Origin of the sequence: Plantactinospora sonchi (genome assembly GCF_036422035.1) — a bacterium.
In the GTDB taxonomy this organism is placed as follows: Bacteria; Actinomycetota; Actinomycetes; order Mycobacteriales; family Micromonosporaceae; genus Plantactinospora; species Plantactinospora sonchi.
On record NZ_JAZGQK010000021.1, the window covers coordinates 287,926 to 345,596 of the forward strand.

At 71.8% G+C, this 57,671-nt stretch carries 45 protein-coding genes (2 of these 45 only partly in view); 27 read left to right on the forward strand and 18 right to left on the reverse strand.

Annotated features, from left to right (window positions below; all coding sequences use genetic code 11):
* From V1633_RS24590 to V1633_RS24620, 7 genes are all read right to left on the reverse strand, one after another.
* Positions 1–742: the 5' portion of an acyl-CoA dehydrogenase family protein gene (locus V1633_RS24590; protein ID WP_331216744.1), read on the reverse strand. 473 nt of this gene lie to the left of the window's left edge; only the first 742 of its 1,215 coding nucleotides appear in the window; the start codon lies at positions 740–742; its stop codon lies off the left edge, out of view.
* Entirely contained in the window at positions 735–1,439 is a 705-nt protein-coding gene (locus V1633_RS24595; RefSeq protein WP_331216745.1) for an acyl-CoA dehydrogenase family protein, read from the reverse strand. Before V1633_RS24595 ends, V1633_RS24590 begins: the two co-directional genes overlap by 8 nt.
* Positions 1,436–2,335, reverse strand: coding sequence for a hypothetical protein (locus V1633_RS24600; RefSeq protein WP_331216746.1), 900 nt, complete (start codon positions 2,333–2,335; stop codon positions 1,436–1,438). The genes V1633_RS24595 and V1633_RS24600 overlap by 4 nt, the downstream gene beginning before the upstream one ends.
* A gap of 12 nt (positions 2,336–2,347) precedes the next feature.
* Complete coding sequence (locus V1633_RS24605) at positions 2,348–2,605, reverse strand: acyl carrier protein (protein ID WP_331216747.1); 258 nt, start codon at positions 2,603–2,605, stop codon at positions 2,348–2,350.
* Positions 2,606–2,679: 74 nt separating this feature from the next.
* On the reverse strand, positions 2,680–3,984 hold the full coding sequence (locus tag V1633_RS24610; RefSeq protein ID WP_331216748.1) for a type III PLP-dependent enzyme: 1,305 nt from the start codon (positions 3,982–3,984) through the stop codon (positions 2,680–2,682).
* The gene (locus tag V1633_RS24615) at positions 3,981–5,456 is read right to left on the reverse strand and encodes a preATP grasp domain-containing protein (RefSeq protein WP_331216749.1); all 1,476 of its coding nucleotides are present in this window, start codon (positions 5,454–5,456) and stop codon (positions 3,981–3,983) included. Before V1633_RS24615 ends, V1633_RS24610 begins: the two co-directional genes overlap by 4 nt.
* 9 nt (positions 5,457–5,465) lie before the next feature.
* On the reverse strand, positions 5,466–6,632 hold the full coding sequence (locus V1633_RS24620) for a 3-oxoacyl-[acyl-carrier-protein] synthase III C-terminal domain-containing protein (protein ID WP_331216750.1): 1,167 nt from the start codon (positions 6,630–6,632) through the stop codon (positions 5,466–5,468).
* A 379-nt stretch (positions 6,633–7,011) separates the two neighbouring features.
* Between V1633_RS24620 and V1633_RS24625 the strand changes: the two genes are divergently transcribed.
* The 4 genes from V1633_RS24625 to V1633_RS24640 are packed head-to-tail and all read left to right on the forward strand — an operon-like array spanning position 7,012 to position 12,495.
* On the forward strand, positions 7,012–8,832 hold the full coding sequence (locus tag V1633_RS24625; protein ID WP_331216751.1) for a condensation domain-containing protein: 1,821 nt from the start codon (positions 7,012–7,014) through the stop codon (positions 8,830–8,832).
* Entirely contained in the window at positions 8,829–9,734 is a 906-nt protein-coding gene (locus V1633_RS24630; RefSeq protein WP_331216752.1) for an ABC transporter ATP-binding protein, read from the forward strand. Before V1633_RS24625 ends, V1633_RS24630 begins: the two co-directional genes overlap by 4 nt.
* Complete coding sequence (locus V1633_RS24635) at positions 9,731–10,618, forward strand: ABC transporter permease (protein ID WP_331216753.1); 888 nt, start codon at positions 9,731–9,733, stop codon at positions 10,616–10,618. The genes V1633_RS24630 and V1633_RS24635 overlap by 4 nt, the downstream gene beginning before the upstream one ends.
* Before the next feature lie 29 nt (positions 10,619–10,647).
* The gene (locus V1633_RS24640) at positions 10,648–12,495 is read left to right on the forward strand and encodes a carbamoyltransferase family protein (protein WP_331216754.1); all 1,848 of its coding nucleotides are present in this window, start codon (positions 10,648–10,650) and stop codon (positions 12,493–12,495) included.
* 13 nt (positions 12,496–12,508) lie between these two features.
* On the opposite strand, the gene V1633_RS24645 is transcribed toward V1633_RS24640, so the two are convergent.
* Positions 12,509–12,901: a hypothetical protein gene (locus tag V1633_RS24645; protein ID WP_331216755.1), complete on the reverse strand. Its 393-nt coding sequence runs from the start codon at positions 12,899–12,901 to the stop codon at positions 12,509–12,511.
* A gap of 175 nt (positions 12,902–13,076) precedes the next feature.
* Here V1633_RS24645 and V1633_RS24650 point away from each other — a divergent pair, with 175 nt between their 5' ends.
* The 11 genes from V1633_RS24650 (at position 13,077) to katG (ending at position 25,725) form a co-directional block, all read left to right on the forward strand.
* Complete coding sequence (locus V1633_RS24650; protein WP_331216756.1) at positions 13,077–13,868, forward strand: GntR family transcriptional regulator; 792 nt, start codon at positions 13,077–13,079, stop codon at positions 13,866–13,868.
* 125 nt (positions 13,869–13,993) lie between these two features.
* Positions 13,994–14,608 carry a glucose-6-phosphate isomerase family protein gene (locus V1633_RS24655; protein WP_331216757.1) on the forward strand — a complete coding sequence of 205 codons (615 nt, stop codon included), beginning with the start codon at positions 13,994–13,996 and terminating at the stop codon, positions 14,606–14,608.
* Positions 14,609–14,616: 8 nt separating this feature from the next.
* The gene (locus tag V1633_RS24660; RefSeq protein WP_331216758.1) at positions 14,617–15,651 is read left to right on the forward strand and encodes an ABC transporter substrate-binding protein; all 1,035 of its coding nucleotides are present in this window, start codon (positions 14,617–14,619) and stop codon (positions 15,649–15,651) included.
* A 30-nt stretch (positions 15,652–15,681) separates the two neighbouring features.
* On the forward strand, positions 15,682–17,247 hold the full coding sequence (locus V1633_RS24665; protein WP_331216759.1) for a sugar ABC transporter ATP-binding protein: 1,566 nt from the start codon (positions 15,682–15,684) through the stop codon (positions 17,245–17,247).
* Complete coding sequence (locus V1633_RS24670) at positions 17,244–18,389, forward strand: ABC transporter permease (RefSeq protein WP_331216760.1); 1,146 nt, start codon at positions 17,244–17,246, stop codon at positions 18,387–18,389. The genes V1633_RS24665 and V1633_RS24670 overlap by 4 nt, the downstream gene beginning before the upstream one ends.
* 2 nt (positions 18,390–18,391) lie before the next feature.
* Complete coding sequence (gene xylB / locus V1633_RS24675; protein ID WP_331216811.1) at positions 18,392–19,894, forward strand: xylulokinase; 1,503 nt, start codon at positions 18,392–18,394, stop codon at positions 19,892–19,894.
* A complete protein-coding gene (locus V1633_RS24680; RefSeq protein ID WP_331216761.1) occupies positions 19,891–20,973 on the forward strand; it encodes an NAD(P)-dependent oxidoreductase in 1,083 nt (360 codons plus the stop codon). Before xylB ends, V1633_RS24680 begins: the two co-directional genes overlap by 4 nt.
* Positions 20,970–21,929, forward strand: a complete 960-nt coding sequence (locus V1633_RS24685) for a shikimate dehydrogenase family protein (RefSeq protein WP_331216762.1) — start codon at positions 20,970–20,972, stop codon at positions 21,927–21,929. Before V1633_RS24680 ends, V1633_RS24685 begins: the two co-directional genes overlap by 4 nt.
* Positions 21,926–22,951 (forward strand): phosphotriesterase family protein, encoded by a 1,026-nt coding sequence (locus tag V1633_RS24690; protein ID WP_331216763.1) that lies wholly within the window; start codon positions 21,926–21,928, stop codon positions 22,949–22,951. The genes V1633_RS24685 and V1633_RS24690 overlap by 4 nt, the downstream gene beginning before the upstream one ends.
* Positions 22,952–23,185: 234 nt before the next feature.
* A complete protein-coding gene (locus V1633_RS24695) occupies positions 23,186–23,494 on the forward strand; it encodes a hypothetical protein (protein WP_331216812.1) in 309 nt (102 codons plus the stop codon).
* Positions 23,491–25,725, forward strand: coding sequence for a catalase/peroxidase HPI (katG, locus tag V1633_RS24700; RefSeq protein ID WP_407952098.1), 2,235 nt, complete (start codon positions 23,491–23,493; stop codon positions 25,723–25,725). Before V1633_RS24695 ends, katG begins: the two co-directional genes overlap by 4 nt.
* Positions 25,726–25,934: 209 nt before the next feature.
* On the opposite strand, the gene V1633_RS24705 is transcribed toward katG, so the two are convergent.
* Positions 25,935–28,868 carry a glycosyl hydrolase gene (locus V1633_RS24705; protein WP_331216765.1) on the reverse strand — a complete coding sequence of 978 codons (2,934 nt, stop codon included), beginning with the start codon at positions 28,866–28,868 and terminating at the stop codon, positions 25,935–25,937.
* Between the two features lie 305 nt (positions 28,869–29,173).
* Complete coding sequence (locus tag V1633_RS24710) at positions 29,174–32,455, reverse strand: endo-1,4-beta-xylanase (protein WP_331216766.1); 3,282 nt, start codon at positions 32,453–32,455, stop codon at positions 29,174–29,176.
* A gap of 621 nt (positions 32,456–33,076) precedes the next feature.
* Between V1633_RS24710 and V1633_RS24715 the strand changes: the two genes are divergently transcribed.
* From V1633_RS24715 to V1633_RS24735, 5 genes are all read left to right on the forward strand, one after another.
* A complete protein-coding gene (locus V1633_RS24715) occupies positions 33,077–35,554 on the forward strand; it encodes a M14 family zinc carboxypeptidase (protein WP_331216767.1) in 2,478 nt (825 codons plus the stop codon).
* Positions 35,555–35,770: 216 nt separating this feature from the next.
* Complete coding sequence (locus V1633_RS24720; RefSeq protein WP_331216768.1) at positions 35,771–37,258, forward strand: PepSY-associated TM helix domain-containing protein; 1,488 nt, start codon at positions 35,771–35,773, stop codon at positions 37,256–37,258.
* A gap of 164 nt (positions 37,259–37,422) precedes the next feature.
* On the forward strand, positions 37,423–37,995 hold the full coding sequence (locus tag V1633_RS24725; RefSeq protein ID WP_331216813.1) for a copper chaperone PCu(A)C: 573 nt from the start codon (positions 37,423–37,425) through the stop codon (positions 37,993–37,995).
* Positions 37,992–39,236, forward strand: a complete 1,245-nt coding sequence (locus V1633_RS24730) for a Dyp-type peroxidase (protein WP_331216769.1) — start codon at positions 37,992–37,994, stop codon at positions 39,234–39,236. Before V1633_RS24725 ends, V1633_RS24730 begins: the two co-directional genes overlap by 4 nt.
* A 139-nt stretch (positions 39,237–39,375) precedes the next feature.
* A complete protein-coding gene (locus tag V1633_RS24735; RefSeq protein WP_331216770.1) occupies positions 39,376–39,966 on the forward strand; it encodes a copper resistance CopC family protein in 591 nt (196 codons plus the stop codon).
* A 33-nt stretch (positions 39,967–39,999) separates the two neighbouring features.
* On the opposite strand, the gene V1633_RS24740 is transcribed toward V1633_RS24735, so the two are convergent.
* Together V1633_RS24740 and V1633_RS24745 are read right to left on the reverse strand one after the other, a co-directional pair.
* Positions 40,000–40,707 carry a response regulator transcription factor gene (locus tag V1633_RS24740; RefSeq protein WP_331216771.1) on the reverse strand — a complete coding sequence of 236 codons (708 nt, stop codon included), beginning with the start codon at positions 40,705–40,707 and terminating at the stop codon, positions 40,000–40,002.
* A complete protein-coding gene (locus V1633_RS24745) occupies positions 40,704–41,927 on the reverse strand; it encodes a sensor histidine kinase (protein ID WP_331216772.1) in 1,224 nt (407 codons plus the stop codon). The genes V1633_RS24740 and V1633_RS24745 overlap by 4 nt, the downstream gene beginning before the upstream one ends.
* A 109-nt stretch (positions 41,928–42,036) precedes the next feature.
* Here V1633_RS24745 and V1633_RS24750 point away from each other — a divergent pair, with 109 nt between their 5' ends.
* The 3 genes from V1633_RS24750 (at position 42,037) to V1633_RS24760 (ending at position 44,136) form a co-directional block, all read left to right on the forward strand.
* Positions 42,037–42,957, forward strand: a complete 921-nt coding sequence (locus V1633_RS24750) for an ATP-binding cassette domain-containing protein (RefSeq protein ID WP_331216773.1) — start codon at positions 42,037–42,039, stop codon at positions 42,955–42,957.
* Positions 42,954–43,802 (forward strand): ABC transporter permease, encoded by an 849-nt coding sequence (locus V1633_RS24755; protein ID WP_331216774.1) that lies wholly within the window; start codon positions 42,954–42,956, stop codon positions 43,800–43,802. Before V1633_RS24750 ends, V1633_RS24755 begins: the two co-directional genes overlap by 4 nt.
* A 64-nt stretch (positions 43,803–43,866) precedes the next feature.
* Positions 43,867–44,136, forward strand: a complete 270-nt coding sequence (locus V1633_RS24760; RefSeq protein WP_331216775.1) for a PLD nuclease N-terminal domain-containing protein — start codon at positions 43,867–43,869, stop codon at positions 44,134–44,136.
* A gap of 327 nt (positions 44,137–44,463) precedes the next feature.
* Here the strand turns inward: V1633_RS24760 and V1633_RS24765 are convergent, their stop codons facing one another.
* From V1633_RS24765 to V1633_RS24775, 3 genes are all read right to left on the reverse strand, one after another.
* Entirely contained in the window at positions 44,464–44,907 is a 444-nt protein-coding gene (locus V1633_RS24765; RefSeq protein ID WP_331216776.1) for a pyridoxamine 5'-phosphate oxidase family protein, read from the reverse strand.
* Between the two features lie 111 nt (positions 44,908–45,018).
* Positions 45,019–45,495: an iron chaperone gene (locus tag V1633_RS24770; protein ID WP_331216777.1), complete on the reverse strand. Its 477-nt coding sequence runs from the start codon at positions 45,493–45,495 to the stop codon at positions 45,019–45,021.
* A 171-nt stretch (positions 45,496–45,666) separates the two neighbouring features.
* Positions 45,667–46,023, reverse strand: a complete 357-nt coding sequence (locus tag V1633_RS24775) for a VOC family protein (RefSeq protein ID WP_331216778.1) — start codon at positions 46,021–46,023, stop codon at positions 45,667–45,669.
* Positions 46,024–46,204: 181 nt separating this feature from the next.
* On the opposite strand from V1633_RS24775, the gene V1633_RS24780 reads away from it, so the two are divergent.
* The gene (locus V1633_RS24780) at positions 46,205–49,072 is read left to right on the forward strand and encodes an ATP-binding protein (RefSeq protein ID WP_331216779.1); all 2,868 of its coding nucleotides are present in this window, start codon (positions 46,205–46,207) and stop codon (positions 49,070–49,072) included.
* Between the two features lie 62 nt (positions 49,073–49,134).
* The gene (locus V1633_RS24785) at positions 49,135–49,716 is read left to right on the forward strand and encodes a TIGR03086 family metal-binding protein (RefSeq protein WP_331216780.1); all 582 of its coding nucleotides are present in this window, start codon (positions 49,135–49,137) and stop codon (positions 49,714–49,716) included.
* A gap of 131 nt (positions 49,717–49,847) precedes the next feature.
* On the opposite strand, the gene V1633_RS24790 is transcribed toward V1633_RS24785, so the two are convergent.
* Positions 49,848–51,425 carry an FAD-dependent oxidoreductase gene (locus V1633_RS24790; protein ID WP_331216781.1) on the reverse strand — a complete coding sequence of 526 codons (1,578 nt, stop codon included), beginning with the start codon at positions 51,423–51,425 and terminating at the stop codon, positions 49,848–49,850.
* A 27-nt stretch (positions 51,426–51,452) separates the two neighbouring features.
* Here V1633_RS24790 and V1633_RS24795 point away from each other — a divergent pair, with 27 nt between their 5' ends.
* Both V1633_RS24795 and V1633_RS24800 read left to right on the forward strand, forming a co-directional pair.
* A complete protein-coding gene (locus tag V1633_RS24795; RefSeq protein WP_331216814.1) occupies positions 51,453–52,295 on the forward strand; it encodes an ATP-grasp domain-containing protein in 843 nt (280 codons plus the stop codon).
* Between the two features lie 427 nt (positions 52,296–52,722).
* On the forward strand, positions 52,723–54,141 hold the full coding sequence (locus tag V1633_RS24800) for an RICIN domain-containing protein (RefSeq protein WP_456238644.1): 1,419 nt from the start codon (positions 52,723–52,725) through the stop codon (positions 54,139–54,141).
* Between the two features lie 321 nt (positions 54,142–54,462).
* Here the strand turns inward: V1633_RS24800 and V1633_RS24805 are convergent, their stop codons facing one another.
* Together V1633_RS24805 and V1633_RS24810 are read right to left on the reverse strand one after the other, a co-directional pair.
* Positions 54,463–56,763, reverse strand: a complete 2,301-nt coding sequence (locus V1633_RS24805) for a low temperature requirement protein A (protein ID WP_331216783.1) — start codon at positions 56,761–56,763, stop codon at positions 54,463–54,465.
* Positions 56,764–56,985: 222 nt separating this feature from the next.
* Positions 56,986–57,671: the 3' portion of an SDR family oxidoreductase gene (locus V1633_RS24810; protein WP_331216784.1), read on the reverse strand. The gene runs 160 nt beyond the window's last position; only the last 686 of its 846 coding nucleotides appear in the window; its start codon lies beyond the right edge, outside the window; the stop codon is at positions 56,986–56,988.

Consider the following 57,671-nt stretch of genomic DNA (forward strand, 5'->3'; position numbering starts at 1 on the left):
GGAGATGCTGACCGAGCAGGTTCTGCCGGGGGATCCGGACGTCCCGGAAGCGCATCCGGCTGATCCGGGCACCGCGGAGGCCGACCGACGGCAGAAGTTCGGCACTGAAGCCGGGGGACGCCGCGTCCACAATCACCGCCTCGATGCCCCACGGCCCGGGTGCCCGGCGACAGAACACCAGACCCACCTGTGCCCGCGCGCCGTTGCCCACGTAGCACTTCTCCCCGTCGAGCAGCCAACCGTCGCCGTCCGGATCGGGGCGCAGCGTGGTCGTCAACTCCGTCGCGGCCGAGCCCTTGGCCGGCTCGGTGACCGCGAAGAAGGTGTGGTCCGGCCGGTCGGCGAGCCGGCTGAACCACCGGTCCGCCTGCGCCGCGTCGGCGAGCGCGTGGATGGCGTCGCTGGACAGCGCCGGACCGGGGCTGGCCAGCAGCACGTTCGGGTCGGCGTAGGAGAACCGTTCCCAGACCACGGCCTGCGCCAGCGACGTACCGAACACCGCCGCGAGCCGGGCCGGCACGTCCAGCTCCGGCCAGTACGACCGGGGTACGGAGAAGAAGCGGTAGAGCAGTACGCCGGGCAGGTCGACGTGGCCGTCGATGGCGTCCGGGTCCTGGTCGAGCAGTTCGCCGAGCTTCCGGAACTCGCCGGACACCGACCAGCAGTGCCGGTCGAGTGCCCGCATCCGGTCGTCGAGCAGATCCAGCCCGGCGGGCGCTCCGCCATGGTGGAACTCAGCCATCACCCTGCCCCCTTCCCGGATGCAGATAGACGTTGCCGACGACCTCGGCGAGGTGCAGGTCCCCGGCGGGACCGTCGACCAGGAAACCACTGGCGCCGAGCAGTCGGAGCAGGTCACGGCCGATGCCGACCAGACGACGATGGGTACGCCACCGGCCGGCCGCGTCCTCGTCCCGACGGGTCTCCGGGGTCGCCTCGACCTCGGCGAGCCGGATCGCCACCTCGGCGAGCTGGGCCTGGACGAGTTGTCTGGCCAGCAGCGTCGCCCCGTCCGAGGTACGGGCACCGAGGTGACCCAGGGTGTGCCGGAGGACCTCGTGCAGCAGCAGTCGGTGCAGGTCGAGCAGACCACGGGCGAACGCCTCGGCGACCGCCGCCGGCACCGCGACCGCCGGCAGATCCGACGACCGGCCGTCCCATGGTCGGTCGGTGGCCGGACGGTCCGCGGCCGGGTTCGTGTCGCCGGTGGCGGCGGGGAGCACCGCGAGGCCGAACCGGGTCAGCGGGCCGGACGGTGCGCCGGGCAGCGCCACCGTGGACGCCAGCACGTGCCCGGTCGGCGACGGCACCATCCCGGCGGGCGAGACCCGGTGATGCAGGTCGTCCAGGGCGTCGGCGAGCCGACGCGCGGGGGGAGAGGGCTGCCCGACGTCCGGGACGGCGGCCCGGACGCTGGGGTGGACCCCGGTCTGTGTCATGGCGCAGGCTCCCGGGTCGAGGCGGACGTGGGTGCGGTGGTCGGATGCTGCCGGGCGGCGGTCCGGCCGGCCCGCTCGGTGCTCGACGGCCGGCGCAGCAGGGCGGTCTGGCTCTGCCCGGTACGCGGGTCGGTGTCGCAGAGCACGATCGTCCGGTACTCGGTGGCCCAGGTCAGGTGTGCACGGGCCAACTCCAGCCAGACGCCGGTGCAGTAGGTGCCGGCGCCGACCCGGTGCGTCGGCAGCCAGGTGGCCGCCAGTACGTCCGGGTCGACCCACGGACCCGCCACCACCAGCGTCGAGGCCGGGTCCGAGCGGGCGGCCATCGACCCGAGCAGACGGCCCAGGCGGTGCGTGGCCGACGGGGGCGGGGCACCGGCGAACTGGTACCCGTCACCGTGGCCCTGGCCGAAGAGGAGCAGGGCGGCCGAGTTGGTCAGCCCGTGGTCCTCGACGAAGGGATCGTGGTAGGGCAGGCTGTTCTGCTCGCAGACGAAGAGCGCGAGACTGCCGCAGCGCCCCGATCGGGCGTACGCGTCCGCCACCTTCAACGCCGTGTACGGCGCGCGCAGCCCCTGCTCGGAGATGGCGAAACTGTGGCTGCGGTCGCCGAGCAGGTGGTTGACGTACGGGGTGACGTGTTTCAGCGAGGACGGGTCAGGGATGCCGTAGGCGAAGATGAGCAGGTCCGGGCTGTTGGTCGGCAGCTCCCGCAACAGGTTCTCGGCCAGCTCGGCGAACCCGACGTTCGCCGCCCGCGCCAACCGGTCCGGGTCCGGCCGTACCCCGAACGGGCGCAGGATGTCCCGCTGGATGGCGTCGCGGTCGTCGTCCGGAACCGGCGGCAGGCGGTCCGTACGCACCAGTGCGGCGGCCGAGGTGAGTGACAGCGGCATGGTCGCTGCGGCTCAGCCGCGATCGTCCAGGTTCGCGACCACGTAGTCGGCCACCGTGCCGATGGTCTTGAAGTCGGCGATCTCCAGCCGCTCCGGGTCGACGTCGATGCCGACCCCGTCCTCCAACGCCATCAGCAGCTCGAGTACGGAGGTCGAGTCGACGTGCAGGTCCTCGAAGAGCCTGGTCTCCTCGGGCAGCCCGGAGATCGGGCGCTGCAGAACGTCGCTGAGCGACTGCTCGATCTGGGTGACGACCTTGCTGCGGTCCATGACGGGTCCTTTCGGGTGGGCGGCGGCCGGTGCGGCCGGTGGGTCGCGGACGGGAGAGCGGATCGAGCGGTGGGTCAGGAGGCGGCGAGTGGGATCAGACGCTGCGGCCGCAGCAGGTCGTCGACGGTGTCCCGGCTGCGTACCAGGTGACCGACCCCGTCCACCACGAGCACCTCGGCCGGGTGTCCGTGACTGAGGAAGAGCACCGGTGAGGCGCTGGGACCGTACGCGCCGGAGCGGGTGACGCCGAGCAGGTCGCCGGGGCGTACCTCGGGCAGCCGGACCCGTTTGGCGATCACGTCGTTGGGGGTGCAGAGCGGCCCGGTGACGGTGTAGACCTCGGTGGCCGGCGCGTCCGGCGGGGTCAGCGAACGGATCGGGAAGTTCCGTTTGACGAAGCTGCCGATGCCGACCGCCGCCATGTGGTGGTTGGTGCCGCCGTCGGCGACCACGAACCACTCGCCCCGGGACTGCTTGACGTAACGGGCCCGCAGCACGTACGTCCCGGACCAGCCGACCAGGTAACGACCCAGTTCGGTGATGATCCGGGTGCCCGGGTAGCGGTCGAGGAACTCGGCCACTGCCCGGTTCACCCCGGCCGCAGCGGCGGTTCCGTCGAGATCGGTCTCGTTGTCGAAGTACGGGACGCCCCAGCCGCCGCCGATGTCCACGGTCTCCAGCGGTACGCCGAGTTCCCCGGCGAGGTCCTCGGCCACCCGCAGCACACCCCGGGTGTTGTGTACGACGGTCTCCACGTCCAGGATCCGGGTTCCCAGGTAGGCGTGCACGCCGATGATCCGTACCCGGTTGAGGGCGGTCACCGCGGCCTTGGCGCCGCGCAGGATCTCCTCGTCGATGCCGAACTGCCGGGGCTTGCCCCCCATCGACAGCCGCGAGCCGTGGGTCTCGAACTCCGGGTTGACCCGCAGGACCACCCGCGTGCCGGCCGCCTCCGGCAGGGCGTCCAGGGCGGCCAGTTCGGCGAGGGACTCGACGACCACGGCGTGCGTGCCGCCACCGGCACAGCAGGCCCGCAGTTCGTCGTCGGACTTGCCCGGTCCGAGGAAGATGAGGTCGTCGGCGTCGACCCCGGCCCGCCGGGCGGTGACCAGCTCGGTGAGGGAGGAGACCTCCAGCCCGGCACCGAGCGAGCGGAGCAGCGCGCAGACGCTGAGGTTGGGGTTGGCCTTCATCGAGTAGAAGATGTCGACCCTCGGGTCCAGGTCGGCACGCAACCGCTCGTACCGGCGGCGCAGGTGGTCGCCGTCGTAGACGTAGAGCGGTGTGCCGTACCGCTGCGCCAGGTCGGCGACCAGGGCGGGGTCGGAGACGAACTCGCTGGCCCCGGCGTTGTCCGCCGGTTCGGGGCGTCCGGTCACGGGGAGACCTCCGGGGTGGTGGCGGATCGGCTGGCGGTGCGGGACAGTTCGGTGACGGCGGGTTGACCGGTACCGGACCGGCCGGTGGCGGCCTGGCTGCCGGTGGACGGGTCGGTGGCGGTGAATCGGCCGGCGAGCGCCGTCCGCACGGCATCGTCCAGGGCGGCCAGGCGTACCGGATCGGCCGCAACGAGCAGGGCGTACAGCCGGCCGTTGAACGGTGGTGGCTGCGCGGCGTCGGCGTTGACGGTGCCGAAGCAGGTGACGATGACGCGGTCTGACCCGGCCGGGTCGACCAGCGTGGCGATCGTCCGGTCGAACTCGGCGAACGGCACGGCGGCGGTGAGGGTCAGCGGGTAGTGCCGGGCCAGCGCGACCTGCCCGGGCGCCTGGCAGAGTTCGGTGAGACTGCCCTGGTAGGTGGACATGTTCAGCCGGGCGTTGATCTCCAATACCGGGTAGACCACGTCGTCGAGGTCCACGATGGCGTCCACTCCGACGACTCCGGTGTACCCGTCGTCGCGGAGCCGGGCGCCGACCAGCCGCGCGGCGTGGTCGATCTCGGCATGCTGTGCGTCGGTCAGGCCGGCCGGCATGACGTGGCCCTGGTGTACGCCGCCGTCGGTGAGCGCCCGCTTGACGAAGTCGAGCCGGACCTCGCCGTCCCGGGCCACCGTCACCTGGTAGTTGAGGTCGTACCGTTTCGGCAGCCACTCCTCGACCACCACGTGCAGACGGTCGTCGCCGGTACGTTCGGCGCGTCGCCGTATCATCCGCAGCAGTCGATCCGCCTTGACCGGCCCGTCCAGCACCAGCAGTCCCTTGCCGGACACCCCGTACGCGTCCTTGACGACGATCCGTTGACCCGCCGCCAGGGCCGGGCGGCGCCGGTCCAGCACGGCGGCCAACTCGTCGCAGGTCTCGCACTCGTCCCCCGGTACGACGCGCAGCCCGGCGGACGCGGTCAGCCGCCGTCCGTAGATCTTGCCGTTGACCCGTTCGAAGACCGCCGCGTCCGGCACCGCCAACGGCAGTCCGCAGCTCTCCGCCAGCTTCTGTTCCAGGTCGGTGGTGGCCATCGGCAGCAACCGGGCGCCGGCGGCACCGAGCGCGGCCAGCCGGGCCAGCAGCGCCGGCGAGTCGAGTACGTCCTCGGTCGTGGAACGGCTCGGCGCGACGTTCTCCGGTACGGCGATCTCGGGCACCGGCAGCCCGATCCGGTCCAGGTAGCCGCGGTACCCGGGGTCCAGCGGATACTTGCAGATCAGCAGGTCGTCGGCGCCGGCGAGCAGAACACCGAGTTCCTCCATCCGCCGGACCACGTTGCTGGCGGCGGCGAAACCCGGGTTGGGCAGCCCGACGTGGTGGCAGGCCCAGCGGTCCTCGGCCTCGAAGTTGCAGACCAGTACCAGCCGTCCGGCGGGATCGCCGAGCAGACTGTGTTTGAGCGAGCGGAGGTAGCCGGTGTCCACGTCGTCCTCTCAGTACTCGATGACCATGGCGGCGTAGCTGGAGCCGATCCCGACCGAGGTGAGCAGGTAGCGCTCACCGCCGCGCAGCAGGCCGCGCCCGCGCATCGAGGCCAGGTTCAGGAAGGGGTCGGAGCAGTTGCAGTGGCCGTACCGGGCGATGTTCTCCAGGAACACCCGTCGCCGGTCCAGCCCGACCTGGGCGCAGAGCCGCAGCCAGAGTGAGGCGTTGACGTTGTGCGGGATCACCATGCTGATGTCGGACAGCTCCAGCCCGGCGTACTCGAGGGCATCCGACATGGCCGCCCAGAGGTGGGTGTTGTAGGTGTCGCCGAAGCGCCGTAGTTGCTCGGCGGACATCCGGAACCCGTCGGCGAACTCGCCCTCGGTCCGGGCCGCGTAGGAGAGCACCCGGCTGCCGCCGTCGCGGGAGCCGTCGGTGGTGGAGCCGTCGCTGGTCGCGTCGCCCGGCAGGTCCAGGCCGACCAGCGAGGCCGTCGACGCCTCGCCGGTGATCGACACGTGCAGCACGTACCGCAACACGCTGTTGAACGCCTTCTCCCCGGTGACGACCAGGGCCTTCGCCGCCGGATCACCGTCGGCACGCAGCAACTCGCCGGCGATGTCGACGGCGGCGAGTCCGCTGGCGCAGAACTGCTGGGTCACCGCGAACGCGTCCGTCCTGGCCAGGCCGAGCCGTTCCCGGAGGTGGTCGGCGGCGAACACGTGCGACGGGGCGGGATCGGGCAGGGTGTGCGCGTAGAGCAGGTAGCGGACGACGGTCGGATCGGGCAGTCCCCGCAGCGCCGCCCTGGCGGCCGGGAGGAGCAGGTCGAACAGGTCGCCGTCCGGGTCGACCCGGACCTCCGCCATGCCTCGGATGCGACGCAGCACCCGGGTCTGGTAGCGGTTCAGTCCGCAGGCCGCCCCGATCTCCTCGATCGTCCACGACCGGGCGGGGGCGTACGCCTCGACCCGGTGCAGCAGGGTGGCCGCCCGGGTGACGTCGGACGGTGGTGGGATCGCCCCGGGCCGACCCGTGTGCCCCGTACGACCGACGGCGCCGGGCAGGGGCACGTCCCCGTCCGACCCGGTCGTCGCGTCGCTGTCACGTGTTGTCGTGGCGGGACCCGGCCGGCCCCGATCCGGGCGCAGCGTGCTGGCGAAGAACTCGGCCACTGGTTCCTCCGGATTCGGGGGCGGTCCGCCCGGTCAGCGTCGACGAGGCGGTGCACCATTGGTGCGCAATACGCGGATCGGGCCCCCGGGACCGACATTTCGTCTGGCACGGTCTCGCGTACCGGTTCGGCGACGCGGGCTACGTGGCCACACGCCAGACGATAGGCAGATCCAAACGCTGCGGTGAATTGGGGAAAACCCCTGCATTGATCTGGCGAACGTCAATGTAAAAGGTAGGGATTCCCCGAAGTGATTCCGGGTCGGAGTGGACCTACCGTTGACCGTCAGGTGCCATCGGGGGATTGGCTTGTGGCGGTAACCGTGCCATTTTGCCATATGGACCTGAATCGGGTGACGGTCGGTCCAGAGGAGAAGAACGATGGGAATTCGGCCTATCGACCTGGTACCTCCACCGGACGACGCGCCGCCCGCGGTCAAACTGACCCCGGTGGACCGGCTACCCGTCCGGTTCACCGGCGACCGGGACGGTACCGGCCCGACCACGCTCGGACAGGCGAACATGCTGAACTGGATCGCCAAGGAGAAACCGTACGGGCGATTCGCCGCCGGCCCGCTGGAGCTGCCGCCCGGCGCCACGCTGACCGACGTCGTGGCCGCCGTCGAGGTGCTGCTGGCCCGGCACGAGGCGCTGCGCACCCTCTTCCCCGCCGACGGGCGCACCCAGCGGGTGCTGCGCTCCGGCGAACTGGCCGTCGACGTGTTCACCGCCGACGAGGAAGCCGATCCCCAGGTGCTGGTGAACGAACTGATCCGGATCCTGCGCGGCGAGGAGTTCGACCTGACCGTCATGTTGCCGGTCCGGGTCGCGGTGACCGTCGCGGAGGGCGTACCCACCGCCGCCGCCGTGGTCTACTCGCACGTCGTGGTGGACCTGCCCAGCATGGTGATGCTGGGCAGGCAGTTCACCGAACTCGCCGCGGACCCCGCCCGCCGACAGGTCGGCCCCCGGGGACACCAGCCGCTGGACCAGGCCGCGGCCGAGCGGTCCGACCGGGGACGGCGCCGGGCCGAGGAGGCGCTGCGCTACTGGGAGCGGCTCTTCGCCACCATGCCGCAGAACCTCTACGCGGTGCCGCCGGCGCCGGACGGACCGGGCGGATCGTCGTCGTCCTGGCTCTGGTCCCGGGCCGCCGCGCTGGCCCTGCCGCACATCGCCGCGCGCACCGGCGCCAGTACGTCGATGGCGGTGCTGGCCGCCGTCTGCGCGGTGCTGAGCCAGCGCACCGGCCACCGCCTGATCGTGATGCCGACCCTGTGCAGCAACCGCTACGAGCGCCGGCTGCGCGACTTCGTCGGCCCGTTGGCCACCGACAGCCTCGTCTCGGTGGAGGTCACCTGCGACGGCTTCGACGACCTGGTACGCCGGGCCGGCACCGCCGTGCTGCGCGCCAACCGGTATCCGGCCGGCAGCCCGGAGCAGATGAAACGGCTGGAGGCCCGGGTCAACGACGAGCGGGGCACCCACTACGCCCGGCACTGCACCTTCAACGACTCCAGCGCCGCCGTCGGACCCGACCACCAACAGGCCGGACCGACCGAGGCCGACCCGACCGAGGCGCGCCGGGCGATGGCCGAGACGACGGTGGTGCCCCGGCCGTGGGGGGAGATCCTCGCGTTGCTCGCCTTCCGCCTGCTGGAGAAGCAGGGGCAGCTGATTCTCGGGGTGCTCACCGCCGACCGGCACCGGATCACCGACGCGGAGAGTGAACTGCTGCTGATGGCGGTGGAACGGCTGCTCGTCGAGGCGGCGGTCGGTGACGTGGCACTGGACCGGCTCGGCGAGGTGACCGGGCTGCGGCCGCTGCCCCGGGGCGCGGACTGGCGACTGGTCGGTTCCAGTTGGGTCCAGCTCTCCGAGGTGCAACGGCTGCTGGACGACGCACTGCCGGGCAGCGCGGGCCGGGTGTTCGCCGTACCGGACGAGCGGGGCGATCCGCAGCTCGTGGCGTACCTGGCGGGCGGGCGCCCGTCGACGCCACGACAGGCACACCTGGCTTGCCTGGCCCGGCTGCCCGGCCGGGACACCGCGATGACCCCGCAGCGGTACGTGCTCTGCGCCCGGGCACCGGAGGACCCGACCGACCTGTCGGCGTGGCAGCGGGCCGAGGTGCGCCATGCCGGCGACGGGCGGGCCGAGGTGCGCCAGGCCGGCGACGGGCGGGAAGGGGCGCGGCGGTGACCGGCGGACACCAGGACGCGATCGTGGTGTCCGGGCTGCGGAAGTCGTACCACGGCCGGCCCGCGGTGGCCGGGCTCGACTTCACCGTCCGCCGGGGTGAGGTGTTCGCCCTGCTCGGACCGAACGGGGCCGGTAAGACCACCACCGTCGAGATCCTGGAGGGGCACCGCCGTCGGGACGGCGGTGCGGTACGGGTGCTCGGGGTCGACCCGGCCCGGGGCGGGTCGGAGTGGAAGGCCCGGATCGGTGTCGTGCTGCAACGCGCCGACGACCTCACCCACTCCAGTGTGCTGAGCGTGCGCGACTGGGTCCGCTCGGTCGCCGCCTACTATCCCGCCCCCCGGGACCCCGACGAGGTGATCGAGCTGGTGGGGCTGGCCGGACAGGCCCGGGTACGGGCCGCCGCGCTCTCCGGTGGGCAACGTCGCCGGCTCGACGTGGCGCTCGGCATCGTCGGTCGACCCGAGCTGCTCTTCCTGGACGAACCCACCACCGGGTTCGACCCGGAGGCACGGGTCCGCTTCTGGTCGCTCCTGTCCCGACTCGCCCGGGACGGCACCACGATCCTGCTCACCACGCACTACCTGGAGGAGGCGGAACGGCTCGCCGACCGGGTCGCGGTGGTGGCCGGGGGACGGATCGTCGCGATCGCCACGCCGCAGACCCTCGGCGGACGGGCCAGCGCCACCGCCACGGTGCGCTGGACCGGCCCGGACGGCCCGCACAGCCGGCGTACCGGGGACCCGACGGCGGTGGTGCGGGAACTCGCCGAGCGGTTCGGCGGTGTCGTCCCGGAGCTGGTGGTGCAGCGGCCCAGCCTGGAGGACGTCTACCTGGAGATGATCGGACATGCGTCGACGGGTACGGCCGTCGGGCGACCGGAAACCGGACGGCCGGCATGACCGCCGTCAGCGAGGGCGCCCGGCCGACACCCGAACCGTCGGCGGTGGCCGTACCGACAGGTGACCACGAACGGTCGGGCGCACGGCCGCCGGGACTGGTACGGGTGGCGGCCGCCCGTACCCGGGTCGAGTTCCTCTCCTTCGTCCGGGAACGTTCGGCGATGGTCTTCACCTTCGTCTTCCCGCTCGCGCTGCTGGTCATCTTCGGCTCGGCACTGCACGGACAGCCGGTCGCCGAGGGTGTGGTCTACGAGCAGTACTTCGTGGCCGGGATGATCGCCGCCGGGCTGTTCGGGTGCAGCTTCCAGAACCTCGCCATCGTGATCCCGATCGAGCGGGACGTCGGCGGACTGAAACGGCTCGCCGGTACGCCCATGCCGAAGTCGGCGTACTTCGCCGGCAAGATCGTGATGGTGGCGTTCACCGCGCTGGTGCAGAGCGCGCTGCTGATCGGCATCGGCGTGGTCTTCTACGGGCTGACCCTGCCCACCACCGTCGGCCCGTGGTTGACCTTCTTCTGGGTGGCCGGACTCGGCACGATCGCCTGCACCCTGCTCGGCATCGGGGTGGCGGGGATCGTGAAGAACGGCCGGACCGCCCCGGCGGTCGTGTCCCCGCTGGCGACCGTGCTCCAGTTCATCTCCGGGGTTTTCTTCGTCTTCGCCACGCTGCCGACCTGGATGCAGAGCATCGGTGCGGTCTTCCCGCTCAAGTGGATGACCCAGGGGATGCGCTCGGTCTTCCTGCCCGAGTCGTTCGCCGTGCACGAGGTGGCCGGTGGCTGGGAACACGGGCGGATCGCCCTGGTGCTCGGCGCCTGGTGCCTGGTCGGACTTTTCGTCGCGGTACGTACCTTCCGCTGGCGCAACCGCGCCGACGGCTGACACCCGATGCGGTTTCCTGAGGAGATGCGATGACTGGTCGGCGGCGGACGGTCGTGCTCGGCTACAGCGGGCTGCACGGGTCGGCGGAGCTGAAGCGGTCCCACTTCCCGGACCTCGACGAGCGGGAGGCGCGCCTGTTCCAGGGACTGGATTCCGCCGCCGCCCTGGTCGTCGACGGGGAACTGGTCGCGGCGGTGCAGCAGGAGCGGTACTCCGGGATCAAGTTCGACCACTCCTTCCCGGTGGACGCGATGGTGAGCTGCCTGGCCGTCGCCGGGCTGGGCTTCGCCGACGTCGACGCCGTGGCCCACAACTTCGACCACTCCCACATGCGGGTCTTCGCCGAGGGCGAGGAGTACGCGCGACGTCGCTACCGGGAGGTCCTCGACCCGGCCCGGCAGACCGAGCTGCTGCACCGGTTCGTGCCCGCACTGGCCCGGCACCGGGTGACCCCGGTGGCCCACCACCGGGCGCACGCCCTCACCGCGGCCGTCCCGTCCGGGTTCGACGACGCGTTGGTGGTGGTCGTCGACGGCATGGGGGAGTTGCACGCGGTCAGCGTCTACACGTGGCGGAACGGGCAGCTGACCCGGCTGGCCGCGCTTGACTACCGGGCCAGCCTCGGCCTCTTCTACGCGATCCTCACCATGCACCTCGGCTACTGGCCGAACAGCGACGAGTACAAGGTGATGGCGCTGGCCGCGCTGGGCGACCCGGCCCGGTACCGCGACGTGCTGACCGAGGCGGTGCGCTGCGAACCGGACGGCCGGCTGGACGTGCCGCTGCTGCGGCTCAACCGTGGTCCACGCGCCCGGGAGACCTTCGCGACCTCCCGGGACTGGCTGGCCGCCCGGGTCTGTCCGGAGCGCCGGGCCGGCGAGGAACTCACCCGTGCGCACATCGACCTGGCCAGCGCGGCCCAGAAACGGGTGGAACAGGCGCTGACCCACCTGGTGTCGTACTGGGTGCGGCGTACCGGCCTGCGGCGGGTCGCGTTCGCCGGCGGAGTGGCGCTGAACTGCGTCGCGATCGGCAAACTGGCCGCCTCCGGTCTGGTCGACGGGGTGTACGTGCAACCCGCCGCCGGCGACGAGGGGACGGCGGTCGGCGCCGCGCTCGCGCTGGCCGGTCCGGCGGTGTCCGGCACCCGGTACCCGGCGATGACCTACCTCGGCCCGGACGTCGCCGAGGACGGCCCACCGGCCGGTCAGCCGTACTGGTCGGTGTCGGTGGCGGCGGGGGTCGCCGAGGCGGCGGTCGCCCGACTGCTCGCCGAGGGGCGGATCGTCGGCTGGGCGCAGGGCCGGCTGGAGTTCGGCCCGAGGGCGCTGGGCAACCGGAGCATCCTGGCCGACCCGAGGGACCGGGACGCACGGGAACGGGTGAACGCCGCGGTCAAGTTCCGGGAGGAGTTCCGGCCGCTCGCTCCGGCGGTCAAGGCGGAGCGGGCCGACGAGTGGTTCGTCGTCCCGGCGGGTACGAACATGCGGCACATGACGGTCGCGGTCCCGGTACGGCCGGCGTCGGCGGGCCGGATCGCGGCGGTGGTGCACGACGACGGCACCGCCCGGGTGCAGGCGGTCCACCAGGTGGACAACCCACGGTTCTGGCGGATCCTGGACGAGTTCGAGCGGTTGACCGGCACACCGGTGCTGATGAACACCTCGCTGAACGTGAAGGGCCAGCCGACGGCGCGGGCCGGGGCGGAGGCGTTCCGCACCTTCGACTCGTCCAGGTTGGACGTGCTGGTCGTCGGTGACCGGCTCTACGCCAAGCCCGAGGCGGTGTCGGCGGCCGAGCAGGCGGTGTCGGCGGCCGAGCGGTCGGCGGCCGAGGCCGGAGGACGTACGGTGCTGGGATCCGCTCTCGGCCGCTGACCCGGGACGGCTCCTAGTTCTGGAAGTGGCCCGAGTTGTAGTTTTCCTTTTCGTTGGTGTTCGGACCGTTCTGGATCCACACCTCGATGTAGACGACGTCGTCGACGTAGACCTTGTTGCGCATTTTGATCACCGTGCAGTCGGCGTCGCTGCTCCCGTTGGCGCCGTCCGCGTCCTCGGCGTAGCCGAGTTCCAGGTTCTTGGTCTCGTTGTAGGCGCTCATGACCGCGCGCCGGCTGTCGGCCCGGGTGTCACAGATCTTCATGTTCCCGGAGGTGGTGAAGACCGAGGCGGCGGCCCCGGCGGTACCGATCCGGAACGTCGCGGCCTGGGCGGCGGTGGGCGGCGTCAGTACGACCAGGCCGGCGGCGACGAGTCCGGCGGCCAGCAGCCGAGGAAAACGCATGATTCCTCCCGGGTTGCTCCAAGGTGGTGTTTTGTCAGCCTAGGCGCGCGCCGCGATCGGGCGGCCGGAACATACACAGCTTCTTCCACCCGGGGGGGTCTCCCCGGATCCACCGGTTCCCGGCCCGGCCCGGCCCGACCGGCCGGTACCTGCACCCCTGTTATCCTCTGATGACATGCAGCCAGGGGACCGGATCGACCGTGGGTCGCCGTTGCCGATGTACTACCAGCTCAAGCACCTGCTGGTCCGGGACATCGAGCGACGCCGGCTCCAGCCGGGCGACCGGATCCTCGGTGATCACGAGCTGTGCGCCCGGTACGGCGTGTCCCGTACGGTGGTCCGGCAGGCGCTGACCGACCTGGAGAACGAGGGCGTCATCGAGCGGGTGAAGGGCCGGGGCACCTTCGTCGCGCATCCGAAGACCGCCGAGGGGCTGGTCCAGTCGCTGACCGGGCTGTTCGAGGACGTCGCCGCCCGGGGCGGTCACCTGCGCAGCGAGGTGCGGCGTGCCGAGGTGGTGCCGGCGGACGCCGCCGTCGCCGCCGACCTGGGGATCGACCCCGGCGAGCCGGTGATCCACCTGGAACGGCTGCGGTTCGTCGACAACGAGCCGTGGGTGTGGACCGTGACGCATCTTCCGGCGGCGTTGGCGCCGGGGCTGGTCGAGGAGGATCTCACCGACCGCTCGCTCTACCAGGTCCTGGAGTCGACGTACGGGGTGCGGCTGGTCCGGGGCATCCGCTCGGTCGAGGCGGCGGTGGCCAACACCGGCCAGGCGAGACTGCTCGGCATCCGGCGCGGAGATCCGCTGCTGGTGCTCCGCAGCGTCAGCATCGGCGACTCGGGGCGACCGGTCGAGAGCTTCCTGGCGTTGCACCGGGGCGACCGCAGCCGGTTCCAGGTCGAGCTGAACCGGGCCGCCGGCAGCGGCCGGGCCGGCAGTCCGCTCGTGCTCGTCACCTCCTGAGTTCCGCTCCCGCCACCCGTACCGGTTCTGTCGGTCGCGCGACCCGGGTAATCTGGCCTCTCCTCTTGACATCCTGTAATGACAGGACGACAGTGGCCGGAAACACGACCGAAACAGGAGACGACGTGAGTACGAGCGCCACCCCGCCGCTCTCACCCCTGACGATCACCTTCGGCCCCGGCAACGCCACACTCGAGCCGCAGGGGCAGGTCCTCACCCGGCGGATGTCCGACCTCGAAGGACTGTTCGTGGACGGCCACGCCTGGCGACAGGCGGTCGTGGACGGCGACCCGGTGGTCTACACCGTCGTCTCCTCGCCGGTGCCCGAGGTGCCCCGCGAACTGCCGCAGTCGATCACCACGATCTACCCGGGAGACACCGGCGGCGAGTTCTGGATGACCAAGGGACACCAGCACCCGGACCCGCAGGGCGAGATCTACCTGGGCCTGGAGGGCCGGGGCGGCCTGCTGCTCTTCGACGGCGAACGGGCCGAGTGGCTGGACATGGGCCCGGGGACGATCGGCTACATCCCGCCCGGCTGGGCGCACCGCAGCGTCAACGTCGGCGACGAGCCGTACCGGTTCCTCGCCGTCTACCCGGGCAGCGCCGGACACGACTACGGCTGGGTGCTCGCCCACGGCATGGGGCTGCGGGCCCGCCGGGGCGACGCCACCGTCGAACTCGTCCCGTTCGGCGCCCCGGCGTCCGCGTCCGACAACCCCACCCGCCCCCAGGAATAGGAGACCCGATGGCAACGAAGAGCGTCTCGATCGGCGCGGCCGGGCTCGCCGCGGTCGTCACCCTCGCGGTCGGCGTGGTCGCCGGCCGGGCCTTCAGCTCCGACAACGGTTCGGACGACGGCGGGGACACCACGACGGCGGCGATCGCCGGTACGAAGATCGACGTCATCGTCAAGGCGACCGAATCCGAGTTCTGGCAGTCCATGCTGGCCGGCGCCAAGAAGGCCGGCACCGACCTCGGGGTCGAACTGGACCTGTTCGGCCCCACCTCGGAAGCCGACATCGAACCGCAGGTACGCCTGGTCGAGGACGCCATCTCCCGGGGAGCCAAGGGCATCGTGCTGGCCCCGAACTCCTCCACCGCGCTGAACGGTGTGATCGACCGGGCCCGGTCCAGCGGGATCAAGGTGGTCATCGTCGACAACGCGGTACAGACCAGGAGCGACGGTTTCATCGGCACCGACAACGTCAAGGCCGGCGCCCAGGCCGGCCAGCGGCTCTGTGAGCTGATCACCCAGGCGGGCAAGCCGGACGGCAAGGTGCTGCACGAGTCCGCGGTCTCCGGGGTGCAGGTGCTGATCGACCGGTTCGAGGGCTTCAAGCAGGGCCTGGCCGAGAAGTGTCCGCAGGCGACCATCGTGCAGACCCTGGTCAACGACAACGACCTGAACAAGGCGGTCGGCCAGGTCAACGACGCCCTGACCCGGGTGCCGGACCTGGCCGGCATCTTCGCCGACAACAACACCTCGGGCGTCGGCACGGCCCGGGCGGTGCAGGAGAAGGGCGCCGCCGACCGGGTCGCGGTGGTGGCCTTCGACTCCGACCCGGCCGAGGTCGAGGCGGTGCGTTCCGGGGCGATCGACGCGATCGTCGTACAGAACCCGTTCTTCTTCGGCTACCAGGGTGTGGTCGAGGCGGCGATGGCGGTCGCCGGCAGCAACGCGCCGCAGCGGCTGGACCCGGGCGCGGTGCTGGTGGACCGGGACAACGTCGGTGCCGAGGAACTCCAGAGCCTGCTCAACCCGCCGAAGACCAAGGGCTGAGGCGGGCCCCGGGGCCAGCGAGGAGGTGCGATGAGCAACGAGCCGGTGGTACGGCTGCGCGGGGTCACCAAGACGTACGGGCCGGTGACCGCGCTCGACGACGTCGACCTGGACCTGCTCCCCGGCGAGGTGCACTGCCTCGCCGGGGAGAACGGGGCCGGCAAGTCGACGCTGATCAAGGTGCTCACCGGGGCGGTGGCCCGGGACCGGGGCGACTACCGGGTCGACGGGGTGGCACTCGGGACGCGACCGTCGCCGGCGGAGGCCCGCGCCGCCGGCATCGGCGTCGTCTACCAGGAACTGAGCCTGCTGCCGGACCTCAGCGTCCTGGACAACCTGACGATGGGGCGCTTCCCACGCCGGTTCCCCGGCATCGTGGACCGCGGCGCGCAGCGCCGGACCGCGGTGGCACACCTTGACCGGGTCGGTCTCGCCGATCTGGACCTGGACCAACCGGTACGGGCACTGCCGACCGCCACCCGTCAGCTCGTCGAGATCGCCCGGGTCCTCGGCACCCGGGCGAAACTGGTGATCTTCGACGAGCCGACCACCGCGCTCTCCGAACGGGAGGCGGCGGCGCTGCTGGAGCGGGTCGCCGCACTGCGCGACGCCGGGCAGACCGTGCTCTACGTGACGCACCGGCTGGAGGAGATGTTCGCCGTCGGCGACCGGGTCACCGTACTGCGGGACGGGCGGGTGGTGGCGACCCGGCCGATCGCCGACCACGACCACGACTCGCTGATCCAGGCGATGGTCGGCCGTCCGGTGCAGAACCTCTACCCGGGCGTACGACACGCGATCGGCCCACCCCGGCTGGAGGTACGCGAGCTGCGTATCCCCGGCTTCGCCGCACCGGTCGACCTGACCGTGCACCGGGGCGAGATCGTCGGCCTGGCCGGTCTGCTCGGCGCCGGCCGCTCGGAGATCGTCCGGGCGGTCTTCGGCGCCGACCGGGTGGACGGCGGGCAGGTCCTCCTCGACGGGGTGCCGGTGCCGGCCGGCTCGCCCCGGGCGGCGGCCCGCAGCGGCATCGCCCTGCTCACCGAGGACCGCAAGGAGTCCGGCCTGCTGCTGGAACTCTCCATCGAGGCGAACGTCTCGATCGCCAGCCTTGGCCGGGTGGCCACCGCGACCCTGCTGCGCGGCGGCCGGGAGCGTCGGCACGTGCGGCAGGCGGTCGCCGGGCTGCGGCTGCGGTACGGCTCCTTCGACGACCCGGTCACCTCGCTCTCCGGCGGCAACCAGCAGAAGGTGCTGCTGGCCCGCTGGCTCGCCACCGGTGCGAAGGTGCTGCTGCTGGACGAACCGACCAAGGGTGTCGACGTCGGCGCCAAGGCCGACATCTACCAGGCGATCGCCGAGATGGCCCGCAGTGGTATCGCCGTACTGGTGGTCTCGTCGTACCTGCCCGAACTGTTGGGGCTCTGCGACCGGATCGTGGTGGTGCGTGAGCGTCAGGTCGTCGGTGAACTGCCGGCGGACGAGGCCACCGAGGAGAAGATCCTCCACCTCACCAGCCCGGCGACCTCCGCCGCGGACCTGTCGAAGGCCGCCTCCGCGCCGATGTCCCCGCCAGCCCCTCTGGAGTCCCGATGAGCCGCGACGAGAATCCGACCCCGGCCGCCGACGCGCCGACCTCGATCGACACCGCCCCGGACGGGACGGCCCCGGGCGGCACCGCCCTGAGCGACACGGCCCCGGACGACACCCGGGACGCGCCGGTCGGCAGCGACGACGACACCCCGGCCGGCCCGAAGCCGGCGGGCGAGCCGGAGGTGCTGGGGCTGGGCAGCCTGCTCGGCCGGGGCTTCGGCGGGCTGCCCGTACTCGTTCTCCTGGTCCTCGGGTTGAGCCTGGCCACCGACACCTTCCTGACCGGCACCAACCTGGACAACCTCGGCCGGCAGGTGTCGATCTACGCGATCATCGCCATCGGCCAGCTCCTGGTCATCCTCACCGCCGGCATCGACCTCTCGGTCGGTTCGGTGGTCGGGCTGAGCGGGGTGATCGTCGCCAAGGCGGTCTTCGACACCGCCGGCGGCGGGCCGGTGCTGCTCGCCGTGCTGCTCGCCCTGCTGGCCGGGGCGGCGATCGGACTGGTCAACGGGGTGCTGGTGGCGATCCTGAAGATGCCGCCGTTCATCGTCACCCTCGGCACCCTCGGCATGGCGCGCGGACTCACCCTGCTCTACACCGACGGCCGGACCGTCCAGCCGCTGCCCCGCTCCTTCACCTCGATCGCCGGGGGAGAGTTCCTCGGCGTCGCCAACCTGATCTGGCTGACCGTGCTGATCGCCCTGCTGGTCGGCTTCGGGCTGCGGCGCACCGTCTGGGGACGCTACATCTACGCGGTCGGCTCCAACCCGGAGTCCGCCCGGCTCACCGGCGTACCGGTGCGGGCGGTGCTGCTCAGCGTCTACGCGCTGGCCGGCGTACTGGCCGCGCTCGGCGGCATCCTGCTGGCGTCCCGGCTCGGCAACGGCGTCCCGACCGCCGGCACCGGATACGAACTCCAGGCCATCGCCGCCTGTGTGATCGGCGGGGCGAGCCTGTTCGGCGCCCGGGGCTCCGCGCTCGGCGCCCTGGTCGGCGCCCTCATCGTCGGCCTGCTCAACAACGGCGGAACACTGCTCGGCATCGACCCGTTCTGGTTGCAGGTGGCGATCGGCGCGCTGATCCTGGTCGCGGTCGGCGTCGACCAGCTGCAGGGCCGGCGGCTCACCCGGCGGGGGGCGTGAGCATGCTCGTCGCCCACGACCTCGGCACCACCGGGAACAAAGCCTCACTGCACGCCGACACCGGGGCGCTGCTCGGCTCGGTCACCGTGCCGTACCCGACCCGGTTCGCCCCGGGCGGGGTCGCCGAACAGGACCCGGCCGACTGGTGGACGGCGCTCGCCGAGGCGACCCGGGAACTGCTGGCCCGGCACCACGTCGACGCCCGGGACGTCCGGGGGCTGGCGATCTCCGGGCAGATGATGGGCGCCGTACTGCTCGACGCGGCGTACCGCCCGGTCCGGCCGGCGATCATCTGGGCCGACACCCGCAGCGCCGGGCAGTGCGACCGGCTGGTCGAGCGGATCGGCGCCGAACCGGCGTACCGGCTGCTCGGGCACCGGCTCAACCCGACGTACTCGATCAGCAAGGTGATGTGGGTCCGCGACCACGAACCGGAGGTCTTCGCGTCGACCCGGCACGTCTGCCTCGCCAAGGACTACGCGGTGTTCCGGCTCACCGGCCGGCTCGCCACCGACCCGTCCGACGCCTCCTCGACCAACGCCTACGACCAGGAGCGGGGAACCTGGTCGGAGCGGGTGCTCGGCGCGGCCGACCTCGACGGGGCGCTGCTGCCGGAGATCGTCCCGGCCACCACCGTGGTCGGCACCGTGACCGGGGCGGCGGCGGAGGCGACCGGACTGCGTGCCGGCACCCCGGTGGTGATGGGCGGCGGGGACGGGCCGCTGGCGGCGGTCGGTGCCGGCGTGGTCGGCGCGGCCGACGGCGCCTACTGCTACCTCGGCTCGTCGTCGTGGGTGTCGGTGGCGGCCACCCGCCCGCTGCACGACCCGGCGATGCGGACGATGACCTTCGACCACGTGGTGCCCGGGCACTACGTGCCGACCGCGACCATGCAGGCCGGCGGCGCGTCCCTGGAGTGGATCGCCGACCTGCTGGAACCCGGCGGCGCCGGGGACCGGTTCGGTCGGCTGGTGGCGGCGGCCGACACCGCCGGGGCGTCGGCGCAGGGACTGTACTTCCTGCCGCACCTGCTCGGCGAGCGGTCGCCGTACTGGAACCCGGACGCGGCCGGGGCGTTTGTCGGCATCGGCCGGCACCACGACCGGCCGCACCTGGTCCGGGCGGTGCTGGAGGGAGTCGCGTTCAACCTGCTGACCTGCGTCGACGCGTTCCGCGAGCACGGTACCCCGGTCGACCGGGTGGACGCGATCGGCGGCGGCGCGGCCAGCGACGTCTGGCTGCGGATCCTCGCCGACGTCTGGGGATGCCGGGTACGCCGACGCTCCATCGTGGAGGAGGCGAACAGCCTCGGCGCGGCGGTCACCGCGGCCGTCGGGCTCGGCCTGGTCGACGGGTTCGGTGTCGCCGGGCAACTCTCCGAGGTCACCGCCGAGTTCAGTCCCGATCCGGAGCGGCACGCGGCGTACCGGGAGCGGCACGCGGTCTTCCTCGACGCGTACCGTCGGCTGGAGCCGTGGTTCGTCGGACGTGGGGATGCGCGGTGACCGCGACCCGGGCCGGGCAGGTGCTGGTTACCTCCCGGTCGTTCTCCTCCGGCTCGCGGGACCTGCTCGGCGAGCTGCACGCGGCCGGCCTGACCGTGGTACGCGGCCCCGCCGACCACCGGCTCGACGCGCTGCGTCCACTGCTCGCCGGGACGGTCGGCTGGATCGCCGGCACCGGCCCGGTCACCGAGGCGCACCTGGCCGCCGCGCCGCGCCTGGCGGTGCTGGCCCGGTACGGCGTCGGGGTCGACGCGGTGGACCTGGCCGCCGCCGCCGAACGCGGGGTCGTGGTGACCAACACTCCCGGGGCGAACACCGAGGCGGTCGCCGATCTGACGGTCGGGCTGCTGCTCGCCGCGCTGCGCGGTATCCCGGCCGGGGACCGGCGGGTCCGGGCCGGCGACTGGACCACCACCGTGCGGGGCCGCGAACTCGGTTCGTCGGTCGTCGGGATCGTCGGGTACGGCCGGATCGGCCAGGCGGTGGCACGTCGACTGCGTGGCTTCGGTGCCCGGGTCCTCGCCTGTGATCCGCTGCTGGACGACCGGGTGGTCCGGGCCGGGGGAGCGGAACCGGCCGACCTGGCCGAGCTGCCGGCCCGCTGCACGGCGGTCTCGTTGCACGCGCCCGGCGGTCGACGGCTGGTCGACCCCGAATGGCTGGCCGCCGGCCGGGACGGACTGGTACTGGTCAACACGGCGCGGGCCGACCTGGTCGACGAGTCGGCGGTCGCCGCCGCGTTGCGCGGTGGGCGGCTCGCCGGGTACGCCGCCGACACGCTCGGCACGGAGTCGGCCGGCGGTACGTCGCCGCTGCTCGCCGAGGATCTGGCCGACCGGGTCGTGTTGACCCCGCACCTCGGGGCACAGACCGTGGAGGCGGTGGACCGGATGGGTTCACTCGCCGTCGCCGACCTGCTCGCCGTGCTGGACGGCGCACCACCGTCCCATCCGGTCCTGGACGGCGCACCACCGTCCCATCCGGTCCGGGCCAGCGCCCCACCGACCCGTCCCGGCGGTCCGGACGTCGCGGATGGGCCGGCGGAGGGGCCCACCGATCCGGCGGCGGAGTGGCGGTGAACGCATCAACCGGAGTGGGCGGGGGAGCCATGGTGGACGGCCGGGGCGGCTACATGGGATTTGTCGGCGTCACCACCGGCGGATCCTCGATCAACCGGGTGTTCCCGAGCTGGGCCCGGATCCTCGGCCTGCCGACCGACCGGCTGGTCGGGCACGACCTGCCGCTGGACGCGGACGACAGCCGGTACCGCGAACTCGTGCGGCGGATCCGGGACGACCCGGCGCACCGGGGAGCCCTGGTGACCACCCACAAGCTCCGGCTCCACCAGGCCGCACACGACCTGTTCGACGAGGTCGACGACTTTGCCCGGCTCTGCGGTGAGATCTCCAGCATCAGCAAGCGGGACGGACGGCTGCTGGGCCACGCCAAGGACCCGCTGACCGCCGGGCTCGCCACCGAGGACTTCCTGCCGGACGACCACTTCGCGACGACCGGCGCCGAGGTCGTCTGCCTGGGCGCGGGGGGCGCCGGCACCGCCCTGGTGTGGTATCTGAGCCAGCGGGCCGACCGGCCGGGCCGGATCGTCTGCACCGACACCGATCCGGAGCGCCTGGCTCACCTGCGCGCGGTGGCCGACCGGGGTGGCGTACCACCCGACCTGATCTCGTACCTGCCGGTGACCGGGGACGGGGACGTCACCGCGCTGCTGGCGGCGGTACCGGACGGCACCCTGGTGGTCAACGCCACCGGGCTCGGCAAGGACCGGCCCGGGTCCCCGCTGCCCGCCGGGGCGGTGCTGCCCCGCCGCGGGTACGCCTGGGAGTTCAACTACCGGGGCAGTCTGGAGTTCCTGCGGCAGGCCCGGGACCAGCGAACCGAACGCGATCTGACTGTGGTCGACGGCTGGCGGTACTTCATCCACGGTTGGAGCCAGGTGATCGCCGAGGTCTTCGACGTACCGATGGACCCGCCGACCGTGCGGCGGTTGGCGGCCGCGGCGGAGGCGGTGCGGTGAGTTTCGTCCGGACGGTGCTCGGCGACGTGTCGCCGTCGGTGCTCGGTCCGACCGACTACCACGAGCACCTGTTCCAGGTCTCGCCGTTGTTGGCCGGGGACGAGCTGGACGACGAGGCGTCCAGCCGGACCGAGGCGGCGCTGCTGTTCGGTGCCGGGATCACCGCGATGGTCGAGGCGACGCCGGTCGGGCTGGGCCGTGACCCGGCCGGAACCGCCCGGATCAGCGCCGCCACCGGTCTGCACGTGGTGGCGACGACCGGCGCGCACCGGGAGGCCCACTACGGTCCGGGGCATCCGCTGGTCGCCGCCACCGAGGCGGAGTTGGCAGCCCGGTTCCGCGCCGACCTCCTCGACGGCTGCGCCGACTTCCCCGCCGGCATCGCCGACGGCCCCGCCGGCTCCCCTGGCGGCGGCCGCACCGACCTCGGCCCGTCCGGTCAGCCGGTCCGGGCCGGCCTGCTCAAGGCCGGCATCGGGTACTGGTCGATCAGCCCGTTCGAGCGGCGGGTTCTCGGCGCGGTGGCCGCCGCGCACCGCGAGACCGGGGCGCCGGTGATGGTGCACCTCGAACACGGCAGCGCCGGCCACGAGGTACTCGACCTGCTGGACTCGGACGGTGTGGACCCGGGCCGGGTCGTGCTGGCCCACGTCGACCGCAACCCCGACCCGGGTCTGCACGTGGAGTTCGCGAACCGGGGCGCCTTCCTCGGCTACGACGGGATGGCCCGGCACCGGGAGCGGCCGGACAGCACGCTGCTCGACCTGATCGACGCGGTGTGTGCCCAGGGCATGGGCGACCACCTGCTGCTCGGCGGTGATGTCGCGCGTCGCGGCCGGTACGTCGGGTACGGCGGCATGCCGGGCATGGCGTACCTGCCGAACCGGTTCCTGCCCCGGTTGCGGGCGCGACTCGGCCCGGAGGTCGTACGCCGGATCCTGGTCGAGTCGCCGGCCCGGATGCTCACCTGGACCGGCCGGACGGGCGCCCCCGGCCACCAGGTTCTGGCTCGCGGATCATGAAGGTCGCTCGTTGGACCTGTCGTGGCGCGAGGTGATCTGACGAGCCACGAGTGGGTTGAGGACTGACCATGCCGGCCTGGGTCGGCCAGGGGCATGATCAGGCTCACCTCCGGTCGTGGAGCTGCTGGCCAACCGGTTGTCACACCCATTTCTCTGGTCATTTCTCGCCTTGTCGCGCCACGGCTGGATTCTTGATGTGTTAAAGAAAAAGTCGGGCATACTACGCATGTGACGATGGCGGCCCCGGTGCACGAGCGCATCCTGCGCCGGGCCGCGCTCCGGGTGACCCTTCCGCGACTGGCGGTGCTCGCGGCGGTGGACGCCCGCCCGCCGACACCGTCTCGATCCTCGACGCGGCACGCGGGAACCTGCGTGTGCCGGTCCTGCGGCGCGATCGCCGCCGTCGACTGCGCCGTCGACTGCGCCGTCGGCGTCACACCCTGCCTCACCGCGTCCGACCATCGTGGCTTCTCGATCGACGAGGCCGAGATCATCTACTGGGGCGTTTGTCCAGACCGCGTCAGGGCACCAGCACCCGGTTGACCGAACAAGTGACTGACAGGAGAAGGATCGACGTGCCCGAGCACGGCAGCGAGAGCGAGAACCCGGCAATCCCCGCCCCGACCGCGAAGCGGGGTCGGCCGAGGAGCAATCAGGACTGGTGGCCGAACCAGCTGAACCTTCAGGTTCTGCACCAGCACTCACCCCGGGCCAACCCGATGGGCGAGTCCTTCCGCTACGCGGAGGAGTTCACGAAGCTCGACGTCGACGCCCTGAAGCGGGACGTCTTCGAGGTGATGACCACGTCGCAGGACTGGTGGCCGGCGGACTACGGCCACTACGGACCGCTCTTCATCCGGATGAGCTGGCACTCCGCCGGCACGTACCGGATCGAGGACGGCCGTGGCGGTGGCGGCGACGGCGCGCAGCGCTTCGCCCCGCTGAACAGTTGGCCCGACAACGCCAACCTCGACAAGGCGCGCCGACTGCTCTGGCCGGTCAAACAGAAGTACGGACGGAAGATCTCCTGGGCCGACCTGCTGGTCTTCGCCGGCAACTGCGCGCTGGAGTCGATGGGGTTCAAGACCTTCGGCTTCGGCTTCGGCCGCGACGACGTCTGGGAACCCGAGGAGATCTTCTGGGGACCCGAGGACACCTGGCTCGGCGACGAGCGCTACAGCGGCGACCGGGAACTCGCCGAGTCGCTCGGTGCCGTGCAGATGGGACTGATCTACGTCAACCCGGAGGGGCCCAACGGCACCCCGGACCCGCTGGCCTCGGCCCGGGACATCCGTGAGACGTTCCGCCGGATGGCGATGAACGACGAGGAGACGGTGGCGCTGATCGCCGGCGGCCACACCTTCGGCAAGACCCACGGTGCCGCCCCGGCCGCCGAGTACGTCGGCCCCGAGCCCGAGGGCGCCCCGCTCGAGGAGCAGGGGCTGGGCTGGCGGAACAGCTTCGGCACCGGCAAGGGCGGCGACACCATCACCAGCGGACTCGAGGGCGCCTGGACAGGCACCCCGACCACCTGGGACAACAGCTTCTTCGAAACCCTCTTCGGACACGAGTGGGAGGTCTGCGAGAGCCCGGCCGGCGCGAAGCAGTGGCGGCCCAAGGGCGGTGCCGCGGCGGACGCCGTACCCGGTGCCCACGACCCCACGGTCCGGTACGCGCCGATGATGGCGACCACCGACCTCGCACTGCGCGTCGACCCGAGCTACGAGCAGATCTCCCGGCGCTTCCTGGCGAACCCGGACCAGTTCGCCGACGCCTTCGCCAGGGCCTGGTACAAGCTGCTGCACCGCGACATGGGACCGGTCTCCCGCTACCTCGGACCCTGGGTGCCGGAGCCGCAACTGTGGCAGGACCCCGTCCCGCCGGTCGACCACGAGCTCGTCACGGACGAGGATATCGCCGCCCTCACTGGCCGCGTCCTCACGTCCGGGCTCTCCCTCTCCCAACTGGTCTTCACCGCCTGGGCGTCGGCGGCGAGCTTCCGCGGCACCGACATGCGCGGCGGGGCCAACGGCGCCCGGATCCGCCTCGCACCACAGCGGAACTGGGAGGTCAACGACCCGACCATGCTCGCCACCGTGCTGCCGGCCCTGGAACGGATCCAGCAGGACTTCAACAGCTCGCAGAGCGGCGGCCGGCGGATCTCGCTCGCCGACCTGATCGTCCTCGCCGGGTCCGCGGCCGTCGAGCAGGCGGCCCGGAACGCCGGGTACGACGTCACGGTCCCGTTCGCCCCGGGTCGTACCGACGCCACCCAGGAGCAGACCGACGTGGAGTCCTTCGGCGTACTCGAACCGAGGGCGGACGGGTTCCGCAACTACCTGCGGGCCGGACAGAAGCTCTCGCCGGAGACCCTGTTGCTGGACCGGGCCAACCTGTTGACGCTGACCGCGCCCGAGATGACCGTCCTGGTCGGTGGCCTGCGGGCGCTGAACGCCAACCTGGGGCACGCGCCACACGGGGTGCTCACCGACCGGCCCGGGACGCTGACCAACGACTTCTTCGTGAACCTGCTCGACGCCCGTACGGAGTGGAAGGCGGCCACCTCGGCCGAGAACGTGTACGAGGGTCGGCACCGCGGCACCGGCAAGGTCCGGTGGACGGCCACCGCCGTCGACCTCGTCTTCGGCGCGAACTCCCAGCTCCGTGCCATCGCCGAGGTCTACGCCAGTGCCGACGGGCAGGAGAAGTTCGTCCAGGACTTCGTCTCCGCCTGGGTCAAGGTGATGAACCTGGACCGCTACGACCTCTCCTGACACCGGACGGCCCCGGGCAGGTCGTCGCTGCCCGGGGCACCGCGGCGTGCCGTCCGGCGGTGCGGGCTCCGAGAGCCGGGGCCCGCACCGCCGGGGGCGGGTGAGCCGGGGGGGGGGGCCCGGGGCGGGTGGGCGGGGCCGGGGCCCCGGGGGGGGGCGGGCGGGGGGGGGGGGCGCGCGGGGCGGGGGCCCGCACCGCCGGTGCCGGTTCAGCCGGAGAGGGCGAACGGGATGGTGACACTCGACTGGGCGCCCTGGGCGGCGGTCGCGTCGATCCGCAGTGTGGTGGGCGCCGACCCGATCGCGTTCCACACCTCCAGGCGTACGCAGCCGCGGTTCAACGCGGCGAAGCCGCCGGAGACGGTTCGTACGCCGGCGGCCTGGGTGTAGACCTCGGTGCCGGGCACCGGGTCGGTGGCGAAGTAGGCGTACGTCTCGGTCCGGCCGTAGCTGCCGGAGCCGGTGAAGTCGTACGAGATCCGGGCCTGCACCCCGGCCCCGACGGCGGTGCCCGCGTCGACGTACAGGGCGAAGCTGGTCGCTCCGCCGCCCTGGTACGTCCCGGTCAGCCCGCACACCCGGTGGGTGACCGGGTTGGTCGGGGTGCCGTCGTGGTTGCCGTTCGCGGCCGGCAGGGTGACCGTACCCGCCCCGGTGCCCGGGGTGCCGGCCAACGCCCCGGCGGAGCGGACGAAGAGCCGGTTGCTGGTGGTCGGCGGGTCGGTCGGGGTCGGGGTGGGCGTCGGGGTGGGGGTCGGGTTGGGCGTGCCGCCGCCGGCGTTCCCGCCGCTCCAGGTGTGCGCCCCGGTGGTGGCGGTACGGCCGGCCGGCACGGTCAGGGTCCGGCCGTCGGAGAAGGTCACCGTGATCGGGTTGCGGGTGATGTTCGACGCCACGTAGGTGCGGGCCCCGCCCCGGGTGAAGACGGCGTAGAGCGGGGTGTTGGCGGTGACCGTGGTGTCGACCTGGCCGAGCGCCGCGAGGTTGCGCAGCCAGTGGAAGGTGTGGGCCCGGCTCTCGCCCTCCTCGGGCGAGTAGCCCGGGTTGGCCCGGAAGCTGGCCAGTGCGGCGTCCGGGCTGGCCATCGCCTGGAAGGACCAGAGGATGTCCTGCCAGACGGTCGGCGGCCCGCCGTTGTTGGTGACCAGTTCGTTCCAGTTCGTGGTGACGTAGGCCGGCCGGTAGCCGAGGTAGAGCGAGCCGCCGGTGATCGGCAGCATGTTGATGCCCTGGATCATCTCCGGCTCACCGCTGAACCAGGTGGCGTACGCGCCACCGTCGCCCCAGACCATGCCGACGGTGTTGTGCCCGAACGAGGCCGGGAAGTTCTGGTTGGCGGAGTCGAACCAGTACTCCTGGATCGCCTGGGCCTGGGTGGTGTAGATGAACAGGCCGGCGTCCCGGACGGTGGTGTTGCCGGTGGCCAGTCCCCACTGGATCAGCCCGCTGGCGAAGTTCATCCCCTCCGAGGAGGACTCCTGGTTGTTGCCGGCCCCGAACGAGCCGTGCCCGGAGGCCCAGTCGTGTCCCGCGTAGATGTCGAAGTCCCGCAGGAACGGGAACATCGCATCGGACCGGTCAACGCCGTTCGCGTCCCGGATCAGCAGGTTGACCATGCCGCCGTACCGGTCGGCGGCGGCCCAGCCCGGGTCGAACTTGGCGAGCGTGGCGGCGGCCGCGATGTAGTAGCCGTAGTGGAAGTGGTGGTCGTTCAGCTCCTGGTCCGAACCGTACGACGCCGGATAGCCGACCAGCGTGCCCCAGGCCCGGTCGTAGTGGAACAGCCGCCCGGTCTCGCCGGACGAGGCGGTGAACCAGTCGGTCAGCCGGGTGCGGATCGCGTTCAGCAGCAGGTCCCGCTGGGCGGTCCGACCGAGTTGGTCGGCGATCTCGGCGAGCCGGGCGGCCCGGCCCAGCGCCTTGCCGGTCCAGTAGGTGTCGTTGCCGAAACCGGCCAGCGGGTCACCGGTGGCCGCCTGGTCCAGGTAGCCGCCGAGGGTGGCCAGGTCGGCGCCGCCGGAGGTGGCCACTGCGGGCAGCTCGGGCAGCACCCCGTGGTAGCGGATGGCGGTGCCGAACGAACCGACCCCGACCAGGGTGCGCAGCGGGCCGCGCGGCGAGACGTACGTCTGGGGGATCGGGGCGCCACCGGAGAGGTTCTTCCACTGGTGCGGGTAGAGCGCGGTGACGGTGTTGCGTTCGCTGCCCTCCCGGGCGGTGGTGGTCAGCGTGTACGTCGCGTGCACGGTGCTGGTCGCCTGGTCGAACCGCCAGTCGACCCGGGTGCCGGTGACGTGTGCGTGGGCGTACCGGCCGTAGCTGTCGGCCAGGGCGGTCCGGTCGCCGGCCGGGGTGGTCGTGGTGGTGGGGAGCAGGGCGACGGAGAAGTAGCCCCGGCCCGCCAGGGTGGAGGTGACGGTGTTGCCGGCGACGGTCCACGTCGCGCCGCTCGGGGCGTACGCGACGTAGTCGTGGCCGCGCACCGTGAAGCCGATCCGGGCGCCGCTGTTGGTCCAGACCGTGGGCGTCGCCCCGAAGGCGAGCTGGGCGTTGCCGCCGGTGACCTGGGCGTAGACGAACGGCAGGCCGTGCCCGACGGTGGCCCGCAGGGTCCGGGCGCCATCCGACCAGTAGGGCGAGACGGTCCAGTCGGTCCAGCCGTCCACCTTCGCGTCCGGGGAGTTCAGCCCGGTCACCCCCAGGGTGAACTCGGTGCTGTACGGGTAGTGGTACTCGCCGACCGTGGTCGGGGTGCCGGAGACGGTGGCGGTGGTGGTGTAGCCGACGCCGAGCCCGCCGGCCGCCGGCTGGAAGGACATCGGGTGGGCGTGCAGCGGCGGGGAGTAGGCGCAGTCGGTGCGCTTGAACAGCAGTGCCGACCACCAGTCGTTGGTCGGCACGGCCCCGGCCGGGGCGTTGGCGGTGACGTACCGCCGGGGGTTGGTGGCGAGGTCGGCGCAGCCGGACGGGCCGGCGGCGCCGGCCGGGCGGGCGGTGGTGTAGCTGCCGGCGCCGAGCGGGTCGGCGTCGGCGCCATTGGGCGCGACGAGGGTGACGGCGACGGCGGCGACGGCCGCGGCGGCGAGCGCGACCAGGCGGCGGCCTGGCCGGTGGGGACGGTGGGGGTGGTGGGGACGGTTCATGATGCCTCCGGGCGGGGCGGCACGGGTCGGGAAGACTTCCCGGGTATTGCTGGATTGTTGCGGAAAGGTCATCAAAGACACAGAGATCTGTCGATACGGCGGCCCGATTTTCACATCCGGACAAACGCCCCGGATTTCGGTAATCCCGCCGGCCGGGCGCCGTCTGCACGATGCTGGGGAACCGACCCGTTCCACGCGGCCGCCGGTACGGGTCCGCTGCCCGCAGACCCGTACCGGCGGTGCACGCTCCCGCCGATCGGCGGTACGTCGTGCGGGACGCCCTCAGCGGGGCGCCACCGACGGTGTCACCAGTTGGCGCAGTAGCCGACGCTGACCGTGCTGGCACCCGGCTTCAGGCTCTTGTTCCAGCCCACGCCACTGACCCGGTAGCTGCCGTCATCCTGGACCTGCCGCTGGAAGTTCCAGGCGTCGTAGATCTCGCCGCCGAGCTCGACGTAGCCGTACCAGTCGACGGGTTTGTCGGTCCGGTTGGTGGCGACGATGGTCGCGCAGTAGCCGCCACCGCTGTCCGAGCCCCACTGCGTGGAGTTCTTGACCACGAGGTCGACGTTGCCCTCGGCCGGGCCGACCAGCCGGCCCACCCCCCACCGGGCCGTGGTCTGGTATCCGGTGCCCACCGGGTCGGCCCAGTTGCGGATCGCGGTACGTGCCCCGCCCGAGGCGTCGTTGACCTGGAAGTCCAGGCCGTGGAACGTGTCCTGGCCGCCGTACTCCAGGAGACTGATCGCCGCCTCGACGGTGTAACCCGTCCCGGTGCGGACCGCCGCGCTGGTCAGCCGGCCGGCCTGGAACGCCTCGTCACCGGTGCCGAACGAGACGACGTTGTCGGCGTTGATCCGGATCTGGGTGTCGTCGTAGCGGTAGGGGCCGTTCTTGGCGTTCCCCGCGTCGACGTAGATCTCCACCGAGTCCTGGGTCCACGGGTCGGAACCTGAGACGTCCACCACCGGGTCGGCGACCTCGGCGAGCACGTGGAGCGTCTGGTCCCGCCAGAGGGTGCGGACCGTGGCGATCGCGCCGTCCACGCCGGAGACCTGCTTCGCGGTGGTGACCTCCCGGGCGTCGGCCCAGGCGGCGTCCACCGCACCGTCGATGACCGGAGCTGTCCGGGCCTGCCTGACCTCCAGGTACGACAGCTCCTCGACCAGGGTCAACGTGCCCGACGCCCCCTCGGTGTTCCAGCCGGACGTGGTGCCGTCGTCGCTGACCCGGACGTCCAGGGTGAGCGTGTCGCCCTGGGCCGCGTCGGTCAACGGAAGATGGGCGACGATGTCGTAGCCGCCGTCCCGCTCGGTCGCCACCGCCGGCACGTCCCCGGTGCCGTCCCGCGACACCGTGTACGTCCGGTCGGCCAGGACGAAGCTGACCTCGTCGCCGGTGGAGGCCGCGGCGTCGTCGACCGTCACGAAGGCGGTCAGGTGGTCAGGGGCCCAGCGCAACTGGAACTCGGCCACCTCCTCCACCGGGTGCAGCGGCAGCTTGCGCCAGGTCAGGTCGGACGTGGCGGCCCCGGAGAGGGCGACGTCGCCGGCGAAGACGTTCGCCGTACGCAGCCGTGCCGGCAGATCGCCGTCCACCGCCCCGTGGTACGCGGGCTTTGCCCGGAGGCTGTCGTTGAAGACCAGTGGGGCGCCGCTGCCCGACCGCCAGGACCGGCCGTCGGTGAGGCCCCACACGGTGACCACGGACAGGTCGTCGGCGTACTCCCGGAAGATCCGGAACGCGTCCCGGAAGAAGTAGCCCTGCTCGATCAGGTTCGCCTGGGTCACCGGGGTGCCCGTCGTGACGTCGAGCTCGGTGACGGCCTGGGTCACCGGCAGGTCCCCGAACGCGGCCAGCGCGGCTTCGAGGCTGCTGACCGGGGTGGCCAGCGACACGTGGAACTGGTGACCCACCCCGTCGACCGGCACCCCGCGCGCCACCAGCCGTTCCACGAGCGCCTTGTAACGCGCCTGCTTGCCGCTCTGCTCGGTGTTGTAGTCGTTGATGAACAGGGTGACCGGGTCGGTGCCGGCGACCGCGTGGACGTCGTTGAACGCCTGGTCCGCGTACTGGAACGCGAGGTCGATGTAGTCCTCACCCAGGATGCGGTACCACTCGCTCCGACGTAGACCGTCGGCGAACTCGCCGCTGTCGCTGACCACCTCGTTGACGACGTCGAAGGCGTTCAGCGGGTTGGTGTCGGAGCCGAACGGGCCGTACCGGTCGCTCAGCGACTCGGCGACCGCGAAGATGTGCGTGCGCAGCCGGTCACGGAGGACCTGCTGGTCGGCAGAGGACGTACTGAGCGGGGCGCCGGCGGAGTCCTGGAAGAACCACGCCGGGGTCTGGCTGTGCCAGACGAGCACGTGGCCGTAGAGGCCGAGGTTGTTGTCCCGGGCGAAGTCCATCAGCGCGATCGCCTGGTCGTGCGGGCGGAGGGTGCGCTCCGCGTCGTACCACGCCTCCGGCTTCATGTGGTTCTCCGGCGTGATGTTGGTGAAGTGCCGGGTCAGCAGTTGGGCGGCCGCGCCCACCGTCTCGCGGCTGTCGATCGCGACGCCCACCGGGAAGTCGGTGGTCTCGTGGATGGGCGTGAGGTCCTCGATGACCGGCGGCTCCGGCACCCGTACGACGATGTCGTCGACGAGGAAGTCGCTGGTGTTCCCGGCCTCGCCGTCCTGCCACCGGGACTCGAGGTACAGCAGGGCGCTGTCGGCCGCCGGCATCGTGAAGCTCGCGGTGACCTCGGTCCAGCCGCTGTTCATGATCCCGGCGAACTGCGCGAGGGTGCTGAACGACTGGCTGCCGTCGGCGGTACTGGCCAGGCTGAGCCAGATGTCGTCGGTCGGCTGGCCCTCGCCGAACCGCAGCCACGCGCTGAACTCGTAGGTCACACCCGTCTCGAACAGGCTGCTGACGTCCCGGCCGATGCCGGCGCCCTGGTTCACCCGGTCGGTGACGACGGCCGCGGACGTACCGCCGTGCGCGACGTCGGTGAGTTCGACGGTCGGGGCGCCGGGGCCACCGTCGCGTGGGGCCCAGCCGTCGAGCCCGTCCTCGAAGCCGGTGTTGATGACGACCGTGCCCGGCTCGGGGCCGCCGGTGCCGTCCGGTGTGGTGATGCTGACGTCGTCGAGCAGGTACGGCGTGCTGCCCTCGGCCTCGACGTAGAGGGTGGCCGAGTCCAGGCCCGCCGGCACGGTGTAGCTGCCGCCGATCCGTACCCAGGTGTCGGCGGTGGTGGGGACGTTGTCGCCGACCCAGGTGTAGGTGCTGTCACCGCCGCCGGTCGGGGTCGCCTCGACCGTGAAGTGGACGCCGGCCGGGCCGGTGGTACCCGCCGGAAGTTTCGCCCATGCGCTGATAAGGTACGTCGCGCCGGGTTCGAACATGGCGGTCACATCTGTCGCGGCACCCTGCCAGTTCGCGGTGCGGCCGGTGACCGAAAGGCTATTCGCGCTCTCCCGTCCCTCCGGTGCCATCGCGAGCGTGACGGGTCCGCGCGGGCCCCACGGGGCGTACGAGTCGGACTCGAAGTCGTTGGCCAGGACAACCCTGTCCTCCGCCTGGGCGGGAGTCGCCACAGCGACCGATCCGACCAGGCTGAACAGGGAAAATGCCACAAGGGTGGCTAGCCTTCGAGATGGTGGGGTCGAGGTGTCTCGGAGGTGCGTCAAAGGGGCTCCCTACCCGGGCGGAACGGCGCGTGGGCGGTGCCTGGAAAACGTTCCGGCAGATCCAGACGCGCGAATGCTAACCGGGTGACGCGTGCCAGTCGAGACGCGGGCCCGATCCGGCGCTCTCAATTCCGGCGAGCTGGTCGGGGCGCCGGAAGTTTCGGAATTTCGGACCTGTGGTGTTTCGGAACCGGAGCGGGTGTGATGGTCGGGTTCGTGGCCGGCGGAGGCAGCAGACCGGGGCGTGGTGGCCGGTGCCGACGGTGCGGAGGCGCACCGGCCACCGGAGGCGGGGTCGGCCGACAAGCTCAAGTAATGCTCAAGATCCGGTTCACCCGGCCCGGCGATGCGAGAAATGCACATACGCTCACCGCACCCAGCCCACTCGATCCCCCGTACGGCGGCGACCGTCGTCGTGGCAGGGCTCACCGTGGGCGGACCGAGCACCACCGTCCTGAACGGATCGGCCGGGCCCGAGACGGGCCGGCCACGATACCAACCACAGGCCGCAACAAGAAGGAGGGAAGCATGCGACGTACGCGATCGCGTATCGCGCTTCTCACGCTGTCCGCCCTGGTGGGAAGCGTCCTCATGGCGACCCCGCCGGCAGGCGCGGATCCCACCGGAGCCACCGCCACGGCCGGCTCGGGGCGGTCCCCACTCGAGGGCGAAGAGCGGGTACGCCTGGTACGCATCCAGCTGACCGGCGCCGACATGCTGGACAAGGTGGTCGCCGCCGGCTTCGACCTCGAGCACGGCCTCCGGCGGGTGCCCACCGGCATCGAAGGCGAGGCGGTGGTGACCGCCGGGCAGGTCGCCGAACTCGAGGCGATGGGCGTCGAGATCCTCGACGACCACGAGAGCTTCGCCTGGAGCGACGAGGCCGACGGCGGCTTCCAGGTCTCCGGCGCGCGGGCCGCCCAGCCGGCCAGCCACGAGGCGACGGTACGCGTCGTCCGTGCCGACTGGTTCACCACGAAGGGCCAGGGCTTCCTCTACGTCGAGGCGCGGACCACCGAGGGTCAGCAGGCGGACCCGGTCGTCGAGATGCAACTGGAGAACAACTCGGGTCGCGGCACGGCGTTCGGCTTCGCCCGGACGATGAGCCGGTTCGTCGACTCCGGGCAGTACATGTTCCACCGGAACCTGTTCAAGCTCGACCAGCGTCCGAGCCAGATCCGGGTCACCAGCTCGACCGGCGGTGTCGCCGTCGGGGACGTCTCCGACTGGCTCGAGGACGCTCCGCCGCCGCTGACGGAGAACCGGGGCTACCGGTACGACTTCGTCGACGGCTACCGGACCCCGCAGCAGCTCTACGCCCGCGCCCACGAGATCGCCCGGCAGTACCCGGACATCGCCCGGATCATCTACCTGCCGAACCAGACGAACGGCTACCAGCGCAAGGCGCAGGCCACGATCGGCGGCACCGGGGAGGCCGCGGTTGTCGTCAGCTCGGCGGCCTGGGGCCACGAGGGTGGCAACGACATCACCGTCGAGTTCGTGGACCGGCCGGGGGCGGATCTCCCGCTCACCGTCGAGGTGGTCGGCGAGGCGGTCCGGGTACTCCTCGCCAAGGACGCCTCCGGCGGACTCGCGAGTACGGCCGCCGAGGTGGCGGCCGCGCTGGAGGCCGGGTCCCAGGGTCTGATCGACCGGGCGCACCCGTACCGCACCAACACCGGCACCGGCATCGTCGCGGCAACGCCCGCACCGGTGGCGCTGACCGACTTCCTGGACCAGAAGCGGGTGGGCGCCCCCGAGGGCGAGGTGCCGCGTGGCCCGGCCACGATCCCGGTGCTGCGGATCGGCAAGCACCGCGACGGCAAGAAGCCCGGTGTCCTGATCCAGGCGCAGGACCACGCCCGGGAGTGGGTGCCGGCGACGACCACGCTGGAGACCGCCGAGCGGCTGGTGCACAACTACCGGTCGGACCGGGAGACCAGGAAGATCGTCGAGGACACCGACATCTTCCTGATCCTGTCGAACAACCCCGACGGGGCGAACTACAGCTTCTACAACTTCGCCTCGCAGCGCCGGAACATGACGAACCACTGCCCGGACGAGAACGCCGATCCGGCCCGGCGCAACTCCTGGGGCGTCGACCTGAACCGGAACTACCGGGTCGGGTCGGGCCACGACGGCTACGCGGGTGCGTCGACGAGCTGCGTCAGCGACACCTTCCAGGGACCGGAGAAGCTCTCCGAGCCCGAGGCCGCGAACATCATCTGGCTGGTCGAGAAGTACTCGAACATCAAGTTCATGATGTCGGTGCACTCCAACGGCGGCCAGCTGTTCTGGCAGCCCGGTGCGTACATCGCGGACGGGCGGATCACCACGCCGCGCCCGCCGCTGGGTGACGAGGCGTTCTACTGGCAGTCGGCCGCCAGGATCCTGTCGCAGGTCAAGGCACACCGGGAGACCGTCGTGACGCCGGAGAACGTCGGCGGCTCGTCGGACGTCCTCTACTCCTCCGCCGGCAACGTGCGCGAGGACCTGTACCACACGTACGGGATCTACGCCTTCGGCTGGGAGGTCGGCGGGTCGATCTACAACCCGGCCACCGGCAACTGGCAGGGCGGCTCGTTCCAGCCGGTGTGGGAGGGCGATCCCCAGCTCGTCAGCGGCCACGCCGAGACCATGGAGTACGCCAACGGGATCATGGAGATGTTCCGGGTCGCGGCGGAGTGGGGCAGGGACAAGAAGGACCCGACGTCCCGGCTCGTTCCCGGCGACGGACGGTACTCCGGGCCGGTCGACGTGCGTTTCGAGACGAACGAGCCGGCGACGATCTACTACACCACGGACGGCAGCCGGCCGACGCTCCAGTCGCCGCGCTACGAGGCGACCGAGTTCCGGGAGCCGGGCCAGGTGTTCCACGTGACCGAGACGACGACGTTCAACTGGTTCTCGGTCGACGCGGCGGGCAACATCGAGCAGAACTACGACCCGACGAAGAAGGACCGGCGCAACAGGTACCGGACGGCGACGATCACGATCCGCGGGTAACGCCCGTCCGGTGACCACTGCCCCGTCAGTGCGGGTTCGCCCGCACCGACGGGGCAGTGTCGTGTCTGCGGCCGGGCGGACGCGCCTGCCCGACTCCCGAAGGGCGCGGGAACTTCCGCGCCCACCATCGCGACTACATAGGTGATTTTCGATGCCGGGCCGACGGGTGGTCGGGCATGCGCCAGCAGTACGTCCGAAGCCCATCGGGAGGTTTCCGTGTCCACCACAGTCAGTCCGCCGTCGGATCCCCGGTCACCGACGCCGGCCGCGATCCCCGCTCCGCCGCTCCGTCGGACGGACCACGATCGTCGGTCGATCACCCCGCTGGTGCTGCGGATGCACTTCTACGCCGGGATCCTGGTGGCACCGTTCCTCGTCGTGGCCGCGCTCAGCGGGTTGGCGTTCGTCTTCACCCCACAACTGGACCGGCTGGTCTACGCCGACGAACTCCGCGTCGACCAGGTCACGTCGACGGCCCGGCCACTGGCCGAGCAGGTCGCCGCGGCCCGGGCCGCCCATCCGGAGGGCGCGCTCGCCTCGGTCGTCCCGCCGGTGGAGCCGACGGACACCACCAGGGTCGTCTTCTCCCTGCCCGAACTGGGGGAGAAGCAGCACACGGTGTACGTCGACCCGTACACCAACGAGGTCAGGGGCACCCTGACCACCTGGTTCGGGCAGACCCCGCTGATGACCTGGATCGACGACCTGCACCGCAACCTCCACCTCGACACGGTCGGCCGGCACTACTCCGAACTGGCCGCCTCCTGGCTGTGGGTGCTCGTACTCGGTGGGCTCACCCTGTGGCTGCGGCGACAGTGGAACGGCCGTCGGCAGCGACTGCGCCGCATCGCCCTGCCCGACCTGGCCGCCGGCCGGGGCGTACGACGTACCCGGGGCTGGCACGCCGCCACCGGCTTGTGGCTCGCGATCGGCCTGCTTGTCCTCTCCGCCACCGGCCTCACCTGGTCCCGGTACGCCGGAGCCAACTTCGACGTGCTCCAGAACGCGTTCAACGCGCACAGCCCACAACTCGACACCACGCTGGCCGGGGCACCCGCCGGGGGTGAGCCGGGCGGCGGCCACCACCGCGCACCGGCGCACACCGACGGTGTCGCCGACCCGGCCGACGTCGACCGGGTCGTCGCCGCCGCCCGGCGGGCCGGTCTCACCGGCCTGGTGGAGGCCACCCTCCCCGCCGAACCCGGCACCGCGTGGACGGTTGCCCAGAACGACCCGAGGTGGCCGGTCGGCTTCGACCGGGTCGCCGTCGACCCTGCCACCGGCGCCGTCACGGCCCGCAGCGACTTCGCCGACTGGCCCCTGCTGGCGCGACTGTCGAAACTCGGCGTCGCCTTCCACATGGGAAACCTTTTCGGACTGGTCAACCAGCTTCTGCTGGCGGCGCTGGCGGTCGGTTTGCTGTGCGTGACCGGGTGGGCGTACCGGATGTGGTGGCAACGCCGGCCGATCCGGGTCGACCGGGCCGGCGCGCTGGGTGCGCCGCCGGCCCGGGGTGCCTGGCGGCAGGCCCACCCCGGTGCCCTGGTCGTCGCCGCCGTGTCGGCGATCGCGGTCGGCTGGGCCCTGCCCCTGCTCGGCGTCAGCCTGGCGGCGTTCCTCGTGATCGACGCGGCGGTCGGTCTGACGCGCCGCCGACGGGCCCGGGCGACGGTACCGACCTCGCCCACCCCGGTCGGCGGCTGAGGACCGACCACCCGGCCGGCCCACCGGCACCGCATCCGGTGCCGGCGGGCCGGCCGGTCACGTTCCGCCGTCACACCTCCGAGTGGAACCCGGACGTGGCGGGAACCGGACGGCAATTTACGACGACCTGTAGTAAAGCGAGGTACGACTACCGGAGGAAACACATGCACATCTCGGCACCGACCGGCACACGACGACGTCTGACGGTCCTGGCCACGGCCCTGGCGGCGACAACCGCGGTCGCCTTCGGCGCGGCCGGATGCGGCGGGTCGACGTCACCCGCCGCCGAAAGCGGTCCGTCCGCGTCGGCGACCACCCCCGCGAACCCGGTCACCGTCCGGGACCCGTGGGTGAAGGCCGCGGACGAGGGCATGACAGCGGCGTTCGGCACGCTGGTCAACGACGGCGACGCCGACGTCACGATTACCGGGGTCAGCACCGACGTGTCGCCGATGGAAGTGCACGAGATGACCATGAAGGACGGCAGGATGGTGATGCAGCCCAAGGCCGGCGGCATCACGATCAGGGCCGGAGGCAGCCATCAGTTGGAGCCCGGCGGCGACCACCTGATGCTGATGGACCTCAGCAGGCCGGTCCGGGCCGGCGACGAGATCACCTTCACGCTCACCTTCGCCGACGGGAAGATCGCCCGGTTCACCGCGGTCGCCAAGCCGTTCACCGGTGCCGAGGAGAGCTACGACCCCGGCTCCCACATGCCGACCAGCCCTGCGGCATGAACAGCCGTTCCGAGGCGTCACCGCTGAGCCGGCGCGGACTGCTCACCGGTGGCGCCCTGGGCGTCGGCGGTGCCGTCGCCGGCGCCGCCGTCGGTATCGCCGCGACCTCCGCCGACACCCGGTCGGCCGCGCCGGTCACCGCCGGGCCGACGGCCGGCACCGACATCGGTACGGCAATCGAGCCGTTCCACGGCCCCCGGCAGGCCGGTGTCGCCACCGATCCGCAGGCGCACGCGGCGTTCGTCGGGTTCACCCTGCGCCGGGGAGTGGACCGGGCGGCGTTGGGCCGGATGATGCGGCTGCTGACCGACGACGCGGCCCGGCTGACCCAGGGCCGGGCACCGCTCGCCGACACCGAACCCGACCTGGCCGTGCTGCCGGCCCGGCTCACCGTCACGTTCGGCTTCGGCCCCGGTCTGTACGCGGCGGCCGGGCGGGACGAGCGGCGTCCGCCGTCGGTCGCCGAGCTGCCCGCGTTCGGGATCGACCGGTTGGACCCGGCCTGGTCCGGCGGCGACCTGCTGTTGCAGATCTGCGCCGACGATCCGCTGGCGGTCAGCCACGCGCAACGGATGCTGATCAAGGACACCCGCCCGTTCGGCTCCGTACGGTGGGTGCAGCGAGGCTTCCGGCGCAGCCGGGGCGTACAGGCGGCGGCACACACCCAGCGCAACGTGCTGGGCCAACTGGACGGCACCGCCAACCCCCGCTCCGGGACCACCGCCTTCGACCAGGCCGTCTGGGTCAACGACGGTCCGGACTGGCTGCGCGACGGCAGCACCCTGGTGCTGCGGCGCATCCGGGCCGAACTGGAGACCTGGGACAAGCTCGGTCGGGCCGACAAGGAACTCGCGGTCGGTCGGCGGCTGGACACCGGTGCGCCGTTGACCGGGCGGCACGAGCACGACGAGCCGGACTTCGCCGCGCTGAACGAGGCCGGGCTGCCGGTGATCCCGGACTTCTCCCACCTGACCCGGGCCCGGGTCAGCGACGACCGGTTGAAGATCCTCCGGCGGCCGTACAACTACGACGGGGCCCCGGACGCCGCCGGACGGGCGGACAGCGGCCTGATCTTCGCGGCGTACCAGGCCGACATCAACCGGCAGTTCCTGCCGATCCAACGACGGCTCGCCGAACAGGACCTGCTCAACGAGTGGATCACCCCGATCGGCTCGGCCGTCTTCGCCGTCCCGCCCGGCTGCGCGCCCGGTGGTTGGATCGGCGAGCGGTTGCTGGGGTGAGACCCGTACCAGCCCGCCCACACCGGTTCCGTGGTCGGGCGGGCTGGTACCGGCACGGCGGGAACCAGGCGCGCCCGCCGGACGACCATCTCATGGGCGTGTCGATGCGATGAGGAGTTGAGCAGTGTCCGGTCGAACAGTGCGACGGCGAGCGGTCACCCTGGCCATGCTGGGCGTCGGTGCGGTGCTGGCTGTCCTGTCAGCCGCCGTACCGGCCTTGGCGCACGCCCGGTTGACGGCCAGCGACCCGAAGGCGGACTCCACCGTCACCCGGGCGTTGACCCAGGTCACCCTGACCTTCAGTGAACTCGTCCGGGGCAACCTCAGCACCGTGGTGATCACCGGGCCGGGTGGATCCCGGTACAGCACCGGTAAGCCCCAGGTGGTGGACAGGCAGGTACGCCAGCCGGTCGCGTCGCTGCCGTCCGGGGACTACCGGGTCGCGTACCGGATGGTCTCCACGGACGGTCACCCGATCGAGGGCCAGTTCCGGTTCACCCTCGCCCTGCCACCGGGACAGGAACCCCGCACCGCGCCGCCCACACCGCCGCCGACCACCACCGCGCCGACCACCACCGCGACGGACTCCACCGCTGCGGCGGTGCCGGCCGCGAGCAGCGACTCCGGTTCCGGAACCGGACAGTGGTGGGCCGCGGGCGTCGCCGGTGCCGGGGTGATCGCGGTCGGGGTGGTGGTACGACTGCGACGGCGGCGGGCCGGCACTCGGTGAGCACCGGAGTCGCGTCGCCGTACCGGAAAGCGGTCAGCGCGGCTCCGGCGTCACCAGACCGGTCTCGTACGCGGTGATGACCAGTTGTGCCCGGTCCCGGGCGGCGAGCTTGCTGAGCAGGCGTCCGATGTGGGTCTTCACGGTGCCGAGCGTCACGTGCAGGTGTTGCGAGATCTCCGTGTTGGACAACCCACGGGCGATCAGGGACAGCACCTCACGTTCCCGCTCGGTGAGGACCTTCAGCCGGGGCGGCGTACCGGACGCCGGCCAACCCTGACGGCCGAACGCGGCGATCAGCCGCCGGGTGACCCGGGGCGCCAGCAACGCCTCGCCGGAGGCGACCACCCGGATACCGGCCAGCAGTTCGGCCGCGGTGGCGTCCTTGACCAGGAATCCGCTCGCGCCCGCCCGCAGGGCGGCGTAGACGTACTCGTCCAGGTCGAAGGTGGTCAGGATGAGCACCCGTACGGAGGCGGTCTCCGGATCCGTGCAGATCCGCCGGGTCGCCTCGATGCCGTCCATGCCGGGCATCCGGACGTCCATCAGCACCACGTCGGGCAGGAGCCGCCGGGCCAGCCGTACCGCCTCGGTGCCGGTGCCCGCCTCACCCACGGTGACGTAACCGGGCGACACGTCGAGCAACGCCCGGAAACTCTCCCGCATGAGGGCGTGATCGTCGGCGAGCAGCACGCCGATGTCCGAGGAGACCGGCTCGTCCGATGTGGAGGAGAGCTCCGTCATACGGTTTCCTCCGCCGCGACGTAGGGGATGTCGGCGACCACCTGGAAACCGCCCTCCGGCCTTGGTCCGGTGGCCAGGGTGCCGCCGTACATCGTCACACGCTCGCGCATGCCGATGAGACCCTGCCCGGCGGAGCGTCGGCCGGCCGGCCGGGGCCCACGGCCGTCGTCGAGAACCTGGATCCGCACGCCACCGTCCCGGGCCCGCACGGTCACCTGGCAGTGGTCGGCGTTCGCATGCTTCATCACGTTCGTGAGCGACTCCTGGACGATCCGGAAGACGGTGAGGTCGACCGCCTGCGGCAGGTCGTCGGCGCCGTCCAGGCGCAGCTCGACCCGCAACCCGGCGGACCGCAGCCGGTCGGCGAGCTCGGACAGGTCGGCGGTTCCGGGCGACGGGCCGAGGTCGGCGCCCGAATCGTCGCTGTCCGCCCGTAGTACGTCGAGCAGCCGGCGGATCTCGGTCAGTGCGGCCCGACTGGTTCGCTCGATGGTCACCAGCGCGGCCCGCGTCTCAGCCGGTCGCTGCTCGGCGATGTGGTTGGCCACGGTGGCTCTCACCGCGATCAGGCTCATGCTGTGCCCGACGATGTCGTGCAGCTCCCGGGCGATCCGCAGCCGCTCGTTGGCCACCGCGTCCCGGGCGAGTTGGCGGGCGAGGTCGGCCTGGACCGTCCGGCGCCACCGGACCAGCCGGCCGGTGGCCCACGCCGTGGTCACCACCACGGCCGTCACCCCGAGCTCGACCTGCCACCACAGTGGCACCTCGCTCCCGTACGCGTCCGCCGTTCCGATCCCCGCCGTCCGGTAGAGCCACGGGATGGTGGCGGCCGGCGCGGCGAGGCTGCCGGCGAGCGCGACCGTCGCGACGACCGGGCCCGCCACGGTGGCCGCCGTGTAGAGCGCCAGCGCGACGGGCGCGTACGTCACCGGGATGACCCCGATGCCGACGACGCCGAGCGCGGTCGCCGTCGCGGCGGCCACGGCCACCCAGCCGAGCACCGGCAGCGGCCACCGGCGGCGGACCGCCAGCGGGAGCCCGACCGCCGCGCCGGTCAGCCAGGCCACCCACACCGGACCGGTGAAGGCGGGACCCGGCGGATCGAGCATGGCGTCGACCGCCAGGTACGCCAGTACGACGGCCACCGCCCCGTCCACCACGGTGGCGCGTACGTCGGATCCGAGCGGTCGCGGCGGGACTCGGCCCTGCCTGGAAACCATGCTCCTACGCTATAGCCGCAGCCAGGACAGCGCGTATGACCGTGGTAGGACATGGATTTCCGACCATGGTCAGACGCCTGCGACCACCCGCCCCTGACAGCATTTCTTTGTGATCGTGGTAAGAGAACTGTCCAAGCGGTACGGGCCCACCCTGGCGGTGGACCAACTGTCCTTCGAGGTCCGTCCCGGAGTGGTGACCGGCTTCCTCGGTCCGAACGGAGCGGGCAAGTCCACCACCCTACGAATCATTCTCGGCCTCCATCATCCGACCTCCGGTGAGGCGTTGATCGGCAATCGTCGGTACGACCGGATCCACCACCCGCTGCGCGAGGTGGGCGCCGTGCTCGACGCCGGTGCCGCCCATCCCGGCCGTACCGCCTTCCACCACCTCGCCTGCCTGGCCCGCAGCAACGGCATCGGCAAGGCCCGGGTGACCGCGGTGCTGGAGCAGGTCGGCCTGGCGGGCGTGGCGCACAAGCGGGTGGGTGGGTTCTCGCTCGGCATGCGGCAGCGCCTCGGGATCGCCGGCGCACTGCTCGGCGACCCGGCGGTGATCCTGCTCGACGAGCCGCTCAACGGACTGGACGCGGCGGGCATCCGGTGGATCCGCTCCACCCTGCGGGAGCTGGCCGCGGAGGGCCGCACCGTGCTGCTCTCCAGCCACCTGATGAGCGAGATGGCGCTCACCGTCGACCATGTGCTGGTCATCGGCCGGGGCCGGTTGCTAGAAGAGAGCTCGGTGACGCAGATGCGCGACCGGTTCGAACGCGACGTGCTCGTACGGTCGCCACGGGCGGCCGAACTCGCCCCCATCCTGACCGGCCTCGGCGCGTCCGTCACGACCACCGACGACGGCTGGCTCGTCGCGGTCGGCGTGGACGCGCCCACCATCGGCGACGTCGCCGCGGCCGCGTCGATCCCCCTGCACGGGCTCACGCCGCGCAGCGCCACCCTCGAGGACGTCTACCTCGAGCTGACCAGTGAGGTGGTCGAGTATCCGGCCGCCACGCAGCGGAGGACCCGGTCGTGACCACGTTGAGAGACGCTCCGGCCGGGACGGACACCGGTCGGGCGCTGACCCCGACCGTGTCGCTCGCACAGGTGTTCCGGGACGCGACGGCCGCCGAGTGGATGAGGCTGCGGACCCTCCGGTCGACGTACGCGTTCCTCGCCGCCGCCGTGGCGGCGACCCTGCTGGGGATGCTCGTCCTGTTCTTCCTGATCCAGGGCTTCGACCAGGCGACGGCGGCCGAGCAGGCGAACTTCGAGACAGCCGACCCGACAGTGGCGGTGATGCCGTTCGTGGGGTTCTTCATCGGTTCGGTCGGCGCCATGCTGATCACGACGGAGTTCACCACCGGCACCATCGGCCCCGGCCTGCTGGCCGTGCCGCAGCGCCGGATACTGCTGGGCGCCAAGGCGACGGTGTCCGGGGTGGTGGGTCTGCTCGGCGGGCTGCTGTTCGCACTGCTCGCCTTCACCGGCGCGACCCTGTTGCTGGGCGACCGTCCCGCGCCGCTCAACCCCTGGCAGAGCTGGACGGACGCGATGCCGGCGGTGTTCTGCGCGGCGCTTGTCGCGATGGTCACCAGCACCGTGGCGCTGGGCCTGGGAGCGGTGCTCCGCTCGACCGCGTCGACGCTGGTGACCCTGGGCGGCCTCGTCCTGGTGGCACCGGCCTTCGCGCACTTCCTGCCGACGACGTGGCACCTGAGGTTCAGCTCGATCCTGCTGCCGAACCTGACACCACAGCTCACCGGCGCCGACCACCCGTACCTGCTGTCACAGGCCGGCGCGGCCGTCGTACTGGTCGCCTACGTGGTCGTCGCGCTCGGGGCGGGCACGCTCAGTTTCCGCCGTCGCGACGCGTCCTGACCCGACCTCCCCGACCGCCCTTTTGACCCGACCGCCCTTCCGAGTTTTGACAGGGAGACAACCGATGTCCCACCTCGACAGCCTCAGCCACGGGATCGCCGCCGCCGACACCGGTACGACGGTCGCGGGGATCATCCTCTGGGTCGTCCTGATGGCCGCCTACCTGGCCCTGGTCATGTTCACGGTGTGGCAGGTCATCCACTCGCCGAGAAGTGACGACTCACGCACCCTCTGGACCTGGCTGGTGGTCCTCGCCCCGCTGCTCGGTGTTGTCCTGTGGTTCCTGGTCGGCCGTAACGCGGCGGCCAGGGGAGGGGAGCGTTCCGGGTCATAGGGTCTCGCCGGTCACCACGGCCGGCCGTCGGTGGCGGTCCCGGTAACCACCGGCGACTGACCTGCCGCCGGTGACCGGCAGGCATGTCGTACCCGATGTCCGGCTCTGGCCGCCGCACCCCCCGGACCGCGCCGCCGACGGACGAGTCCGGGGTCCGGAGTCGAGGGATCGTCGGCCGGGCCGAGGTTCACGGGATCAGGCTGCACCACACCATCCTGCGGACACGTGCCGAGTCTCCTCGGCCGCCCAACCGGGGGCGGCCGAGGAGACGGAGGGTACGGGGAATGCTCGGGTACGGGTTCCGACCGGCGACATCGGAAGGAGCCCCTACACCTGCCACACACCGCCGCGCATCAGATCCCGGCCGGTGATCTCGTTGGCCTCGCGCCAGGCCTGAATCAGCTCCGGTCGGATGCGGAAGTACGGGTAGTTCCGCAGCTTCCGGGGCTCGAATCCGGTCTTCGCGGCGAACGCGTCGCCGACGTCGTCGCTGACCTCGTCGGCCATCACCGCGGATCCCTCGACGAGCACCACGTCGCGGGTCGTCCCGACGGTGAGGCGGACCCGCCCGCCGGGACGGAGGTTCCGGGCCGTGGGGTTGCTGGCCGCCGTCGAGATCAGGAGTGTCTCGCCGTCCCAGAGGAACGACAGCGGAACCAGATAGGGCGTTCCCGCCGGGTCGGCGGTGGCCACCCAGGCGTCGACATCGTGCGCGAGCCGCCGCAGCGTGTCCTGTTTACGCTGCTTGGGCGTGCGGGGCGGGGGTGTCATGCGTCGAGCCTCCTGTCGGTCCGGATGATGACGGGGGTTGCCGGAAGGGGTGCCGAGCCGGGCCGGCGCCGGGGCGAGCCGGCGTGCGGCCGTGATCCCGGCCGCCGCTGCTCAGCTCACCGCTCGCGCCACCAGCGCGGCGATTGTCGCCTCGTCGGCGGGGGTCAGACCCTTCAGCGCGAAGGCGGTCGGCCACACCGAGCCGTCGTCGAGGTCCGCCTGGTCGCTGAAGCCGAGGGTCGCGTACCTGGTGTTGAACTTCTGCGCGCTCTGGAAGAAGCAGACGACCTTGCCGTTCCTCGCGTACGCGGGCATGCCGTACCAGAGTTTCGGCGAGAGGACCGGCGCGCTGGCGCTGACGATGTCGTGCAGCCGCTCGGCGATGACCCGGTCCGCCTCCGGCATCTCGGCGATCTTCGCGAGCACCTCGCGTTCCGCGTCCGCCCTGGCCGTACGGGGGTCGCGGCGAACGCCCCTCTTCAGTTCACGGGCGCGCTCCTTCATCGCGGCCCGCTCCTCGTCGGTGAATCGTTCGGACGTCTCTCCGGCCGCGGTGGCGCGGTCGGTGGACGTGGTCGTGTTCCTCATCGCAGGTCTTCCTCTCAGGCGGGTTGTCTGACACCACCGTCGGGACCGGCGCGCCGCCCGGGGCGGTGCCAGGGCCGATCCGGCGGTTCGGGGTGGTCGATCGGTCGGGACGTCGGTACCGGCCACCGACCGGAGCGGTGCCCCGCTGTTCCGTGGCACCGCTCCGGTCGCTCACCGGTCCTGCAGCAGTCCGAGGACGTTGCCGTCGGGGTCGGTGACGGTGGCCGCGAGCCGGCCGCCACCCACGTCGCGTACGGGCTCCCGGACCGTGGCGCCCGCGGCGGTCACCTCGGCGAGCTTCGCCTCGAGGTCCGGCACGTGCCAGTACGCGACCGGCGAGGTCATGCCCTGCGGCCCGCCGCCCGGCACCAGCCCGATGTGCTGGCCGTCGACCTCGAATCCGACGTAGTAGGACGCGTCGGTCTGCGGCGGCACACCGAGCAGCGCGGCGTACACCTCCCTGGCCGTCGCCAGGTCGGAAACGGGATGCAGCACGGTCCTGATTCCCTGGGTGGAAGAGCCGGTCATGGTCACTCCTGAACTCGTGGGCCTCTCGGCCCGCAGTGGCGAGGATCGTCTGATCGGATCGGCCCCGGAAACGGCCGGTCATGATCACGGCTCAAGCGTCGCCCGGTCGCGTCGGCCCGACATCCGTGCCGGCCACGGGGACCACCACGTAGATCGGCACGGATACGGCAGGATGGGGCCCGTGGTAGCTCAGGCGGGGATCTCGGCGCGGGAGGCCGAGGTGTTGTCTCTGCTCGGGGAACATCTCAGCAACGCGGAGATCGGCGCACGGCTGTTCATCTCCGTCCGTACCGTCGAGACCCACGTGTCCTCGCTGCTGCGCAAGCTCGGTGCGCTCGACCGGCGGGCGCTCGCGCGGCTCGCCACCGAGTGGAACCGGGCCGCGCGTGGCGGCGCGGTGGCCGCCGGGCTGCCCGCGCCGGTGACCTCGTTCGTCGGCCGGATACCGGAGCGGGCGGCGCTGGCCGAGGCGGTCACCGCGTACCGGCAGGTGAGCGCGGTCGGCCCGGGCGGGGTGGGGAAGACCCGGTTGGCGCTGGCGGTCGCGGCGGAGGCGGCGGGCGACTTCGCCGACGGGGTGTGGTTCGTCGACCTGGTCCCGATCACCGACCCGGCGATGGTCGGGGCGGCGGTGGCCGCGGCCGTCGGCATCGGCCAACAGCAGAGCCGGGGCATGGACGAGTCGGTGATCGCCGCGCTGGCCGACCGGCACGCCCTGCTCGTACTGGACAACTGTGAGCACGTGCGGGACGGGGTGGCGCCGTTCCTGGAGCGGCTGCTCGCCGGCTGTCCACGGCTGACCGTGCTGGCCACCAGCCGGGCCCGTCTGATGGTGCCGTTCGAACGCGTGCATCCCGTTCCGCCGCTGTCCCTGACCGGCGACGGCGACTCGGACGCGGTGGCGCTGTTCCTGGACCGGGCGGCGGCGGTGGGCTGGCCTGTGCCGTCGGAGCAGCGTGACCAGGTCGCCGAGATCTGCCGGGGGCTGGACGGCGTGGCGTTGGCGATCGAACTGGCTGCCGCCCGGTTGCCCACGCTCGGTCTGGACGGTCTCGCCGAGGTGCTCTCCCACCAGCTGCGGCTGTTGACCGGGGGTGCCCGGGCCACCGACCGGCACCGGTCGGTACGGGCCATGCTCGACTGGAGCCACGCCCTCCTGGAGCCGGACGACCGTACGCTGCTGCGCCGGATCGCGGTCTTCGTGGCGCCGTTCACGGTGGACGCCGCCGCGCGGGTGGCCGGGTTCGCACCACTGGACCGGGCCACGGTGGTGGACGGGCTGGCCCGGCTCACCGAGCAGAGCCTGCTGACGGCGGCCCCTGCCGTGGACGGTACCCGTTATCGCACGCTGGAGACGATCCGCCAGTACGGGATGGAGCGACTGACCGGGGCCGGCGAACTCGCCGAGCTCCGGTCCCGACATCTGAGCTGGTGCGTTTCGACCGCGACCGAGCTGGCGGACGACGGCTCCGAGGCGCGGCGCGGCGTCGGACACGCCGAGCCGGAGCGGTCGTCGGGAGCGGCGGCGGGAGACGGGGCCTGGCGGATCCGGTTCGACGCGGTGGCCGACGATCTGCGGGCCGCGCTCGGCTGGGCGGCTGGCGTCCCCGAGCACCGCGCCGACGCGTACCGGTTGGCCGTCGCCCTGGCCGAGCTCGCCTTCACCCGCAACCTGGTCGGTGAGTCGCAGCAACGGTACGAGCAGGCGGCGGCCCTCACCGACGACCTCTCCGCTGCCGCCGTGGCGCTGCGGTGCGCCGCGGCGGTGGCCGGGTGCCGGCTGCTCGGCGACGACATGTACCGCCTGCACCGCGCGGCCGCCGACGCCGCCGGCCGGGCCGGCGACAGGGCCGGCGCCGCTCTCGACCTGGCGACGGCGGCCACCACCGCGTACCGGTTCTCCGGCGCGTTCACCCGGATTCCACCACCGGCTGAGCCGGCGGCCCTGCTGGCCTCGGCCCGTGAGCTGGCCGGCGGCGACCCGGCCATCGACGCCGCGGTGGCGTTGGCCGAGGCCGGTGTGCTCGCCGACGCGTTCGGCTCCGACCAGGGCCCGTCGGAGAACGGGGTCACCGGGACGATCGCCGCCGCCTCGCGGGCGGTCGAGCTGGCCCGTCGGGCGGACGACCCGCTGGCCACCTCCGCCGCTCTCGACGCGCTGGCCGGCGCGCAGAGTTGGGCGGGGGACAGTTTCGCGGCCGCGGCCACCGCACGGGGCAGGGTGGCGCTGCTCTCGTCGGTGCCGGTGAGCCCGGCCAGCACGCACGAGCTGACCGACGCGCTGGTCTCGGGGATCGACAGCAGTCTCGGCGTGGGGGACCTGCCGACGGCCAGACGATGGGGCCGGCAACTGGCTGACCTGCCGCTGCTGGCCGAGGTGGGGCACTACGCCACGTCCTGGCTGCTGACGGTCGACGCACTCGCCGGCGACGTGGACGACGTGCTCGCCGCGAGCGAGCGGTTCCTCGACGCGTGGGAGCGCACCGGCCGGCTGCGCGCGCCCCGGCTCGGTGCCGCCGCGGCGGCGGTCGCGATGGTCCACGGTCTGCGGGGCGATGACCGCGCCCGGGCGGAGTGGCTGGCCATCGCCGACCAGCTCGGTGCGACGCCGGAGCGTAGCGCCGGCTACGGCGCCGTTTTCGACGCCACCGTCCAGCTCCATCACGGCCGGGTGGCAGCGGCGCTGGATCGGGTCGCCGCCGAGCCGGAACACGTGTGGAAATGGGTTACCTGGATCTGGCTGCACTGGTACGTGGCGCTACGCGCCGAGGCGGCCGCGCTCGCCGGGCACCCTGACGCGCGACGCCGTATCGCCTCCGCCCGGACGATCGTGGCCGGGAACCCGATCGCGGGCGCCCAGCTGGCACGGGCGGAGGCGCTGCTCGACGGTGACCGGGACCGGCTGCTCGCCGCCGCGGCGGCTTTCGAGGCCGCCGGCTGCCGTTACCAGTGGGCGCGGACGCTCGTTCTCACCGGCGGTGAGTACGCCGCGACCGGCGCGGCTGCCCTGGCCGACAACGGCCTCGCCCCGACGGCGGCGGGCGGGTAGTCTCCGGGCCGTCCGCGGACTCGAATCCCGTTCCCGTCGCGCATCCCGAGAGGACGTTGCCGATGTCGTCGCCCGAGCTGTCCCCGGTGGAGCGGCACCGCCAGATCGCGGCGGTGTTCACCGCTCGCGTCGAGGGTGTCGGCGACTGGGACGCGCCTGCCCCGGTGGCCGACTGGACCGCCCGCGACGTGGTGCGTCACCTCGTCGAGTGGCTGCCGCCGTTTCTCGCCAGCGGCGCCGGCGTCGAGCTGCCGAAGGGGCCGAGCGTGGACGACGACCCGGTGACGGCGTGGCGGGACCATCACGCCGGGGTGCGGGCGCTGCTGGATGACCCGGAGACCCCGCGACGGGTGCTCACCAACCGGCACGTCGGCGACGTGCCTCTCGATCAGGCCATCGACCGGTTCTACACCTCCGATCTGTACATGCACACCTGGGATCTGGCCCGCGCCACCGGGCAGGACGACCGACTGGATCCGGAGGAGTGCGCGGTACTGCTGGCCGGCATGCAAGCGATCGAAGACGCGATGCGCGGCTCGGGCCAGTACGGCCCACGGGTCCCCGTCCCGGACGGTGCGGACGCGCAAACGCGGTTGCTCGGGTTCATCGGCCGTGATCCGTTCTGGACGCCGACGTCGCGGTGACCGGCCTGTCGTGACATGGCCCGGGTCGCGACGGCCCGGGCCAGGCCGACGTCGGCGGGCGATCCTCGGGGCGGCCCGCGACCGGGGCATGCCATGACCGGCCCGCCGGCTCGTGATCGGCGGACAGACCCTTAGCCGGTCGGCGGGGTCGGAGTGTTCCTCAGGAGAAAGGTGAGCCCTTCGGACGTCGTCGGATGGGCGAAGATCGCGCGGCGCAGCTCGGTGTACGGCAGGCCGCCCACCATCGCCGTCTGTACCACGGCCATCGGCTCGCTGGCCTCGGCGCCGAAGACGGTGAACCCGAGGATGTGGTCGCTGTCCGCCGCGACCAACATCTTCATGAATCCGCGTGGCTCCGACAGCGTTCTCGTCCGCAGAACGGCGGCCATCGGCATGGTGAGCAGGCGGTACCGGATGCCACGGCGTCGGGCCTCGGACTCGTTCATGCCGACGCGCGCCAGTTCCGGATCGGTGAACATGCAGTAGGCGAGCAGGCGGCCCGTGGTGGTGCTGCTGCCTCCCCGCAGATTGTCGTGGACCACCTGGAAGTCGTCGAAGGACGCGTGGGTGAACTGTGGACTGCCCGCACACTCGCCCATGGCCCAGACGTTGGCGGCCGTGGTGGCCAGGTGCTCGTCGACGACGATGTAGCCCGCCTTGTCGAGCTCCACCCCGGCCAGCTCCAGGCCGACGTCGCTCGTATCCGGCGTACGGCCGGTGGCGACCAGCAGGTCGGTCCCTTCGGCGGTGCCTTCACCGTCCTGCCCCCCGGTGACGACCCGTACCCGGTCGCCGGAGGTTCCCTCGACGCGCCGTACGTCGCTTCCGACCTGGACGGTGATGCCGTCGTCGCGGAAGAGGTCCAGGATCGCCGCCCCCACGTCCGGGTCCTCGCTGCCGGCCAACTGCGGTCCGTGCTCGATCACCGTCACCCTCGCGCCGAAGCGGCGCATGGCCTGCGCCAGTTCCAGCCCGACATAGCCGCCACCGACGACAATCAGATGTTCCGGCAGGCGGTCGAGGTCGAGCAGCTCGACGTGGGTCATCGGCCGGGCGGCGACAAGCCCGGGCACGTCCGGCACTCTGGCGTGCGTACCCATGTTGAGGAAGACCCGCTCGCCGCTGATGCGGCGGGTACCGCCGCCAACCAGCCTGACATCGACGGTTCTCGCACTGACGAAGCGCGCCTCGCCCATGATCAGTTCGGCGCCGCTGGCCCAATAGCGGTCCAGGTGAAGCTGGCGCAGGCCGTCGACCATCGCCCGCTTCCTCGCCTGTACGCCCTTCATGTTGGTCACCGCCGACCCGAGGTCGACCCCGAACTCGGCCGCACGGGTCGTGAAGTGACGGACTTTCGCCGAGTGGATGATGTTCTTGCTCGGCAGACACGCGATGTTCGGGCAGGCGCCGCCGATCAACTCACGCTCGACGACGGCCGTGCGACGGCCCTCGCCCGCCATCGTCCAGGCGAGGTACTTGCCGGCCTCACCGCTGCCGATGATGAGGATGTCGAAGTTCTCGGTGGAAGACATCAATCGGCTCCTCTGACGGGTGACGGCATGACGCGCTGCCAAAATATCAGGACATAGCATGCCTTCTCGGCGATATTGGACCGGGCTTCGCGCCCAGAGCCGGTCGTGGGACGGCGGGTCGGTCAGGCGAGTGGCCGCGGACGGGGCAGCGGCCCAGGCGACGGTTTCGGGCCGCACCGTGGTGTGCGGCAGGATGTGGCCGTGATGCTGTTGGTTCCCGCGGACCCGCTCCGCCCACGCCGCCCCGACGAGCATTTCGCGGCGGAGGCGCGAGCCGCTCGCGACGCCGGGCTCGACGTGTCGGTGGTCGACCACGACGCGCTGGCCCGAGCCGATGAACTGGAACGGGCGGTCGCCTCGGTCTCCGGCAGCGGCCCGGCCGTCTACCGAGGCTGGATGTTGCGCAGCGAACGGTACGCCGCGTTCGCCGAGGTGCTCGCCGGGCGCGGGGTGCGGTTGAGAACCGACGGTGAGCAGTACCGGCGGGCCCATGAGCTGCCCGGCTGGTATTCCGCCCTGGCCACGGTGACACCGGTGTCGGTGTGGACCACGGGTGCGGACCAGGTGGACTTCGACCGGGTACGCGCCGAGCTGGGTCCGGGGCCAGCGGTACTGCGGGACTACACGAAGTCGATGAAGCACCACTGGCACGAGGCGGTGTTCATCCCCGAACTCGACGACGGCGCGGCTGCCTGGAAGGTGGCGAGCGAGTTTCTGCGGAGACGTGAGGACGACTTCGTCGGCGGGTTCGTACTGCGCCGCTTCGAGTCGTTCACCACCGCCGAGGTACGTACCTGGTGGGTCGACGGGGTGTGTGTCCTGGTCGGCCCCCATCCGGACACCCCGCACGAATCCCCGCCCACCGGGGTCGACCTCGGCCCGGTCGCACCTCTGGTCGCCGGCCTGGGCCTGCCGTTCGTGACCGTGGACCTCGCACTGCGTACTGACGGTGTCTGGCGGGTTGTCGAACTCGGCGACGGACAGGTCAGCGACCGGCCGGCCACCGTCGAGCCCGAGACGATGATCGCCGCCCTGCGGGCCGGCTGACCGGAACCGACCAGCCGGCCGGCACCTCGTCAACCCGGGTGGCCGCCCTCCGCCCTCGGCGGTCGACGGTGGCCAGGTCCGGGAACTCGATGATCGTTTCGCTCCCGCTCGACGGAGAGCGCCGTCCCACCCACCGCGTGGTCACCGGGGGTCCGAACCGGTCGTCCGGGGTCTGTCGGCGCGGCGCTCACCCGCGGCGGCGAACACTACCCCTTTGACGTCCGCATATGTACGTTCATGAATGAGTTGGCTCGAACTGCGGCGCCCCGGGTCGTGGTCGACCACCAAGGTGTCACCCAGCGAACCGTCGCCCGTCGGCAGCCTGCCACCACCGCACCAGGCCGTTTCCGGTACGACGCCGCGACGGCTTCCGTCCGTACCAGGAAAGGACCTCGCAGTGAGAAGCGACAAACGGCTCCACCGGCTGGTGGCGGCGCTCACCGTGACCGCGATAGCGGTCGTGCTGACCACCGCCGTGGCCGCCGCTCCCGCCGCGGCGGCGCCGGTCACCATCACCAACGGCACCCAGTTCACCGACACCAGCGGCAACGTGCTGCACGCCCACGGCGGCGGTGTGCTCAAGGTCGGCACCTACTACTACTGGTTCGGCGAGAACCGCAACCCGGACAACACGTTCCGGGCGGTGTCCGTCTACCGCTCCACCGACCTGCGCAACTGGGAGTTCCGCAACGACGTGCTCACCCAGTCGTCCGCCGCCGAGCTCCAGGTCTCCAACATCGAGCGGCCCAAGGTCATCTACAACGCGAGCACCGGCCGGTACGTGATGTGGATGCACAAGGAGAACGGGTCGAACTACAGCGAGGCGAGAGCGGCCGTCGCGTCGTCGGCGACCGTGGACGGCACCTACACGTACCACGGCAGCTTCCGACCGCTCGGGCAGCACATGTCGCGGGACATCACGCTCTACAACGACAACGGCACCGCGTACATGATCTCGGCCGCCGACGAGAACTACGACCTGCACATCTACCGGCTGACGTCCGACTACCTCAACGTGGCCAGCCTCGTGGGCAACTTCTGGAACGACGCCCACCGCGAGGCCCCCGCGATGTTCAAACGCGGCAGCACCTACTTCCTGCTGACCTCGGCGGCGACGGGCTGGAACCCGAACCAGGCGAGGTACGCCACCGCGTCGAGTATCTCCGGCCCGTGGAGCGGCTGGACCAACGTCGGCAACTCGACGACGTTCAACTCCCAACCGACGTTCGTACTGCCGATCCAGGGCAGCTCCACGACCAGCTACCTGTACATGGGCGACCGCTGGGCCGGCGCCTGGAGCGGCCCGGTCGGCGACTCGCAGTACGTCTGGCTGCCGATCACCTTCCCGTCGGCCACCAGCATGAGCCTGACCTGGTACCCGTCGATCACCATCGACGCCGCCACCGGCACCGTCACCGGCACCTCGCCCACCTACCACCGCGTCACCGCCCGGCACAGCGGCCGGGTGATGGACGTGGTCAGCAGCTCCACCGCCAACAGCGCCGAGGTCAAGCAGTACGCCTGGAACGGCGGCGGAAACCAGAAGTGGGAGTTCCAGGACGCCGGCGGCGGATACGTCCGCCTGGTCAACCAGAACAGCGGCAAGTGTCTCGACGTCGCCTCCGCCTCGACGGCCGACGGGGCGAACGTCATCCAGTACACCTGCGGCGGTGGCACCAACCAGCAGTGGCAGTGGGCGGCCACGGGCAGCTACTTCCAGCTGCGGGCCCGGCACAGCGGCAAGTGCCTGGACGTGGTCAGCTCGGGCACCGGCGACGGCACGGACATCCAGCAGTACGCCTGCACCAGCGGCACCAACCAGCAGTGGAGCCGTACCCAGTCCTGACCGTACCGCCGAGCGCCCGCCGCCGATCGTGGGTCCGGTAGGACGGGTGCCCGGCAGCCTGCCGCCGACCGACCTGGCCAGTGACCGGACGACGCCGCTGACGTCGTCCGGCACCCGGGCGTCCCGCTCCTGGAAGGCGCGTAGCGGGCCGAGCGCCATCTGGTCGTTGGCGGCGGAGACGGCGGTGCACGTCGGCCCGGTCGGCGTCGGCCACCTGTCCCGGCCGCCGGCGTCGGAGTCGAACGACGACCTGCGCCCCGGGCGGCAGGGCCACGATGCAGGTGTCCAGGAGGTGGACTGCCGTGGTCACGACCCGTGGGCTCAGCTTCGCTTCTGCGGTTCGGTGGCGCTGGTCCCCCGGAAGCTGAGGGTGAGGCAGAGCCCGACGACGGTGGTGGCGATCGCCGCCACCAGGGGCGGCGCCATCAGCAGCACCGGCGTGATGCCGGCGAGGACGAGCAGCGCCACGGGGCCGCGCCACGCTCGGTGGACCCGGTACATCACGATGCCGAACAGGGTGCGCCCGACGATGTACAGGGCCAACCCGCCGACGATGACCAGCGACAGTGCCGCGTCCACCAGCCCCAGCGGCCGGCGGATGTACATCTCGGCGCCGGCCGCCGCGACAACCGTTCCGGCGATCATGATCCCGTGGCAGTACGCGGCGGCGACCGCGTACTTCGGTGCGGTCGTGTTGACCACGGTCCCGAGATCCTGCTCGGACGGCAGGAAGTAGTTCCACAGCATCAGCGTCGCCTGGGTGAAGGCGAGGATGAAGGCGAGCGTGCGGAGGTAGTCGAAGCCGGTGCTGCCGTAGGCCAGGCCGCTGAGCAGGACCAGCGCGCCCAGGGAGATGATGTAGACCTGACGGTACCGCTCCGCGACGTGCTCGCCGATCACCCTCAGATGCGCCTGTGGCGCGCGGCTCAGCTTCGGCACCGGCCAGCCGAACCAGGCACTCGCGCCGTCGATGAGGAGCGCCGCCGCCCATGTCGCGATTCGCGCCGGGGCGGGGAGGAAGGCGCCGGTCAGCCAGAAGACGGCCGAGATGGCGAACCAGATGAGGACCCGTGCCGAGCGGGCCTGCAGCGGCGAACCCCGCAGCGCCGGGACGATCACGAGCCCTCGGACGATGTGGATCGCGACGTACGGGCCGGCGAACAGCAGCCCGTGTTCGCCGAAGGCGGTTGGCACGGCGGACGCCATCAGCAGCCCGGCGAACATGACGCCGATGATGAGGCGTTGCAGTCGGGGCTCGTCCGGGTTGAACCAGTCCGTCGACCACGTCGTCGCGGTCCAGATCCAGTAGATGGCGCCCAGGAGGATCATCGATTCCGCGATGTTGACCAGGCTGAGCTCGCTCACGATCCGCTGCGACACCCGGCTCAGGGCGAAGATCATGGCGAGATCGAAGAAGAGTTCGTAGGAGGAGAGTTGCCGGGGGTTCTTCCGTTTCCGGAGAAGTCGTTCCAGTGGGGTTCCCACCCGGACCGCCTCGGGGCCCAACTGTCGGTAGCTGAGCACGATGGCGAGCAGCACCAGACCGACGACGCTGGCCACGGCGAGCGGCGGTAGTCGCAGCATGACGGGGGAGAGGGCCGCGATGACCAGCATGCCGGCCGGGGCCCGCCAGGCGGCCCGGTGGAACACGATCCAGGCGTACAGGGCGCGTCCACCGAGGAAGAGGAAGGGCCCGGCCAGGATGGCGACGGACCACTGGGCACGGGTCTCACCGAGTGGTCGGGAGATCAGTATCTCGGCACTCATCGCCATGAAGACGATCCCGAGGACCATGATCATGTGGGTGTACGAGGCGTGCACCGCCACCGATGCCGGTCGCCGGTCGAGGAGCGCCCCGAGGGCGAGCCCGCGCGGCAGGAAGAAGGCCCAGGCGGTCAGTCCGGCGATCGCGAACGCGAGGGCGAAGGCGCCGATCTGGACAATGCCGAGTCGGGTCTGGCTGAGGGTGATGCCGCTGGTCAGGACCAGTTCCCCGACCGCGATGACAAAGACCTGCCGGTGACGCTCCGCGATGTGATTACCCACTGTCCGCAGGTGATGCTCGGGTATCGGCCGGAACCCGGGCAGCCGCCAGCCGATCCCGACGCCCAGGTAGTCCAGGACCAGCGCGACCGACCACAGCGCCAGCCGTGGGGTCGCCGGCAGGAACGCCCCCGTGATCCACAGAATCGCGGTGACGCCGAACCAGGTCGCCGCGTGCAGCGAGCGTTTGCCGACCGGGTGGCCCCGCAACACCAGGGCGATCGACAGGTGTCTCACGAGGTGCGCCGCGACGTTCGCCCCGGCGAATACGAGGCCGTGTCTGCCGAACGCCTCGGGTATGGAGGCGGCGGCCACCAGCCCCGCGAACATCATCCCGATGATGATCCGCTGCGGGAAGGGGTGGTCCGGGTCGAGCCAGTCCGTCGTACGGGTCGCCCCTACCCAGAGCCACCAGACCGCCGCCACGAGGACCCCGGTCTGCAGCGAATTCACCCAGTCGAAGTCCCGCAGGAGCCGCTGCGAGAGTTGGGTGAGCGCGAAGATGATGGCGAGGTCGAAGAAGAGTTCGAGGAATGAGATTTCGCGAGGCTGTCGGGGATCCCGTAAGAGCTGTTCCACCCTGGTCCGCGTCACAGCTCGTCCGCCTCGCTGGTCGTGCTACCGGTTATTCGTACCACGGTGGCGGAAGACGTCGGGCGGTTATGCGCCGCAGTCGGAGGCGACGGTCGGGACGAGCGATGTGTGTGTTCCGGCGTCAGGAGGCGGTGGGACGCGCCGGCGTCGTGGTCAGTGGCCGCGCGGTGGGCCGTCCGGTTGGGATCCACCGGACGGCCCACCGGATCAGGCGCTGGGCAGCCGCTCGCGGTGATCGCGGATGAATTCGGCGATGCCCCGTGGCGGCCGGCCGACGATCGTGGCGACATGGTCGTTGACGAAGTCCCCCCAACCGGAGCCGTACGCGCCCCGGTACTCGGTGAGCACCTCTGCCGTCCAATCGTCGAGCCCCAGCTTGAGCAGCCCGGCGTGCGTCTGTTCGGGGCTCTGCGGTACGTACCGGGCCGGTCGCCCGAGCGCACGGGTGACCTCCTCCGCCGCCTGGTGCAGGGAGATGCTCTCCGGACCGGTGAGCGTGTAGATCATGCCCTCGTGTCGGTGCGGTGCGGTGAGAATCTCGGCGGCCGCCGCGGCGATGTCCCGTACGTCGACCGTGCCGACCCTGGCCTCGCCGAAGAGTCCGTGGAGCTGGTCCCCGGCCAGGGCCCCGAGCAGGTTCTGCATGAAGTAGCTCGGCCGCAGGATGGTCCAGGCGATACCCGAGTTCTGCAACTCGGCGTCGGAGAGCGCGTGCAGCCGGCCGTTGCGGGTGGGGGCGTCGTGTGCCGCGCCGATCGCGGAGAGCCGGACGATGTGTCGTACCCCGGCCTGCCGGGCCGCCCACACGGCGTTCATGCTCTGACTCGGCGCGATCGGTCCCATCGGCGTCAGCAGCCACAACGTCGTCACTCCGTCGAACGCCGGTACCAGCG

Coding starts and splice junctions, on each gene's coding strand:
- V1633_RS24740 (WP_331216771.1), bottom strand. CDS start 40,707: ATGACGGAGCTCTCCTCCACATCGGACGAGCCGGTCTCCTCGGACATC.
- V1633_RS24635 (WP_331216753.1), top strand. CDS start 9,731: ATGACCGCCGTCAGCGAGGGCGCCCGGCCGACACCCGAACCGTCGGCG.
- V1633_RS24795 (WP_331216814.1), top strand. CDS start 51,453: ATGCTGTTGGTTCCCGCGGACCCGCTCCGCCCACGCCGCCCCGACGAG.
- V1633_RS24665 (WP_331216759.1), top strand. CDS start 15,682: ATGAGCAACGAGCCGGTGGTACGGCTGCGCGGGGTCACCAAGACGTAC.
- V1633_RS24670 (WP_331216760.1), top strand. CDS start 17,244: ATGAGCCGCGACGAGAATCCGACCCCGGCCGCCGACGCGCCGACCTCG.
- V1633_RS24640 (WP_331216754.1), top strand. CDS start 10,648: ATGACTGGTCGGCGGCGGACGGTCGTGCTCGGCTACAGCGGGCTGCAC.
- V1633_RS24645 (WP_331216755.1), bottom strand. CDS start 12,901: ATGCGTTTTCCTCGGCTGCTGGCCGCCGGACTCGTCGCCGCCGGCCTG.
- V1633_RS24770 (WP_331216777.1), bottom strand. CDS start 45,495: ATGAGGAACACGACCACGTCCACCGACCGCGCCACCGCGGCCGGAGAG.
- V1633_RS24715 (WP_331216767.1), top strand. CDS start 33,077: ATGCGACGTACGCGATCGCGTATCGCGCTTCTCACGCTGTCCGCCCTG.
- xylB (WP_331216811.1), top strand. CDS start 18,392: ATGCTCGTCGCCCACGACCTCGGCACCACCGGGAACAAAGCCTCACTG.
- V1633_RS24730 (WP_331216769.1), top strand. CDS start 37,992: ATGAACAGCCGTTCCGAGGCGTCACCGCTGAGCCGGCGCGGACTGCTC.
- V1633_RS24595 (WP_331216745.1), bottom strand. CDS start 1,439: ATGACACAGACCGGGGTCCACCCCAGCGTCCGGGCCGCCGTCCCGGAC.
- V1633_RS24650 (WP_331216756.1), top strand. CDS start 13,077: ATGCAGCCAGGGGACCGGATCGACCGTGGGTCGCCGTTGCCGATGTAC.
- V1633_RS24760 (WP_331216775.1), top strand. CDS start 43,867: ATGTCCCACCTCGACAGCCTCAGCCACGGGATCGCCGCCGCCGACACC.
- V1633_RS24745 (WP_331216772.1), bottom strand. CDS start 41,927: ATGGTTTCCAGGCAGGGCCGAGTCCCGCCGCGACCGCTCGGATCCGAC.
- V1633_RS24765 (WP_331216776.1), bottom strand. CDS start 44,907: ATGACACCCCCGCCCCGCACGCCCAAGCAGCGTAAACAGGACACGCTG.
- V1633_RS24605 (WP_331216747.1), bottom strand. CDS start 2,605: ATGGACCGCAGCAAGGTCGTCACCCAGATCGAGCAGTCGCTCAGCGAC.
- V1633_RS24695 (WP_331216812.1), top strand. CDS start 23,186: ATGGCGGCCCCGGTGCACGAGCGCATCCTGCGCCGGGCCGCGCTCCGG.
- V1633_RS24600 (WP_331216746.1), bottom strand. CDS start 2,335: ATGCCGCTGTCACTCACCTCGGCCGCCGCACTGGTGCGTACGGACCGC.
- V1633_RS24775 (WP_331216778.1), bottom strand. CDS start 46,023: ATGACCGGCTCTTCCACCCAGGGAATCAGGACCGTGCTGCATCCCGTT.
- V1633_RS24660 (WP_331216758.1), top strand. CDS start 14,617: ATGGCAACGAAGAGCGTCTCGATCGGCGCGGCCGGGCTCGCCGCGGTC.
- V1633_RS24785 (WP_331216780.1), top strand. CDS start 49,135: ATGTCGTCGCCCGAGCTGTCCCCGGTGGAGCGGCACCGCCAGATCGCG.
- V1633_RS24625 (WP_331216751.1), top strand. CDS start 7,012: ATGGGAATTCGGCCTATCGACCTGGTACCTCCACCGGACGACGCGCCG.
- V1633_RS24705 (WP_331216765.1), bottom strand. CDS start 28,868: ATGAACCGTCCCCACCACCCCCACCGTCCCCACCGGCCAGGCCGCCGC.
- V1633_RS24725 (WP_331216813.1), top strand. CDS start 37,423: ATGCACATCTCGGCACCGACCGGCACACGACGACGTCTGACGGTCCTG.